Below are 57,671 nucleotides of genomic sequence, written 5' to 3' on the forward strand. Positions count from 1 at the left end.
CGGCAGGAGCGTCGTCCGGACGACGCTCCTGCCGGGAACCGGGGCGGGCTGCTTTGCGGGGATTATTGCCTCGGGCAATTCCGCCGCTATTTGCCTACTTCGCGTCGTACATCCGCTGGTAGTATTCGGTGGCCATGCGGCCCGACTCGAATTCGGGCTCTACGTCGCGCATGGCGGCTTTGCGGATGGCCAGGAACTTGGCAGGTTCGTCGTAGTAGAGTGGGATGATCTGGTTTTCGAGGGCGTCGAGCACGCCGGTGGCTTCGAAATCGTCCTTCACGTGGTCGGCCTCATCGAGGTCGGCCAGGGGCAACAAGAAGCTGTTTTCGCCGTCGCGGGCAAATTCGGGAATCCAGCCGTCGGGGATGCTCAGGCTGATGCTGCCGTTCATGGCGGCCGTCATGCCGCTGGTGCCCGAGGCTTCGCGGGGGAAGCGCGGGGTGTTCAGCCAGAGGTCGGAGCCCTTTTTCATAGCCGCCGACAAAGCCAGCTCGTAGCCCGTGAGCACGGCGCAGGTATTGAAGTTTTTGATTTGTTCGATGAGGCTGTTGAACACCCCGATGGCGCCGTAATCCTTGGGGTAGGGCTTGCCGGCCCAGATAACCTGCAGGGGCCGGCCGGTGTCGGTCACGAGCTGCTGAAACCGCTCGAAGTGGCGCAGAATCAGGTCGGCGCGCTTGTAGCCAGCGAAGCGGCGGGCCCACACCAGCGTCAGGGCGTCGGGGTCGAGCAGGGTGCCGGTCTGGTCGGCCACGATGTCGAAGAGCTGCTTTTTGAGCTCCCGCTTGCGGGCCACCAGGGCCTTATCGTCGTTGGCTTCGAGGGCGTCGTGCAAGGGCTTATCGCGCCAGTAGGTGCCGTTTTGCGAGTTCGTGATGGCGATAATGGGGCTGATGCCCTCGTTGCCGCCCCACATATCGTTGGCCACCTTGCCGTGCACTTTGGATACGCCGTTGCTGATGCGGGCGAAGCGCAGGGCCGTGAGCGTGTAATTGACCCGCTCGTTTTCCACGATGCCCAACCCGCGCACCTGCTCCAGGCTGAGCTGGCCGAAGAACGACATCTTGTAGAGTAAATCCAGCGGGTGCTCCTCGTTGCCGGCCAGCTCGGGCGTGTGGGTGGTAAACACAAGATGCTCGCGTACTTTGTCCTGGTCGCGGCCGAACTTCTCGTAGAGGTAGAACGCCAGCGGCAGGCCGTGCCCTTCGTTGAGGTGGTATACCTCGGTGGTGCGGCCCAGCAGGTCGAGCAGCTTGCCGCCGCCCACGCCCAGCAGAATACTCTGGGCCACGCGGGCGGCCGTATCGGCTTCGTAGAGGTGGTGGGAAATGGTGCGCGAGAGGTAGTCGTTCTCCGGAATATCGGTAGTCAGGAAGAACATGGGGGCCGTCCCGAACGTGTCGGGAGCCAGGTAGAGGGCGCGCACCAGCACCTGGGCGTTGTGGATGGTGATGGGGAAGGTCAGGCCGGTATCCTGCAGGAAGCTATAGTGCTTCTGGCGGAAGTCGGCCCGCATGGTCTGGTCCTCGTTGCGGCCCTGGTCGTAGTAGCCGAAGCTCCACAGGATGCTGATGCCGATGACGTTCTGCTTGAGCTCGTACACGGAGCGCATGTGGGAGCCGGCCAGAAAGCCCAGGCCGCCGGAGTAGGTTTTCAGGGCCTGATCGAGGGCAAACTCCATGGAGAAGTAGGCGGCGGGGGTGGCAAACTCGGGGGCGGGGGTGTACGGGGTGAATTCGAAGGCCATAAGGCAGGGGTAGCAGCGGATGGTAAGGGAAAAGCCGGACGCGGCCCGGCAGTACCGGGGCCGATGGAAACCCAAAAAAAGAACAAAAGAATCGGCCGGCCTTAGTCAGCTTCCCAAAGAGGCCCGAAATGCTAATCAACCACCGATAAAAGGCAAACAAGCATCATTTTTAGAAGGGAGTAGCTTACACGTTCCCACTCAAAGATAAACGACTTCCGAGTTGGCCAACGGCTTCATGCCAGAATTATACACACTTGATTTAGTAACAATTAGGTAATATCGTTGGCCCCCCTAGCCCTGCATTCCCGCGTACTTTTGGGGCCTGGTATAGCATCGTTCTTTTTCTTCCCAACCACACACTTTTCCTCCTATGCGCTACCCCCTGCGCTGGCTCGCGGCTTCGCTGCTGAGCTTCTCCTTTCTGTCCTGCGCCAACCAGGAAAATACCCCGGCCCCAGTGGCAGCCGTTGTTTCCTCGGCCGACGTAACCAGTGCCGGTTTCCCGGAAACCTTCGAAACGGGCAGCAAAGGCTCCTACTCGGTGGGCTCGGTTACGCTGGGCTCGGGTTCCTGGACCTTCAACGACGCCCTACTGGGCAGCACCACCTCCGACCGCAAAACCGGCAGCCAGTCGGCCCGGGTGCGCAACACCGGCTCCCTGAGCACCAACTTCAACCTAACCACCGGCGCGGGCGTTGTAACCGTGCAGCACGCCAAATACGGCACCGATGCCACGTCGCAGTGGGAACTGTGGGCCAGCCAGAACGGCGGCACGTTCGCCAAGAAAGGCGCCACCATCACCACCAGCAGCACCACGCTGAGCACGGCCTCCATCACCGTGAACCTGACCGGCACCGTGCGCCTGCAGATCCGCAAAACCTCGGGTGGCAGCAGCCGCATCAACTTCGATAACGTGACGGTGGAGCAGTACGGCTCCGGCGGCGGCACCACCCCGCCCCCAGCCACGGGCAGCAAGAAATTCCTCTTCGATGCCTCGCACGGCGAGCTGGCCGGCAATGCCGACTGGGTACTGGACGTGGACGCCGGCCTGACGGCCCGCTTCCCCACCCCGGCCGCTTCGGGCATCACGGCCAGCACGCCGGAAACCTACTGGACGGGCGCGGTTTCGGCCTGGGGCGTGTCGCTGGTGAAACTGGGCCACTCGGTGGAGCAGCTGCCAGCCGGCACGGCTATCAGCTACGGCAACGCCGGCAACCCCCAGGACCTGAGCAACTACAGCGTGTTCGTGGTCGATGAGCCTAACATCGTGTTCAGCACGGCCGAGAAAACGGCCATCATGCAGTTTGTGCAGAACGGCGGCGGCCTGTTCATGATTTCGGACCACATCATTTCCGACCGTAACAACGACGGCTGGGACTCGCCCCAGATCTGGAACGACCTGATGAGCAACAACTCGGTGAAAGTGAATCCGTTCGGCTTCAGCATCAACTCCGACAACGTGGTGGAAAACAGCACCAACGCCCTGGTAAGCGCCAGCAACCCCATCATGAACGGTTCGCAGGGCCTGGTGTCGCAGCTGTCCTTCCACAACGGCGCTACCATGACGCTCAACCCCACGGCCAACAGCACGGTGCAGGGCCTGATCTGGCGCTCCACCGCCAGCCAGGGCAACAGCCTAGCCATGGCCGCCAGCAGCACCTTCGGCACGGGCCGGGTGGTTATCGTCGGCGACTCTTCGCCCGCCGACGACGGTACCGGTTCGCCCGGCAACACCGTCTACGATGGCTGGAACGAGAACGTAAGCCACGCCCGCCTGCACCTCAACGCCTCGCTCTGGCTGGCCAAGCTCCAGTAGCGGATTACGTACCCAAGCTTGCATAAACAAGCCCCGTTGCCTGAGTCAGGCGGCGGGGCTTTTTCGTGGGCTGCTGTGGCACGCGCTTTCGTCCGTAGCCCGATTGACAGGCCGTTTGCACGATGGGCTGCGGACGAAAGTCCGTGCCCCATTGGCCGGGTAGCGGGCCGGCCGCGTCTCTGTGGCCGCAAGGCAGCACGCAAAACTCGTCAATACATCATCATTATAAAGGCCTGCGGGAGTAGCGCAAGCGGCCGGATGGGCCGTATCTTGTCCACCCTGTTCATCTTCCCACCTTGCTTTATGCTGACTTTCAGACTCCGGCTGCTGCTGGCCGGTGCGTGCCTGGCCGCTATGCCGGCGGCGGCCCGGCCCGCCGCCCCGACCCCAACTATTACCGCCCCGACCATTACGGCGGTGACCCCTGCGACTAAAACTGCCCCCATTGCCCGCATCGACCCCACGTTTTGGTGGGTGGGCATGAAGAACCCCAAGCTGCAGCTGCTGGTGCACGGCCCCGGCATTGCCACCGCCGTCGCCGAATTGCGCGCCTATGCGGGCGTAACCCTCGACGGGGTACAGAAGCTCGAAAGCCCGAACTACCTGCTGCTCAACCTCACTATCAGCCCCACGGCCAAGCCCGGCAAGCTGCAGCTGGAGTTTAAAGGAGCCAAAAAGTTCAGCTATGCCTATGAGCTGAAGGAGCGCACCACACCCGGCGATAAAAGCAAGGTGCAGGGCCTCAGCCAGCAGGATCTCATCTACTTCCTGATGCCGGACCGCTTTTCGAACGGCGACTCGAAAAACGACTACCTGGCCACTATGCGCGCCCCAAAAGTGGCCCGCGACTCCATGTACAGCCGTCATGGCGGCGACCTGAAAGGCATCGAGAACCACTTCGACTACTTCAAGCAGTTGGGCGTAACGGCCCTCTGGATGACGCCGGTGGTGGAAAACAACATGCCCAAGGCCAGCTACCACGGCTACGCCCTCACCGATTACTACAACACCGACCGCCGCTACGGCACCACCGAGGAGTACAAGCAGTTCGTAGACCACGCCCACCAGAACGGGCTGAAAGTGGTCCACGACGTGGTGCTCAACCACATGGGCTCGGGCAACTACCTGTTCCTCGACCAGCCCGCCGCCGACTGGTTCAACCAGTGGCCCCGCTTCACGCGCAGCAATTACAACGCCTCGGCCCTCAACGACCCCTACGGCTCGGAGCTGGACCGCAAACTGTATAACCAGGGCTGGTTCGATACGACCATGCCCGACGTGAACCAGCGTAACCCGCTGGTGGCTACCTACCTGATCCAGAACTTTTTGTGGTGGGTGGAGTACACCGGCCTCGACGCCTACCGCATCGACACCTACCCCTACTCCGACCCCAACTTCCTGATGCAGTGGGGCCAGGCGCTGAACGACGAATTCCCGAACCTGTTTAAGTTTGGCGAGGCCTGGGTGGGCAGCACGGCCCAGCAGGCGTTCTTCGCCCGCAACATCTTCCAACCCGTCGATGGCTTCAAGTCGAACCTCGAATCGGTGTTCGACTTCCAGTCGACGTTTGCCCTCTATGATGCCCTAAAGGGCGAGCAGCCCAACCTGAATAAGCTCTACGAGGCTGTGCAGGGCGACTGGATGTACGAGGACGCCTCGCGCAACGTCACGTTTCTCGACAACCACGACATGAGCCGGTTCTACTCGGTGATTGGGGAGGACTTCGCCAAGTACAAAATGGGCTTGGCCTGGCTGCTGACCATGCGCGGCATCCCGCAGCTTTATTACGGCACCGAGGTGCTGATGAAGAACTTCTCCAACCCCGACGGCCTGGTGCGCGCCGACTTCCCCGGCGGTTTTTCGGGTGATGCGCTGAACTACTTCAAGGCCCGCCCCGGCCAGCCCGGCGAGGCGTTTGAGTACGTGCGCAAGCTGGCCAACTACCGGAAAGACCACGCCTTTTTGCACAGCGGCAAGCTTATGCAGTTCATCCCGCAGGACAACGTGTACACCTACTTCCGCTACTCGCCGACGGGCACCGTTATGGTGATGCTCAATGGCAACAAAGAGCCGAAAACCGTGGACGGCACCCGGTTTGCCGAGCGCACTGGCGACTTCAGTTCGGGCATGGAAGTAACCACTGGGGCCGCGCTGGCCGATTTGAAGTCCTTCACCATTCCTGGGAAAACAGCCTGGGTGGTGGAATTGCGCTAGATTGGTTGCTGGTTGTTTGCTGAACCCCTATGAAATACCTCTCCCTGGCCGCCCTGCTGGCCCTCACCGGTTGCGCCGCGAACCAGCCCACCGCTACCGCGCCGCCTGCCACCGTGCCGCCCTCCACCGCGCCGCTTACCAAACCCATGACCACCATCGATAACAACACCACCGACGAGCAGCCCCAGGACCACAAGCTGGTGATTTACCAGTTGATGACCCGCCTGTTCGGCAACAAAACCGCCCTGAATAAGCCCTACGGCACCATCCAGGAAAACGGTTCGGGTAAGTTCAACGACATCACCGACCAGGCCCTGCTGGCCATTAAAAAGATGGGCGCGAGCCACGTCTGGTTCACCGGTGTGCTCGAACACGCCACCATGACCGACTACACCAAGTACGGCATGCCCCTCGACGATGCCGACGTGGTGAAGGGGCGCGCCGGCTCGCCCTACGCCATCAAGGATTACTACGACGTGGCCCCCGACCTGGCCGTGGACGTGAAGAACCGCATGCAGGAGTTCGAAGCGTTGGTAAAACGCACTCACGCCCACGACCTCAAGGTCATCATCGACTTCATTCCCAACCACGTGGCCCGCACGTATAAGTCGGATGCGCGGCCGGCGGGCGTGGTAGATCTGGGCGAGCAGGACGATAAAACCCAGGCCTTCAAGCCGTCCAACAACTTCTATTACCTGCCCGGCCAGCGCTTCGTGGTGCCGGCCGACTACAACCCGCTGGGTGCGCTCAAGGGCCCCGGCGAGGACGGCAAGTTCAACGAAAACCCCGCCAAGGCCACCGGCAACGACGTATTTTCGGCCACGCCCAGCGTCAACGACTGGTTTGAAACCATCAAGCTCAACTACGGCGTCGATTACCAGAACGGCCGCCAGTCCCACTTCGAGCCCATCCCGGATACGTGGACCAAAATGCGCGACATCCTCGTGTTCTGGGCCAAAAAGGACGTGGACGGCTTCCGCTGCGACATGGCCGAGATGGTGCCCGTCGAGTTCTGGGCCTGGGTGATTCCGGAGCTCAAGAAGGTGAAGCCCGACCTCGTGTTCATCGGCGAAGCCTACGACGCCAAAACCTACCAGATGTACATCGAGCGGGGCCACTTCGACTACCTCTACGATAAGGTGGGCCTCTACGACGGCCTGCGCCGCCTGATGCGCAACGAGGGCACCACCCAGGACATTACCCGCGTCTGGAGCCAGGAGAGCCGGGGTTTCTCGGGCCACATGCTGCGCTTCCTGGAAAACCACGACGAGCAGCGCATCGCCAGCCCCGACTTTGCCGGCAACGCCCGCGCCGCTATTCCGGCCATGACGGTTTCGGCCACCCTGGGCACCGGCCCGGTCATGCTCTATTTCGGACAGGACGTGGGCGAGCCGGCCCAGGCCTCGGAGGGCTTCTCGGGCGAGGACGGCCGCACTACTATTTTTGACTACTGGGGCGTGCCCCAACACCAGAAATGGATGAACGGCGGCAAGTTCGACGGCGGCCGCCTCAGCCCCGAACAGCGGCAGCTCCACGACTTCTACGCCCGCCTGCTGACCCTCACGAGCCAGCGCGAGGCCATTCGCCGGGGCCGTTTCTACGAGCTCCAAGACACCTACAACCTCGACCCGCAGTACCACCAGGACCGCGTGTACAGCTACCTGCGCTACACCGATACCGAGCGCCTGCTTATCGTAGTCAACTTCAGCCCCGACCAGACCTACCGCCCCAACCTGCAACTCCCTGAAAAGGTGCTGGAGCGCCTCGGCCTGGCCGGCAACCAGCTCTACACCTACACCGAACTGCTCAGCCAGGCACCAGCCACCAGCAACCTCACCGTCACGCTGGCCCCGCAAAGCGCGTACATTTTCGAGATAAAAGCGAAGTAAAATGAGGAAAGAACAGTGTCATGCTGAGCGCAGCGGAGCGAAGTCGAAGCATCTCTACCGCTTCGTTGCAGCCGACAGCGTTACCATTGCGGTAGAGATGCTTCGACTTCGCTCCGCTGCGCTCAGCATGACAGCGTTCTGATTCTTCTGCCGCCTGCTGAAACGCCCTTAAATCAAGCCTTTAACTCCCCCAAATTCCCCCATTATGGCATCCAGTGTAGCGGCCGCTCCCACCGGCACCCGCGAAAAACCCCGTTTGAGTTTCTGGCAGATCTGGAACATGAGCTTCGGCTTTTTGGGCATCCAGTTCGGTTTTGCGTTGCAGAACGCCAACGTGAGCCGCATTTTTGAAACCCTGGGCGGCACCGAAATAGCTCTCTACTGGCTGGCCGCGCCCCTCACGGGCATGCTCGTGCAGCCGATTATCGGCTACATGTCGGACCGCACCTGGAGCCCGAAGTGGGGGCGGCGGCGGCCGTTTTTTCTGGTGGGGGCTATTCTGGCTTCGTTGGCGCTGCTGGTGATGCCCAACGTGACGGCCCTCTGGATGGCGGTGGGCATGCTCTGGATTATGGATTCGAGCATCAACATCAGCATGGAGCCGTTCCGGGCGCTGGTGGGCGACTTGCTGCCCTCGGAGCAGCGCACCACCGGCTTCGCGGCCCAGACGTTCTTTATCGGCGTGGGCGCCGTGGTGGCCTCGTCGCTGCCCTGGATGTTTACCAACTGGTTCGGCATCAGCAATACGGCCCCGGCCGGCCAGATTCCGCTGTCGGTGAAGTATGCCTTCTACATTGGCGGAGCCGTGTTCCTGGCGGCCGTGCTCTGGACGGTGTTCAACACCAAGGAGTACCCGCCCGAAAATCTGGAAGAGTTTGAGGAGGAGAAGCGCCGCACGGCCGGGTTCTGGAACGGTATCCGCGAGTCGTTCAGCGGCATTTTCAACATGCCCAAAACGATGCGGCAGCTGGCCATCGTGCAGTTTTTCAGCTGGTTGGCGCTGTTTTCGATGTGGATTTACACCACGCCCGCCGTCACGAGCCACATTTACCACACCACCGACACCACGTCCAAGCTCTACAACGAGGGCGCCGACTGGGTGGGCATCTGCTTCGCGGTCTACAACGGCGTATCGGCCATTGCGGCGCTGCTTCTGCCCCTTATTGCCCGTCGCACCAGCCGCCGCGTTACGCACCTGCTTTGCCTGGTAGCCGGCGGCCTGGGTTTGATTTCGATCTTCTTCATCCAAGACCCCAATATGCTGCTGCTCTCGATGGTGGGCGTGGGTATTGCCTGGGCGTCCATTCTGAGCGTACCCTACGCCATGCTGGCCGGCGCGCTGCCGGCCAATAAAATGGGCTACTACATGGGCGTATTCAACTTCTTCATCGTTATTCCGCAGGTGGTGGCGGGCCTGATTCTGGGTTTCTTCACTAAAACCGTATTCCACGGCGAAGCGGTGTACACGCTGGCCCTGGGCGGGGTTTCCATGATCATCGCCGGCTTGCTCACGCTGCGCGTCGATGATGCCGACGACATCCGCCTGCCTTCCGATGAGCCCGCCGTCCTGCAAGGCGGTGCTTATGACGCCCCCGTAGAAACTGATCCGCGCCTGTAAGGTCGCGACCTTACAGGTAGCAAAAAGCCGGTTTCCTGCGTGCAGGAAACCGGCTTTTTGCTTGTTAGATTTACTCGTTGAACTATCCTTAAATTCTTCTGGCCGGACAGATAATTTGCCCGGAAGAAGCGTCGTTTTCCACCTATGCGTCGATTCTATATTCTGCTATTCGTTATACTATCCTGGGCGGGCTCAGGGGAGGTTCTCGCCCAAAAAACGCTTTATCTGGATGCTCAGATAGGCGGGCAATATGCTTTCGCCGAAGGGGCACATCTGGGCCTTGGCAAACGCCCCTTCAAAGGGCATGATTTCCTGCTAGATTATTTTGTAGCACCCATGTTGCGCCTGCAATTCAATGAAAGCAACGGAATCTCCTTAGGATATTCGGGTGGTGGGCTAGGCTGGGGCTACAAACTTCAGGTTCCAAAATCGATAAGCCATAGCCCCTACGGAGGTGTTTATGCCGGTAAAGCAGTAAGCGTTTATCTGGATCGGATTCCGGTGTTATTCAATCACACCATCACCCGGTTCGATTTCAAGGAGATTAATACCGATCAGGATTTGTATCTGCTTTCCGTGAAGATTGATATGTTCGCCGGCGGCGGCGTGAATTACGTGCGGGGTTTTTGTGAAACCTGCAACTTGAGTGGTGGTTTTATTTCTCCTCAGGACACCGTTATTTTTCGCCAGCAACCCACTATTGTGCGCCATTGGGGGGGCTACGTTACCGCGGGCGCAATTGCCCGGGTGTACCGCCTGGGCAAGGAGAAATTCAACGTAACGCTGTTTCTCAACCAGGGCCTTACCACCATGATGGAAGTGCCGGTGCAGTACACCTACAACAGCGGACGGGGCTCAATCAAAATGCGCGTTCGAGGATCCGGCGTAGGGCTGTTAGCCGCCGTCCCCATCCGCCTGAAAACGTTTGATAAACCCCTGCCACCGAGTCAATAACTGCGCTCCTTTATTCCCGCTTGTTGGGGTAACTGGGCCGCTATTCGTTAAACCCCTTTAACTGAAACAGGCCCGCTGACTTTGCGCAAAGTCGGCGGGCCTGTTCAAATTAAGAAGAGGGCTACGGTTGAAGCGGGGGCAGCTCAGCTTTGGAGCCACTGGCAGGCGGGGGTTTCCTCCACGAACACCTTTATTTCGGTGCCGTTGTTGCCGGCTTTATCGTATTCGGCCAGCCGGGGCACCAGAATGCCGGCGTGGTAGGGCGTGGTGAAATAGGCAATGCGGCGGGTGCTGTTCGGCACGGCCGCCTGAAACGCGCGCCGGAAGTCCTCCAGAATCCAGACCAGATCGGGGGCGTCGGCCAGGCCCCGGCTGCGCAAATCGATCAGCCAGCAGCCGGCCTGCTGGGGGCGGGCAAGCTCCAGGGCCGCCTGGTAGCCGGCCTGGTGCTCGGCCGAGGTGGCCGGGCGGGTCCAGCGCATGAATAGCACCCGCAGATCGGGGCGGTAGGAGAGGCGAACGTAATCCGAATCGGACATCAACTGGGCAATGTAAAAGCAAGCGTACTACGGCAGAGACTGGGAAAAGACAGGCCACAAAGCCAGAAAAAAGGTGGCCTGAGTCGTCGGTCAGACAACCCAGGCCACCTTTTTGTTTGATTCCGCCGCCGGCCGGCGTTCGGGCCGAAGACACCCCGCCGGCCGGCCACCGTAGCTCAACCGTAACCAGTTCCCTTATTGGCCCGCCTAGCCACGCCGGCTCTGGTCGCGCACAGCCCGGAACTCGGAGCTAGCTTTCCAGTTGGGGAAGGTACTTTCGTTGGCCAGCTTGCGGCCGATTTCGAACAGCAGACGCGCGTCCTGCTCCATGCCGCGCAGGTCCCAGGCGGGGTTGTACTCGTCGGAGGGCTGGTGGTAGTGCTTGGCCTCGAACTCCTCGTGCTGCCGGCTGATGTAGTCCTTGCCCTTGGCCCGACTGTCGGCGGCCCCGCTGGCATAAAGCGAGGGTACGCCCACCTTGGCGAAGCTAAAGTGGTCGGAGCGGTAGTAGTAGCCCTTTTCGGCCTGCTGGTCGGGCAAAATGTAACGGTTCTGCTCCTTAGCGGCGGCGCGGGCGTAGTCGTCGAGGTCCGACTGGCCGTAGCCGACGACGGTGACATCGCGCATGGGCCCGTCGGCCCCGAGGTCGTCCATGTTCAGGTCGGCCACGGTGTTGCGGAGCGGGAATACGGGGTGGGCGGCGTAGTAGGCCGAGCCCAGCAGGCCCTGCTCTTCGCCCGTTACAGCCAGAAACACCACGCTGCGGGCCGGCCGCTGGGGCAGGCGCGTGAAGGCGCGGGCAATGGCCAGCAACCCGGCGCAGCCACTGGCGTTGTCGAGGGCCCCGTTGTAAATCGAGTCGCCGTTCACAACGGGCCCAATGCCCAGGTGGTCCCAGTGGGCCGAATACATGACGTACTCGTTGGCGCGGGCGTCGCCGGGCAGCAGGGCCACCACGTTTTTGGAGGTGCGGCGGCGCAGCGTGTTTTCGATGCGGGTGCTGGCCGTCAGGCCCAGCGGCACGGCCTTGAAGCCGCGCTTGCCGGCGGCGGCGTAGAGCTGGTCGTAGTTCTGGCCGGCGGCCTGGAAGATTTTCTTGGCCGCGTCCAGGGTCAGCCAGCCTTCCACTGCCGCCTTACTGGCGCCCTTATCGGCCGTCTGGGGGCGCAGCTTGGCCCCGGAGTAGCTCGTCTGCACCACCGACCAGGGGTAGGCGGCCGGCTTGGTGTCGTGGATGATGAGCAGGCCGGCCGCGCCCTGGCGGGCCGCTTCCTCGTACTTGTACATCCAGCGGCCGTAGTAGGTCATGGCCCGGCCCTTGAACAGGGTCGAGTCGGAGCTGGCGTAGCCGGGGTCGTTTACCAGCACCACCACCGTTTTACCCTTCACGTCGAGGCCGGCGTAGTCGTTCCACTGGTACTCGGGGGCCACCACGCCGTAGCCGGCAAATACCAGTTCGGAGCTTTTAAGCTCCACCGACGGCACTTCCCGCTCGGTGAAAGCCATGAAATCGGTTTTGAAGTCGAGCTTCAGGTTCAAGCCCTTGCCCGTGATGGTGAGCGGCTGGGTGGGCTGGCCGGTGATTTCGACCAAGGGCACTTCCTGGAAAAAGGAGCCTTTATTGCCCGGTTTTAGGCCCAGCTTGCGAAACTCCTCGGCCAGGTAGGTGGTAGCCTTTTCCTCGCCCACTGTGAACGGCTTGCGGCCCTGAAACTCATCGGAGGACAGCACCTTGATGCGCTGGCCGATATCGGCGGCCGTGATGCCATCGGGCGGCGAGACGATGGCCGTATCGGTGGGCGCGGCGGCGGTTTCGGCGGGCGCGGTGGCAGTGGCTGTTTCGGAGCCGGAGTTGCTCTGGCAGCCGCTGAGCAGCCCGAGCAGCAGCAACGGCGCGGCCAGCAGGGCAGGGGAGGAGAGTAGGCGCATAGATAGGGAGTTGGGTACAGCCCTCAAGGTGCTGATTTTTGGGCAGAATCGGCTCGTTCTGGCATAGCGCCTCACCCCCCGGCCCCCTCTCCGAAAAAGGAGAGGGGGAGCCACGGTGGCTATACCCGCAGGCAAACCGAGCTTTCCAGGTCGTTGAACGCACCCCCTCTCCTTTTTCGGAGAGGGGGCCGGGGGGTGAGGCGCTATGCCAGAACGACTTCACCGATTCCTCCCATGCAGCCCAGCGCTAGCGCATTTGTCCTTCCTTTAGTACCTTCCCACCCCATTCTACTCATTTATCCACCTTCCCCATCCGATGACGCGTAACCACTTGCTGCTGTTGGGCCTTGGCGCCTCCCTGTCGCTCCAGCCGGCCCTGGCCCAGAAAAAAACGATGCCCGCCAAAACGTCCGCCACGATGGTAGGCGGGGCCCGGCTGGTAGAGAAAGTGACCAAGAAGCCCGGCGAGCTGGTTATTCCTTATGAGAAGTACGTGCTGCCCAACGGCCTGACCGTGGTGGTTAGCGAGGACCACTCCGACCCGCTGGTGCACGTCGACGTGACTTACCACGTGGGTTCGGCCCGCGAGCAGATCGGCAAGTCGGGCTTTGCCCACTTCTTCGAGCACATGATGTTCCAGGGCTCCGACAACGTGGGCGACGAGCAGCACTTCAAGCTGGTATCGGCGGCCGGCGGCACGCTCAACGGCTCCACCAACCGCGACCGGACCAACTACTACGAAACCGTACCCAGCAACCAGCTCGAAACCGCGCTCTGGCTCGAAGCCGACCGCATGGGCTTTTTGCTCGATGCTGTAACCCAGAAAAAGTTTGAGGTGCAGCGCTCGACGGTGAAAAACGAGCGGGGCCAGAACTACGACAACCGCCCCTACGGCCTGGCTTCCGAGAATGTCTCGAAGACACTCTACCCTTACGGCCACCCGTATAGCTGGCTCACCATCGGCTACCTCGAAGACTTGGACCGCTCCAACGTTGACGACCTGAAGAACTTCTTCATGCGCTGGTACGGCCCCAACAACGCTACCCTCACCGTGGGCGGCGATGTGAAGGCCCAGGACGTGGTGCGCTTGGCCGAGAAGTACTTCGGCTCGATTCAGAAAGGCCCCGCCGTGCCCGCCCAGAAGCTGCCCGCCCCAGTGCTGACCCAGGACCGCTACGTGAGCTACCAGGACAACGTGCGCTTCCCGATGCTGCAGGTGGTGTTCCCGACCGTGCCCAACGGCCACCCCGACGAGTACGCCCTCGATGCGCTGGCTGAAATAATTGGCCAGGGCAAGAACTCGCTGCTCTATAAGAACCTCATCAAGCCCCAGCAGGCCCTGCAGGCCCAGGCCTACAACTCCACCTCGGAGCTGGCCGGCGAGTTTACGATGGTGGCGCTGCCCTTCCCCGGTAAGGCCCTCGCCGACCTCGAAAAGGAGGTGCGCGCCACGTTGGCCGAGTTCGAAAAAACCGGCGCTACCGCCGAGCAGGTAGCCCGCTTTAAGTCGAGCACCGAGGCCCAGATGGTGAACCGCCTGGCCAGCGTGAGCGGCAAGGTAAGCCAGCTGGCCGCCAACCAAACCTATTTCGGCACCCCCAATCGCCTGCCCCTGGAGTTGAAGGCGCTGCGGGCCGTGACGGTGGCCGACGTGAACCGCGTCTACAACCAGTACCTCAAGGGCAAGCACGCCGTAGTGCTGAGCGTGGTGCCGAAAACCGGGGCCGTCCCGCCCGTGCAGCCCGACAATTTCACGGCTTCCAAGGAGGGCTACAAAGCGCCCAACTACGGCTACGAGGGCCTCACCTACACCAAGGCCACCGACACCTTCGACCGCACCAAACAGCCCAAGTCCGGCACCGCTCCGCTGGTGCAGGTGCCCGAAGTGTGGCAGAGCAAGTTTGATAACGGCCTGCGCGTGATGGGCAACCGCAACGCCGAGATTCCGACCGTAACGGCCCTACTCACCATCCGCGGCGGCCACCGCTTGGAGCAGCTCAACCGCAACCAGGCCGGCATTGCCGCCCTCACGGCCGCGCTCATGAACGAGGGCACCGAGCAGTACACGTCGGAGCAGTTCAGCTCGGAGCTCGACAAGCTCGGCAGCACCATCCGGGTAGGAGCCGGCGACGACAACACGACCGTGTACGTACAGACGCTGACCAAGAACCTGCCCGCCACTATGAAGCTGCTGGAGCAGCGCCTGCTGCACCCGCGCTTCGACCAGGCCGACTTCGACCGCCTCAAAAAGCAGACCCTCGAAGGCATCGCCAACCAGGTAACCCAGCCGGTCGTTATCGCCAACAACACGTTCGATAAGCTGGTGTACAACCCGGCCGACATTATGAGCGTGCCGGCCAACGGCAGCACGGCCACCGTCACGAGCATCACCCTCGACGACGTGAAGAAATTCTACCAGAGCTACTACGCGCCCAACGTGAGCTACCTCGTGGCCACCGGCGACGTGGACCAAGCCACGCTCACCAACCAGCTCGGCTTCCTCAAAGGCTGGCAGCAGAAGCAGATCAGTCTGCCGGCCGGCGAAATGGCCACCCAGCCCGACAAAACGCGCATCTACTTCGTGAACAAGGACGGGGCCGCGCAGTCGGAAATCCGGGTGGGCTACCTCTCGCCCCTCACCTACGATGCCACCGGCGACTACTACCGCGCCTACCTGAGCAACTACCTGCTGGGCGGGGCCTTCAATTCGCGCATCAACCTGAACCTGCGCGAAGACAAGGGTTACACCTACGGGGCGCGCTCGGGCTTCCAGGGCTCCCGCTACGCCGGCCCCTACACGGCCCAGGCCGGCGTGCGGGCCGACGCCACAGCGGCTTCGGTGAAGGAGTTCATGTCGGAAATCACGAACTACCGCAACGGCATCTCCGATGACGAGCTGCAGTTTTTGCAGGCCTCGGTGGGCCAGAGCGACGCGCTCAAGTATGAAACCGGTCAGCAGAAGGCCTTTTTCCTGAGCCGCCTGCTCGAATACGACCTGCCCCTCGACTACGTGAAGCAGCAGAGTGACTTGCTTAAAGCCCTCAAGAAAGAGGACGTGCAGGCCAGCGCCCAGAAGTACCTGCCCGCCGACAAAATGTACATCGTAGTGGTCGGCGACCGGGCCAAGGTGTTCCCCGACATCAACAGCCTGGGTTACGAAGTGGTAGAGCTCGATACCGACGGCAACCGCGTGGCGGCCGCGGCTACATCCATGCCCTCGCCTACCAACGTCATGCCTTCGCCCGACACCGAGAAGGTGAAGGTGGTAACCAAGGACGCCAAAGGCAACAAGGAGAAGCGCAAGTCCAAGCGCGACAAGGACAAGGACTAACCGTTCTTCGCTACTGATTGAAACGGCCCGGTTCGCAAAGTGCGGGTCGGGCCGTTTGATTGTATTTTACCCCGCCCTTTCCGCCCTACCGGCTGCGGCGCTTCGATGGCTGCTTGCGCGGCGACGAGGTGCATCTGGAGCTGAGTAAATTGAGTGAATGAAGTTTTCATGAATATATAGCCAGCCTATTGCTTTCGGTTACGCAACCCGCTAACTTACCGCTACTTAACCCGCCCTCCCTTACTACTCCATACCTAGCTCCTGCTGTTGCCCTGGCCCTTGTTGGCCGGCTGCGGCGTGGGCTTTTTTGTTGCCCTGATTTTTCGTTCACCACTTTCTTCCTTCTCCTATGAAACACGCGACCCTGCTGCTGGCGGCCTTGTTGGGCCTGAGCCAGTGCCGCAAGAAAGACCCTGACCCGCTCAGCCAGCTCCCGCCCGCCACCCAAACCGGGGCCAACACCTTCGGCTGCCTGCTCAATGGGCAGGCCTGGACACCCCAGGGCAATAGTGGTACGTCTAATTACAGCGTAGCCTATTGTTGCACGGCCGATGGAGGAGTGCTGGACATTGCCGTTTACCGTATCAACAGCGCAACGCAAGACTATCAACATATCATATTGTTTTCCAGACAATTAAATAAGACAGGTGCATACAATTTTACTAATACAAACCAAACCAGTGCTAGTATTAATGACAGAAAAAATGGCTGCTATTTAGACAGTCAAGATGTTGGAGTATTTCACAAGGGGCAGTTGGTCATCACTCGTTTTGATTTACAGGCTGGCATCATCGCCGGTACATTTGATTTTGTTCTGGCAAAACCAGGCTGCGATACTGTTAGAGTAACAAAAGGACGCTTCGATAAGAAGCTGTAAGTAATGCCGTTTTTTCTTTCAATCCCAGGCTGCGCACAATAGGCCGGGCCGTTAGCGGTCAACTGCGTTGAAGGAACCACTTCCCCCAGTTCTGTTGTAGCCTTAACACCGCCCGCCGGGCCGAAATTTGTATCTTTCCCAGGCCCGAAACGGGTGGCGAACCTATGGTAGTGGAGCAAGACCCCGCGACGACCCGGGCTTTGGACGATGTGCTGGCCCGCCTCGATGCTTTTAAGCGCAAGTTTTATCTGAGCCTGCTGGTGCGCGGGGCCCTGGTGGCCGGCGGCCTGCTGCTGAGCCTGTTCCTGGTGTTCAACCTGCTCGAATACTTCCTGTATCTGCCCACCTGGGTGCGGGCCGGGTTGCTGTTCGGGTTCGTGGGGGGCATGGTCTACGCCTTCGTGCGCTGGATCTGGCAGCCGCTGGCGGCCCTCACGCATTTGCGCCGGATGCTCAGCGACGAGCAGGCCGCCCGCCGGGTGGGCGAGCTGTTCCCCGACGTGCAGGACAAGCTGCTGAACGCCCTCCAGCTGCGCGGGCAGGCTCAGGAAAACGCCCTGTTGGCCGCCAGCCTGGAGCAACGGGCCGGGCAGCTGCGGGGCGTCGAGTTTTCGCAGGGTATTGATATCCAGCGCCAAACCAAGCCGCTGTGGAAGTATGTGGCCGTGCCCGCCGCCGTGGTGGCCGTGTTGCTGCTGGCTTACCCGGCCTTCTTCGTGCAGGGCACCGGCCGGATTCTCAATTACAACCAAAAGTACAGCCCGCCCGCGCCGTTCCGGTTCGTGGTCGAGAACAAGGACCTCACGGCTTTCAAGGGCGAGGATTTCAGCCTGAACGTGACGGTGGAGGGCGACGTGCTGCCCAACGAAATCAGCATTCAGTACGAGGGCAAGGAGCGCCGCCTGACCCGCGAAACCGGCAACCACTTTCGCTACGACTTCCGCCAGTTGCGCAGCAATGTGGCCTTCCAGCTCGAAGCAGCCGGGTTTTCATCCGCTGAATATGCCCTGAAGGTGAAGCAGCGGCCCAACCTGCGCGACTTTGCCGTGCGGGCCGTGTACCCGGCCTACCTGGGCCGGGCGGCCGAAACCATCCGCAACACCGGCAACCTCACCGTGCCCGAGGGCACGGCCCTCAGCTGGGAGTTCCAGACCGAGGCCACCGACCAACTCCAGCTCCAATTCCGCGACCCCGCCGAAACCGTGGCCGCCACGCCCGACGAGTCCGCCGCCGGCCAGTTCCGGGTGCGCCGCCGCGCCACCCGCTCCCAGAACTACGCGGTGCGCCTGCGCAATGCCGTGAGCCCCAATCGCGACCCGATTGAATATCAGCTGACGGTAATTGCGGATGCCGCGCCCGAAGTAACCCTCGAAAGCTTTCAGGACACTACCGCCCGCCAGTTTCTGGCCCTGGGCGGCAACCTGCGCGACGACTACGGCTTCTCGCGCCTCCAGCTGCACTACCGCGTCCTCAGCAAGGCCCGGCCCAACGCTGCCTACCAGAGCCGGGCGCTGCCCCTGGGTGCGGGCCCCAGCCAGAGCTACGCCTACCAATGGGACGTGCGTAAGCTGAACCTGCTGCCCGGCGACCGACTCGAGTATTTCGTGCAGGTCTGGGACAACGATGGCGTGAATGGGGCCAAGCCGGCCCGCAGCCGCACCGCCGAGTTCCGGCTGCCCTCGCGCACCGAGCAGCGCCAGCAGCTGGCCTCCCAGACCCAGGCCATGCAGAGCCAGATTAGCCAGGCAGCCAAGGAATCGAAGAAGCTGGAGCGCGAGCTGGCCAAGGCCGAAGACAAACTCAAGGTGAAGCGCGACCTCAACTTCCAGGACCGCAAGCAGCTCAAGGACATGCTCGACGAGAAGCAGCAGATGGACCAGGCCCTGGCCGACCTCAAGCGCCAGTTCGAGCAATTGCAGGAGCAGCAGAACCAGCTCGACCCGCAGAAGAACGAGGAGCTGGCCGAGAAGGCCAAGGAGCTGCAAAAGCTGATGGACGACCTGCTCGACCCCGAAACCAAGAAGCTCTACGAGGAGCTGCGCAAGCTGCTGGAGCAGCAGCAGGACCAGACCCAGCCCGAGATGCAGAAGCTGCTGCAACAGCTCGAAAACAAGGAAAACACCTTACAAAAGGAGTTGGAGCGGGCCCTCGAAATGTTCAAGCAGCTCCAGTTCGAGCAGAAGCAGGACCAGGCCCTCGAAAAGCTTCAGGAGCTGGCCCAGGAGCAGCAGAAGCTAGCCGAGCAAACCGAGAAGAACGACAAGCAGAACCCCGATAATAAGCTCAGCAACGACCAGCAGAAGGCTAAAAACGAGGAGCTAAAAAAGCAGCAGGCCGAAGAGCAACAGAAGTTCGAGGAGGTGAAGGAAGACCTCAAGGACTTAAAGGAAATGGACAAGCAGCTTGACGACCAGAACGGGGCCGACGAGATGAAGCAGGACCAGCAGCAGGTTGACGAGCAGCAGCAGGACAGCCAGCAGCAGCTGGGCAAAAACCAGAACAAGAAGGCCAGCCAAAGCCAAAGCCAGGCCGCCCAGAAGATGCAGCAGATGGCCCAGAAGATGCAGCAGCAGATGGAGCAGGAAGAGTCGGACGAGCAGCAGCAGAACATCGACGACCTGCGCGACATCCTCGAAAACCTGCTCAAGCTCAGCTTCGATGAGGAAAACCTGATGCAGCAGTTCCGGCAGGTCGACCAGAGCGACCCGCGCTTCGTGCAGCTCGGCCAGACCCAGCGCAAGCTCAAAGACGACGCCCGGGTGGTGCAGGATTCGTTGTATGCGCTGGCCAACCGCGTGTTCCAAATCAAGAGCTTCGTGACCCGGGAGGTGGGCGAAATGAACGGCCGCATGGACGAGGCCCTGGAACAGATAAAACAGCGCGACGTGAGCCGGGCCACCAGCTCGCAGCAGCAGGCCATGACCAGCATGAACAACCTGGCCCTGATGCTCAACGATGCCCTCCAGCAGATGCAGCAGCAGCAGCGCGAAGGCCAGCAGCAGCAACAAATGCAGGGCGGCGGCAAACCGGGCCGCAAGAAGAAAAAGGGCAGCTCGGCCGGCGAGGGCCAGATGGGCCGCATGCAGCAGCAGCTCAACCAGCAGATTCAGCAGCTCCAGCAGAGCGGCAAAACCGGCCGCGCCTTATCGGAGGAACTGGCCAAGCTGGCCGGCCAGCAGCAGATGCTGCGCCAGGCCATGCAGGAGTTGGAGCGGATGCAGCAAAAAACCGGCAGCGGCAAACCCGGTTCTAACAAGGACGGCCAGGGCCAGGATGGGGCCGGTGGCCTCGGCGACATCAAAAAAATGATGGAACAAACCGAAACCGACCTCGTAAACAAGCGGCTGACGGAGCAGACTGTTATGCGGCAGCGCCAAATCCTTACCCGTTTGCTGGAGGCTGAGAAATCGGCCCGGGAGCGGGACCAGGATGACAAGCGCGAAGCGCAGACGGCCCAGCAGCGTCCGGCGGTTTTTCCACCGGCATTTCAGCAGTACAAACGCCAGCAAAACCGCCAGACGGAGCTACTACGTACGGTACCTCCGGCCCTCACCCCGTACTACCAACGCGAGGTGAGCGAATATTTCCAGAAAATCAAATAGCATTACGCTAATTTTACCCCTCTTACCCGCCGCTCTCTTCTTTTTCCGCCTATATGAAGCAGGTCAAAATACAGATTCCCTCGTTGGTTGAAAATATCCGTGTCGTAGAAAGCTTTATCGACAATTCTAAGGACACCTTTCAAATCGACGATGACATCTACGGTAACATCATGGTGGCCGTCACCGAGGCCGTCAATAATGCCATCCGCCACGGCAATAAATTCAACAAGGACAAAAACGTATTCCTGGGCCTGCTCGTGGAGCCCGACTGGGTGAAGTTTGAAATTGAGGACGAGGGCGCGGGCTTCGACTACGAAAACCTGCTCGACCCGACGGCTCCCGAGAATATCGAGAGCCCCGGCGGCCGCGGCATCTTCCTCATCCGTCACCTCGCCGACGAAGTGGAGTTCAACAAGGACGGTCGCCACGTGCTGCTGACCTTCCTGCTGCCCGCAGCACCGTCTTCCGAGTCGGAGCAGCAAGCGGCCGTCAACGGTGCCGAAACAGCGGTCCGCTAACGACTGCCCGCCGGCTTCGCTTTTTCTTTGGCTGATTTTTGCTGTTGACCTTTGCCTGCTGCCATGAGCGACCTGCCCACCGAGTACGATAACCTGGAAGAGGATGGCCCCGGGGGCGAAAGCCACGGCATCGAGTTTTTGGTAGAAGAAGTGGAGTTCGAGCTCGACGACGCCCGCGACCTGACCTCCTGGATTGAGCGCGTGGCCGAAGTGCACGAGCATGAAATCGTGCAGCTCACCTATATCTTTTGCTCCGACGAGTACCTGCACAAGGTAAACGTGGAGTACCTCGACCACGACACGTACACCGACGTCATTACCTTCGATAACGCCGACGACGCCGACATTCTGGAAGGCGACATTTTCATTTCCGTGGAGCGGGTGCGCGAAAATGCCGCTGTCCACGGAGTCAGCTTCCGCGACGAGTTGCACCGCGTCATGATCCATGGCGTGCTGCATTTGCTCGGCTATGCCGACAAAGACCTGCTCAGCCAGACGGCCATGCGCAAGAAAGAGGACGACTGCCTGTTGCTGCGTACGTTTTAGGCTGCTGCTGCCGCCCATATTCTTAGAAACGCCCGCCGCACCGGCGGGCGTTTTTTCGTTCGGCAGGTCGTTCCTTACCGATTCATTATCATCGTGCTATGTCCGCTACTTCCAAGCCTATGCTCATTATTCCCGGCGAGGCCCTCGATTTTTACCTGAGCCAAGGGTACTACCGGATGCACCAGGACCTGTTCACGTGTCAGTTTTTGCCTATTGAGGATAACCTGTATACGGTGCACTGGCTGCGTTTGGTGCTAGCCGAGGTGGCGCTCGGGCCCACCCAGCGCCGGCTGCTGCGTCTCAACAACGAGCGGTTTGAAGTACACCGGCAACCCTTCCGGCTCACGGCCGAACTGGAGGAGCTTTACGCCCGCTACTACCAAAGCATCAGCTTCGATGCCCCCGAAACCGTGGAGGCGTTCCTGCTGGGCGGCACTACCCACAACGTGTTCCAGACTGAGGTGCTGGAAGTGCGCGACCAGGGCCGGCTGGTGGCGGCCGGCATCTTCGACCCCGGCACCCGCACGTTGGCTGGCATCATGAACTTCTACGACCCCGACTACCACCGCCACAGCCTGGGCAAGTACCTGATGCTGCTGAAAGTGGAGTACGCCCGCCGCCAGGGTTTCACGCACTATTACCCCGGTTACTTGGTGCACAACTATCCCAAATTCGACTACAAGCTGTTCCCATGCCGGGCCGCGACGCAGGTATACGATGCCCTGGCGGGCCAGTGGCAGCCGTTCTCCTGGGATACCGTGCACCGGCAAGCAGCTGATTTGCTGGGTGGTTGGAATGATATGGACTTACCCGAGTAGGAGCTGGCTTAACGTTCGGGCTGCGTATCTTTGGGGCATTTAGGGCGAAGCGCGACTTTGCCCCGGGCCAGGCCGGAACGCTTGGCCATTCCCGACTGTTGCTTCCAGCACCCGTCACCGCTTTTACTTGGCTGGAACGCCGCACGCCTCATAAGGGCGCGGCGCTTCGCCTCCCCTCCGCCATGCAGCAAGAAGATTACGACGTTATTGTAGTAGGCGCGGGCCACGCCGGCTGCGAAGCCGCCGCCGCCGCCGCCAACCTGGGCTCCAAAGTCCTGCTCGTCACGATGAACATGAACACCATCGCCCAGATGTCGTGCAACCCGGCCATGGGCGGCGTGGCCAAGGGCCAGATCGTGCGCGAGGTGGATGCGTTGGGCGGCCAGTCGGGCATCATCACCGACAAAACCATGATCCAGTTCCGGATGCTGAACCGCTCCAAGGGCCCCGCCATGTGGAGCCCGCGGGCGCAATCGGACCGAATGCGCTTCGCCGAGGAGTGGCGCCTGACGCTGGAGCAAACCCCTAATGTTGACTTCTGGCAGGAGGCCGTAACGGGCCTGCTGGTGGAAGACGGCGTGTGCGTGGGCGTGAAAACCCAGCTCGGCATCGCGTTTCGGGGCAAGTCGGTGGTGCTTACCAACGGCACTTTCCTGAACGGGCTCATCCACATCGGCGAAAAGCAATTCGGCGGCGGCCGGGCGGCCGAAAAGGGGAGCACCGGCCTCACCGAGCAGCTCCTGGAACTGGGCTTCGAGGCGGGCCGCATGAAAACCGGCACCCCACCCCGGGTAGATGGCCGCAGCCTCGACTACAGCAAAATGGAAGCCCAGCCCGGCGACGAAGTACCCGGCAAGTTCAGCTACCTCGACACGCCCGAGCTGCCCAAGCAGCGCCCATGCTACATCACCTACACCAACCCCGAGGTCCACGAAATTCTGAAAGAGGGCTTCGAGAAGTCGCCCATGTTCCAGGGCCGCATTAAGGGCCTGGGGCCGCGCTATTGCCCCAGCGTGGAGGACAAAATCAACCGCTTCGCCGACAAGGACCGCCACCAGATTTTTGTGGAGCCCGAGGGCTGGAGCACAGTGGAGGTGTACGTGAACGGCTTTTCGAGCAGCCTGCCCGAAGACGTGCAGTACCGCGCCCTGCGTAAAATTGCCGGCTTCGAGAATGCCAAGATGTTCCGCCCTGGCTACGCCATCGAGTACGACTTCTTTCCGCCCACCCAGCTGCACCTCACGCTGGAAACCAAGCGGGTCGAGAGCCTCTATTTCGCGGGCCAGATCAATGGCACCACCGGCTACGAGGAAGCCGCCTGCCAGGGCCTGATGGCCGGCATCAACGCCCACCGCAAGGTGCACGGCCTGTCCCCGTTCGTGCTTTCGCGCAGCGAGGCCTATATCGGTGTGCTCATTGATGACCTCGTGAACAAGGGCACCGACGAGCCCTACCGCATGTTCACGAGCCGCGCCGAGCACCGCCTGCTCCTGCGCCAGGACAACGCCGACTTACGCCTGACGCCGTTGGGTTACGAACTGGGGCTGGCTTCAGAAGAGCGGATGCAGCGGGTACGCGAGAAGGAGCAGCAGACCCAGGCCGTGGCCAAGCTGCTGAAGAACTTCGGCATCGAACCCGGCGAAATCAACGGATGGCTCACCGAAATCGGCTCGGCTGAAATCAGTGAGAAAACCCGGGCCGTAAACCTGCTGCGCCGTCCTGGCATTGAGCTGCCGGCCCTGGCCCGGGTGCTGCCCGGCCTCACGCTGGCCCTCGCGCCCTACCGCCCCGATGCGCTGGAGCAGGCCGAGATTCTGGTGAAATACGAAGCCTACCTGGAGAAGGAGCACCAGCAGGCGGCCCGCATGCAGGAGCTGGAAAACTTCATCATCCAGGGCCGCCTCGACTACCAGGCCATGCCCGCCCTCTCGCACGAAGCCCGCGAAAAGCTGCTCAAGATCCAGCCCGAAACCTTAGGCCAGGCCAGCCGCATCAGCGGCGTATCGCCGGCCGACGTATCGGTGCTGATGGTGTATTTGGGGCGATAATTTCGCGTGGGCAAAGCTGGAAGAAAGAACGGTCATGCTGCGCCTTCGCGCAGCATGACCGTTCTTTCTTCAGCCGTTCTTAATCAAGTTCCTCAACCGGCCGCCGTTTCTTTCCGATTCGGCGGCCGTTTTGGTTTTGTACCTTCGCCTTACGGCTGGCGGCTGGCTGTTCGAAATAGCCCGGTCGTGGCAATTAGCACAATCAATATAATCAGCGAGAATCTGTGGTTTACGAACGGTTGGACAAGTGCCCGGTGTGCGGCAAAACGGAGTTTCGCAACAAGCTGGTGGTCGAGGATAAGTCGGTGAGCGGGGAGAGTTTCGCCATTCAGCAGTGCGAAGCCTGCACGTTCCAGTTCACCAACCCCCGGCCCGACGCCGCCCACATCGGCCGTTACTACGAGTCGGACGAGTACGTGTCGCACAACAGCGGGGCGGGCGGCATCATCAACCAGGCTTATAAAGTGGCGCGGGTGTTCACCATGCGCCGCAAGGTGGGCCTGTTGAATAAGCTGGCCACCAAGGGCAAATTGTTCGACTATGGCTGCGGGACGGGCCACTTCCTGGCCGCGGCCCAGGCCGATGGTTGGCAGGTAGCCGGCTGGGAGCCCAACGCCCGGGCCCGTGAAGAGGCCAGCCGCCGCGTGGGCCAGCCCATTGGCGTGGCCGGGCTCATCGATTTTCAGGCCGGCTCCTTCGATGCCATTACGCTCTGGCACGTCCTCGAACACGTTCATGAGCTGAACGATACCCTCCAGCAACTCATGCGGCTATTAAAGCCTGGCGGTACGCTCATCATTGCTGTGCCCAACGTGGAAAGCCTCGACGCCCAGCACTATCGCCAGGACTGGGCCGCCTACGATGTGCCCCGCCACCTCTATCATTTCAGCCCCAAAACCATGCGTCAGCTGCTTAAAAAGCACAAAATGCAGGTAACGGAGGTTCTGCCGATGCCCCTGGATGCCTACTACGTGAGCATGCTCAGCGAGAAGCACCGCGCCGAACGGGGCGGCGGAATGCTGACGGTGCTCAAAGCCGGTTACCAATCGAACCAGTACGCCGCCCGCCATGAGGGCCAGTACAGCAGCCTGATTTACGTGGCCCGCCAGCGCTAGCCGGTGGGGTAGGGGAGAGGCTGGCGGGCTTGCCAACAAGCGATTGGGGTTTCGGCCGGCACCGGCAAACCCTCGGCGGACTTGGCCAGGCACGACGAGGGCTATACCAGTTTTGGGGCCGGGCTGCGTTAGGTGGTGTACCTTCGAACTCCGATAAACGCCTCCTCCCAAACGAACTCGCGCGGGTAGGGGGCGGCCCTGAAACCCGTTTCCCCGATGCGCCTAGCTTTTTCTACCCGAGCCCGCTTTCTTGTTCTGCTGACAACCGCTGCCGCCGGCCTGGGTAGCTGCGCGGCCATCAGCTCGCCCGAGGGCGGGGCCCGCGACGTAACGCCGCCCAAGCTCGTGAGCACCACGCCCGCCAACGGCGCCCGCAACGTGAGCGGTCAGAGCATTCGGCTCGAATTTTCGGAGCAGGTGCAGCTCAAGGAGCTGGCCAAAAACCTGATTGTGGCCCCGGTACTTGACCCCGGCAACCCCTATAAAATCCGGGAAGACCGCACCTCCATCACGCTCACCTTCGAGAAACCCTTCCAACCCAACACAACCTACTCGTTCAACTTCGGCGAGGCCATCAGCGACATCACCGAGAGTAATAAAGCCGATAAGGTGACGGTTAGCTTTAGCACCGGGGCCCAACTCGATTCGGGTTCGGTCCGGGGTTCGGTGGTAAGTCTGCTCAGCCAGGAGCCGGCCGAAAACGTGGTGGTGTTGCTATATCCGGCTGCCGATACCTCCGATATCCGGCGGGGCCAGCCCACCTACTTGGCCCGCACCGATAAACAGGGCCAGTTTGCGCTCAACTACCTCAAGGAAGGTCAATACCGGGCCTACGCCCTGGCCGACAAGAACCAGAACAACCGCTATGAGGAGCCCGAAGCAATCGGTTACCGCAGCGGCGGCGAGTTGCTGACGGTGCGCCCCGGCACCGACAGCCTGCGTTTTTTGCTCACGAAGCCCGACAGCCGCCGCCCGCTCATCTCGACCCAAAAAAGCAACCCCACCGACGTGCGGGTGAGCTACAACGAGGGCCTGCTCGCGGCCTCCCTTACGCCGCTGGAGCCGGCCACTGCCCCGGCCACCACCCTCAACGAGTCCGTGCTCCTCACCGAGCGCAACCGTACGGCCGTGCTCTTCCGCAGCCCCGCCCTGGCGGAGGGCCGCTACCTGCTGGCCGCCACTGACAGCGCCGGCAACGTGGGCCGCGATACTATTACCGTGAAGTTTGCCGACCCGCCCAAGGTGGCTCCCAAGCCCTTGCCGGCCTACGCCGTGGAGGGCACCCCCCGGGAAGTGTACCGCCAGGGCCAAGTGAGGTTTGTGTTTACCGAACCCGTCCGCCTCGACCCCAAAAAGCCCGTGGGTACGCTGGCCGAGGACTCGGTGAAGCGCCGCCCACTACGCCTGCCCGCCGACGGTAGCCTGAGTGCCGACCGCACCACCCTGACGCTGAACCTGAACACCAAGGCTCAAAAAACCGTCACGTTCCAACTCGACAGCACCGCCATCCGGGGCGTAAGCGGGCGCAGCCTGGGCCTGCCGCCATTAAAGCTGAAGGTTGTCGACCAGACCACTACCGGCACGCTGAGCGGCCCGGTGAAGACCACCGCCAAGCGCTACTGGGTGCAGCTGCTCGACGATAAGGGTCAGGCGTTACAAACCCTCGATACGCCTCAGGGCAGCTACCGCTTCGACAACCTCGCGCCCGCCACCTACCGCCTGCGCGTGCTTATCGACACCAACCAAGACGGCCGCTGGCAGGGCGGCGACCCCGAGTTGAAGGCCCCGCCCGAGCCGGTTATCCTCTTCCCCAAGCCCATTCAGATCCGCTCCAACTTCGACAACGTGGAGACGCTCAGTTTCTAGCCTCGTCGGCAAGGACACAGCTAGCGCATCATTCAAAAGCCCGAATCCCCGCCCGGATTCGGGCTTTTTTGCGAATTGGTTAATCTAGGTTGTGCAGTAACTGGTAAGGCGTGGAGCTTGGTTGCGCATGGCGTTGCGCTATGCTTGCTTTTCCTGTTCAGGGGAAGGAGCCGCACCCGGCCGGTCGTTCGGCCGCAGACAGCAAAAATCCTATTTGTTGCTATATAGTGCGAAGGCTGAAAAGATATCCACATTCTGAATCGGGCTTTGGGAGCTATCAGCCCCTTTTTAGGGCGGGGGCTGAAGCGTAATCCACATAGTTTTCCACGTCTGTGAAGCCTGAGGGCATAACCTGTGGATAATGGTGGGGAAACCTGGGGATAATGCGTGGAGAACTTGGGCAGAAGTTTTTTTGGTGGTTCACGCCCCACCACACCCCCTTTGTCCACCATCGGCCTTGTGGATAAGGGTGGATAACTATCCCCCGAAAATACCACTATCCACACCGGGGTATGGCTGTGGATTGTGGATATCGGGATAACCCCTGTGGATTGTGAAAAACTATGCTAAAGTATTGATATAAAGCATTTTATTATCCACACACCCTGTTGATGGATGGTGGATAAGTCCATTCTTGTGCACATGTTATCCCGACCGTGGATAACCCCTAATTCTTATCCACTTATCAACACCCCTAACGATGGGGGACAAAAAGAATTTATTAAATAAAAGAATCTTAAAAGTTATTAACCCTGTGGATAAACCAGCCGGGTTTCAAAAAAGTCCGGCTAGGTTGGCCGGTGGTTGGCGGAGCTAGGGCCGGAAGAGCTGGCCCGCGTTTTCGAATTTCCGGGCATAATCGACAGCCCCCGCCGGCCGACCGGCGTATACAGGTGCCCGCCCGCCCTTTTGCCCATTCCGCTGCCCGTATGCCCTTCGACTACGACCTCGACTTTGCCACCGTGGACTTTCGCCGCCACCCTGAGCTGTACCGGGTGGGCAAGGGCGAGCAGGGCGTACTGCTGGTGCAGCCCTATAAAGGCGAGATTCTGCCCCACTGGCGCTTCCGCGACCCCGAAGTGGCCCGGGAGTCGGCCGACGTGATTTACGGCTTGTTCGAGGCCTACCTAAAGGCCCACGACTTTGTGGGGGCCGACATGGCCCGCAAGTTCCTGCAGATGGGCTACACGCGGGCCCGCCGCTACGCCAACCACAGAGGCGGTAAAAAGTACGCGGGGCCCGTGCCGGCCGATAAGAAGGGCCAGAGCGGGGCCCATGGCCGCCCCGAACTCCCCCGCTCGCCCGAAGACCCCGTAAAAGCAGCCGCAGCCGCCATCTTCAAGGCCCAGTGGGATGCGGCCCGGGCCCACCCCGATTACCAGGAACAGCGCGCTGAATTTGAGGCACGCTACGGCAAATGATTTTTTCTGAGCCATTAGCTGGGAGCTTTTAGCTGTTAGCTTTGGCCATTCAAGCAACTTCTGCGTTACTCTTGAACAAACGCTAACAGCTCTCAGCTGTTAGCCAAGAGCTTAAAAATTCACCCTCTTTCCCCGACCCAACTATGCAAACGCCCGCGCAACCCTCCAGCACCGAAGAAAACGAAATCCGCCTCGGCATGGGCATGGGCCCGCTCAAGTTCGGCGCCTCCATGGACGAGGTGCGCGCCCTGATGGGCGAGCCCGAAGAAATCGAGGAATCGGAAGATGACGACGAGTTCGAGCACCAGGCCTGGAACTACCTCGATGAAGGCTACTCGCTTTACTTCGACCGCGAAGACGACTACCGCCTGAGCTGCATCGAAACCGACCACCCTGGTATTCGCCTTTACGGCGAGGCCATCCACGGCCAGAGCCCGACCCAGATTCAGGAGCTGATGAAGCGCCACGGCCACGAGCAGAGTGAAGTGGAGAAAATGGACACCGGGGAGATGCGCATCTCCTACGAAAAGGAAATGATTGACCTCTATTTCGAGGATGAGGAGCTTCAGTTCGTGAACTTCGGCGTCTTTATTGATGAGGATTTAGAAGTGCAATGGCCCGCCTAACCAAGAGTTATCCACAAAACAACCAAATTTTTGTGTTGATAAGTTGATAACTACTTCATAACCCGGGGTTTTCAGTCATTAGCATCCAATTTTGAACCGTGTAGCCTCATTTTGGTACCCGCCTGAAAATCAGCTGTACACTAAAAAAGCCGCCCCGAAGTACGGGGAGGCTTTTTGGCTTATTTCAAGATGGTAGCTAACCAGATTAGCCTGGTAAAATGGCCCTGAACAGAATGAACAGCCCGCCCGAGAGCACCATGGTAACCGGCAGCGTAAGCACCCAGGCCAGGGCGATGCTGCGTACCATCTGGGGGTTCACGTTCTTCACACCCCGGCTGGCCACCATACTTCCCGCGATAGACGAGGTGAGCACGTGGGTAGTAGAAGCGGGCAGACCTAGGGCCGAGCTGATGCCAATCATGGAGGCGGCCACCAATTCCGACGAAGCGCCCTGGGCGTAGCTCAAGTGTTCCTTACCGATCCGCTCCCCGATAGTGGTCACGATGCGCTTCCAGCCCACCATGGTGCCGATGCCCAGCGAGAGCGACACGATAATGAACACCCAGGTAGGGGCGTAATCGGTGAAGCCCTTCATGTTGCCCAGGCCCTTTTCGAGCGTGCCGCGGTCGGCGGTGCTCAAGCTTACCTTGTCGCTCTCCTGAATGATTTTGGCGCGGTTGGAGAGCAGCAGAATGGCTTTGCGAATCCGGAAACGGTCTTGCTGGGGAAGTTGCTCGACCTTGGTTTTGCCGGCGAAAATCTGGTCCAGATTGTTGGTCTGAACTTGGATTTCGGCTACTGTTTTTTTGTCTTCGGCGCTCAGATCGGCCACGTTTACCCGGCTCATTACCTGCTCCACGCGCACGAGCGAGTCGCGCATATCGAGGGGGTTACGGCTCTGGTCGAGGGCAAAGTAGGTGGGCACGATGCCGATAAGGATGAGCATAATCAGGCCTACGCCCTTCTGCCCGTCGTTCGAGCCGTGGAAGTAGCTTACCAGCGTACAGGTAACCACCAGAATCAGCCGGATCCAGAGGGGTGGGGGCTTGCGCTTGTGGGGCTCCTTGAAGATGGCTTTGTTGCTCACCAGCCGGCGCAGCAGGAACATCATCAGAATAGTAAGCGTGAAACCGAAGGCCGGCCCAATGATAAGCGCCAGTCCGGTTTCGCCGGCCTTGCCCCAGTTCACGCCCGCATCGGTCACGCCAGGTAAGAAGCTGTAGGCAATGCCCACGCCCAAAATGGAGCCAATGAGGGCGTGCGACGACGACGACGGCAGCCCGTAGTACCAGGTGCCCACGTTCCAGATGATAGCCCCGATAATAAGGGCGCCCACCATGGCAATACCGTGGTACACGTTCTGGTCGACGAGGCTTTCAACGGGCAGCAGGTACACGATGCCCATGGCCACAGCCACACCACCGGTGAGTACGCCGATGAAGTTCCAGAACGCCGACCAGATAACGGCCACCCAGGGCCGCAGGGCGTTGGTGTAGATAACCGTGGCCACGGCGTTGGCAGTGTCGTGGAAGCCGTTGACGAATTCGAATGCGCAGGCCGCTACCAGGCAGGCAGCCAGTAGCAGCAGCACATGAGGCTCTAAGCCGAACATAAAGGGGGGATTGGTGAGAGTGCAGGTTTCATCATCCCAAAGGTAAACCTACCCTTAGGCGGGGCAAGATTATGAAATTGTTACCGACCAGTTCGGAAAGGCGGCCAGTTGAGGCGCTAAACGTAGGCGGCTGGCAATAGTTGAGGTGGGCCAGTCGAGGGTATTTAGGGCTGGATGGAGCGGTGGAAAAAGCGCCGGTTGCAGATCGAAGCCAGCATCTGGTTCTCCTCCTTTCCAGGGTGAGAAACTGGTTTTACCTGCTTCGCAATTTGCGTTAGCTAACTTTGCGCTTCTATGAGCAACGCCCCCAAACCTGCCGCCGCCGCTACCACCGAGGGTACGCTGGCCAATATCGTGTCGCACGCCAAGGAATACGGTTTCGTGTTCCAGTCGTCGGAAATCTACGACGGCCTGGCCGCCGTGTACGACTACGGCCCCAACGGCGTGGAGCTCAAAAACAACCTCAAGCAGCTCTGGTGGAAGGCCATGACCCAGCTCCACCAGAACGTGGTGGGCCTCGATGCCGCCATTTTCATGCACCCGCTTACCTGGAAAGCCTCCGGTCACGTCGATGGCTTTTCCGACCCCATGATTGACAACCTCGACAGCAAAAAGCGCTACCGCGCCGACGTGCTGCTCGAAGACAAAGCCGCTGAGCACGAGAAGAATGGCGAACTGGCCCGCGCCGAAACCCTGCTGGCCGAAATGGGCCGCCTGCTGACGAGCGAAGATCTGCACGGCGTACGCCAGCTCATCATCGATGAGCAGATTTTGTGTCCCGTAAGCAAAACCGGCAACTGGACCGAGGTGCGCCAGTTCAACCTCATGTTCTCGACCCAGGTGGGTGCGGTGGCCGAAGATTCGAGCCAGATTTACCTGCGCCCCGAAACGGCCCAGGGCATCTTCGTTAATTTCCTGAACGTGCAGAAGTCGGCCCGCCAGAAGGTGCCGTTTGGCATTGCCCAGATTGGTAAGGCCTTCCGCAATGAGATTGTGGCCCGGCAATTCATCTTCCGGATGCGGGAGTTCGAGCAGATGGAGTTGCAATTTTTCGTGCGCCCCGGCACCGAAGGCGAGTGGTACGAGCACTGGAAAACCATGCGCCGCCGCTGGCACGAGGTAATGGGCCTGCCCGCCGAAAAGCTCCGCTTCCACGACCACGAAAAGCTGGCCCATTACGCCAAGGCCGCCGTCGATATCGAGTACGAATTCCCCTTCGGCTTCAAGGAAATTGAGGGCATTCACTCCCGCGGTGACTTCGACCTGACCCAGCACCAGGCGCTCAGCAAGAAGAAGCAGCAGTACTTCGATGCCGACATCGACCCTGAAACCGGCAAAGCCTACGGCAATTACGTGCCCTTCGTGGTCGAAACTTCGGCCGGCGCCGACCGCCTGTTCCTGGCCACGCTCTGCCAGGCTTATCAGGAAGAAACCATTACGGAGGGCGAAGGCGAGCAGCAGCAAACCAAAACCCGCACCCTGCTGCGCCTGCACCCGGCCGTGGCCCCTATCAAGGCCGCTATTTTCCCGCTCGTGAAAAAGGACGGCATGCCCGAAAAGGCCACCGAAATCTTCAACAGCCTGCGCCACGATTTCCGCGTGATTATGGAGGAGCGCGACGCCATCGGCAAGCGCTACACCCGCCAGGACCTCATCGGTACACCCTTCTGCATCGTGGTCGATGGCCAGACGCTGGAAGACGACACCGTAACGGTGCGCCACCGCGACTCGCGCGAGCAGACCCGCATGCCGATTTCGGAGCTGCGCGGGTACATCGGCGAGGCCGTGAGCTTCTCGCGCATATTCGAGCAGTTGTAAGGGGTAGAAAGCAACGAAGCGAACGAGGGACCGATTACTCAGCACATGTGCTGGGTAATCGGTCCCTCGTTCGCTTCGTTGGCCTAGCTGATTGGTGTCCGATGTAGGATGAAGTTTCAGCTTCGCGTTTCAAGCCGTCGGCAACGATACGCGGAGCCTAAGCCGCGATACAACTCAGTTCTCGCTCAGCCAATGGGCGGCGTCGCGGCGGGAGGTGAAGTAGTTGAACTCAACCTGGGCCGGGGGTAGGGTAGTGGAGGCCAGCGAATTACCGATCTGATACTGGTACTGGCCCTCCGACACTACGGCGGCGATGAACAGGGGCTGGTCGGGCTGCTGGGCCACGGCCTGGGCCAGGGGGCGCAGCAACTGCTCCAGGTCGTCGGTGGGCGGGGCGTTGCGCTTGATGTCGAGCAGCAGCTTGCCGATATTCTGGGCCAGCATCTCCTCGAGGGCCCGCTGGTACGCCTGCCCAAAGGAAAGCGAAAGCCGGGTAGCATTGTAGCTCAGATGGAGCGTTTCGGAAATGGGATTGAAGGTCAGGGAAGCCTCCGGCGACTGGTATAAAGTCATGTCAAGGGGGAAATAACAAGCCGCCATAACTAAAATGCAATTTTTAGTTATTACAACGGTTTGAATGAGGCATAGTTACGGAAGTAGGGGCATAAAATGTTACCTATATTAGAAATAAAAAATGTTTCTCCTGGCCTGCCACTACCGTAAAGCGGCTGTCAGTCCGGGAGTTAGTCGCGGGCTTCCACCCGCAACCTGCCCGGGGTTGCGTACCTTTGCTGCATTTTAACGGCCTATGTGGAGAAACCTTGCCCTGTTTGTGATCAAGAATCGTCGGCTGCTGATTGGGCTGCTGGCGGCTATTACCGTGTTCATGGCCTGGGAAGCCCGCAAGGTGGAAATGACCTACGATTTCGCCCAGGTCGTGAGTCCCGACGACCCGGACATGGTATACTTCCAGCAGTTCAAGCGGCAGTTCGGCGAGGACGGCAACGTGCTCGTGCTAGGTATGCAGGACAGCTCGGTCTATGAGTTGGGCAACTTCAATGAACTGCGCCTGCTCACCGACACGCTCAGCGAAGTGGAAGGCGTAAACGGGGTGCTGGGCGTTACGCGCCTGCCGCGACTCGAAAAAGATACTACTGCCCGGTCGTTCCGGGCCGTGCCCATCTTCCGCACGCCGCCCAAGTCGCAGGCCGAACTCGACTCGCTGATGCGGGTAGTGAACGAGCAGGAGTTCTACAAGGGCCAGCTGATTTCGCCCGTTACCGGGGCCACGCTGTTAGCCCTCACCCTCGACCCCAAGTACCTGAATTCGAGCCGGCGCGGGGCCGTGATGGACGAAATTCTGGCCCACGCCCACCGTTTCGAGCGCAAAACCGGCATCCGGCTGCACTACGCCGGCCTGCCCTACGTGCGAGCTACCATGACGACCAAGGTGGCCTCGGAAATGAAGTTTTTCGTGGCCCTGACGCTGGTGATGATGGCCCTGACGCTGCTCATGTTCTTCCGGACCTGGTCGGCGGTCGTGTTTCCACTGCTGATTGTGATGATTGTCGTCACCTGGTGCATCGGGAGTATGGTGCTGCTGGGCTTCAAAATCAACCTGCTTACGGGCCTGATTCCGAGCATCATCATCGTTATCGGCATCCCCAACTGCACCTATTTGCTCAGCCGTTACCACTACGATTACCGCAAATCGGGCAACCAGGTGCTGGCCATGACCCGGGTGGTGCGCAAAATCGGCTTCGTGACCCTGATGAACAACACCACCACGGCCATCGGCTTCGTGGTGTTCTGCTTCACCAACATTGCCATTCTGTTCCAGTTCGGGCTGGTGGCCACCATCAATATCTACGCTGCCTTCCTGGTGTCGTTTATTCTGATGCCCATCATCTTCACCATTCTGCCCCCGCCCACGGCCAAGCAGCTGGAGCACCTGGAGGCCAAGCCGCTCATCAAGCTGCTCGAATTCTTCGATTACCTGGTGCTGGAGCGCCGCCGCACGGTGTACCTCACGGCCCTGGCGCTGGCCGTGCTGGCCGGCGTGGGCGTGAGCAAGGTGAAATCGGTTTCCTACATGGTGGACGATCTGCCCAAGGATTCGACGGTGAATTCCGACCTCAAGTTTTTCGAACAGCACTTCAATGGGGTGATGCCGTTGGAGCTGGTTGTGGATACGGGCAAGGCCAAGGGCCTGCTCAAAATCAAGAACCTGGAGCGCATCGACCGCCTCGAAAAGTACCTGCGCACCCAGCCCGTGCTCACGAGCCCGGTCAGCATCGTTACGTTCCTGAAAGCCTCCACCCAGGCTTTCTACAACGGTAGCCCCGCCTTCTACCGCCTGCCCGACAACTCCGAAAAGAACTACATCTTCAGCTATTTGGCCCGTTCGCAGTCGAAGCAGGGTTCGGAAGGCGCCCTGACCAGCAAGCTCATGCGCTCCTTCACCGACTCCACCATGCGGGAGGCGCGCATCTCACTCAAAATTGCCGATATCGGCTCCCAGAACCTAGACACGCTGCTCAGCAAGCAGATCCGGCCCGAAATCGATAAGATTTTCAAAGGCACGGGCATGAACGTAAAGCTGACCGGCACGACCATCATCTTCACCAAGGGCAACGAGTTCCTGATCGGTACGCTCAAAAGCAGCCTGCTGCATGCGTTTCTGCTGGTGGGGCTGGTGGTGCTGGTGCTGTTCCGCAGCATCCGGACGGTGTTTTTTGCCCTGCTGCCCAACTTCTTCACCCTGCTGCTTACGGGCGGCATTATGGGCTACTTCGGTATCCCGCTCAAGCCCAGCACGGCCCTCATTTTCAGTATTGCGCTGGGCATCGATGGCGACAACTCCATTCACCTGTTGGCCAAGTTCCGGCAGGAAATGGCTAGCAACGGCCGCCGCGTGCGAGCTGCCATCAGCACCACGCTGAGTGAGGCCGGCACCAGCATGATTTACACCAGCATCGTGCTGTTTCTGGGCTTTTCGGTGTTTGCCTTCTCCGAGTTCGGGGGCACCAAGGCCCTGGGTCTGCTCATGTCGGCCAGCCTGCTCATCACCAACTTCTCCAATCTGATTCTGCTGCCCTGCCTGCTCGTCACCTTCGAGCACGGGGCCGACGAAACCACCATCGACCAGTCGGCCATCAAGCACTACGACGACAACTACCACGCCGAGGACGACGATCTGGAACTGAATCTGGCGAGGATGCGGAAGAGTTAGTCGTCCTCCCGTTGCGCCTCACCCCCTAGCCCCCTCTCCGGAAAAGGAGAGGGGAACTAGCCTAAAAAAACTGAATTCGAATCTAAATTCTAGTCCGTTGCATCTAGCTCTAGTCCCCGCTCTCCTTTTTCGGAGAGGGGGCTAGGGGGTGAGGCGACCGTGAGGAGGCTAGAGATACTTAACAACAAAATGTCCTACCCCGAATACAAGCAGCCGCTCAACTACGGCCAGGTTGGCACCGATATCCTGGCCTGGTGGAAGCAGAACAGCATCTTTGAGAAGAGCGTGAGCAGCCGCGAAGGCCAGCCCACGTTCGTGTTTTACGAGGGTCCGCCCTCGGCCAACGGAGCGCCCGGCATCCACCACGTGATGGCGCGCACGGTGAAGGATATTTTCTGCCGCTACCAGACCCTGCTCGGCAAGCAGGTGCCCCGCAAGGGCGGCTGGGATACCCACGGCCTGCCCATCGAGTTGCAGGTGGAAAAGGAGCTGGGCATCACGAAGGAGGACATCGGCAAGAAAATCAGCATCGAGGAGTACAACCAGCGCTGCCGTGAAACCGTCATGCGCTTCAAGGCCCAGTGGGACGACCTGACCGAGAAAATGGGCTACTGGGTGGACCTCGACGACCCCTACATCACCTTCGAGCCCGAATATATCGAGAGCTGCTGGGCGCTGCTCAAGAAGCTCTACGACAAGGGTTTTCTCTACAAAGGCTACACTATCCAGCCCTACTCCCCGGCGGCAGGAACCGGCCTCTCCTCGCACGAGCTCAACCAGCCCGGCACCTACCGCGACGTGATGGACACGACCGTCGTGGCCCAGTTCAAGGTAGTGCGGGATGCGGCTTCGGAGAAGCTGTTCGCGGCTGATGACGCCGCGCCGCTCCACATTCTGGCCTGGACGACGACGCCCTGGACGCTGCCGGCCAACACCGGTCTGGCCGTGGGCAAGAACATCCCCTATGTGCTGGTACGCACGTTCAACCCCTACACCGGCGCGCCTGTTCGGGTGGTGCTGGCAGAGGCGCTGGTGGGCAAATACTTCACCGAGAAGGGAAAAGAGGCATCGTCTGAGGACTTCAAGCCCGGCGACAAGGTGCTGCCCTGGCGCATCGAAAACACCTTCAAAGGCGCTGACCTCGTCGGCATTAAGTACGAGCGTCTCTTCGGCCACGCCACCGGCTTCCCAGTTTTCGAAAACGAGGAAAACGCCTTCCGCGTGATTGTCGGCGACTTCGTGACCACGGAGGACGGCACCGGCATCGTGCACATCTCGCCCACGTTTGGCGCAGATGACTTCCGGGTGGCCCAGCAGAACGGCATTCCAGCGCTGATGGTAGCCGACGATGAGGGCAAGTTGAGCCCCATCGTGGACCGCACCGGCCGCTACGTGGCTCAGATGGGCGAATTCGGCGGCCGCTGGGTGAAGAACTACGACGGCCACGACCAGAGCGGCGCCGACTACAAAACGCTCGACGAAAGCATTGCCATCCGCATGAAAGGCGACGGCACGGCCTTCAAAGTGGAGAAGTACGAGCACACCTACCCGCACTGCTGGCGCACCGACAAGCCCGTGCTTTACTATCCGCTCGATTCCTGGTTTATCAAGACCACGGCGGTGAAAGACCGGCTCATCGAGCTCAACAAAACCATCAACTGGCAGCCCGCCAGCACCGGCACTGGCCGCTTCGGCAACTGGCTCGAAAACCTGGTCGACTGGAACCTGAGCCGCTCGCGCTATTGGGGCACCCCGCTGCCCATCTGGCGCACCCAGGACGGCACCGAGGAAATCTGCATCGGCAGCATCGAGCAAATGAAGCAGGAGATTGACAAGGCCGTAACGGCCGAAATCATGACTCACAACCCTTACGCCAACGGCGAAAAGGTGGACCTGCACCGGCCCTACGTAGACGATATTTTCCTGGTGAGCCCCAGCGGCCAGCCCATGTACCGCGAGCCCGACCTGATTGACGTCTGGTTCGATAGCGGCGCCATGCCCTACGCCCAGTGGCACTATCCGCTCGAAAACAGCGAGAAATTCCATAAGAACTTCCCCGCCGATTTCATTGCCGAAGGCGTGGACCAGACCCGCGGCTGGTTCTTCACCCTGCACGCGCTGGCCGTGATGCTGGAAGACTCGGTGGCCTACAAGAACGTGATGGCCAACGGCCTCGTGCTCGATAAGAACGGCAACAAGATGAGCAAGCGCCTCGGCAATGCCGTCGACCCGTTCGCTACCATCGCCCAATACGGCCCCGACGCCACCCGCTGGTACATGATTGCCAACGCCCAGCCCTGGGACAACCTCAAATTCGACCTCAACGGCATTACGGAGGTGCAGCGCCGCTTCTTCGGCACGCTCTTCAACACCTACTCGTTTTACGCCCTCTACGCCAACCTCGACGGCTTCCAGGCCACCGAAACGGCCCGCGTGCCTCACCACGAGCTAAGCGAGCTGGACCGCTGGATTCTGAGCAAGCTGCAATCCTTGATCAAGGAAGTGCGCGGCCATTACGACGCCTACGACCCCACCAAAGCGGCCCGGGCATCCAGGATTTCGTGACCGATCAGCTCTCCAACTGGCACGTGCGCCTCTCGCGGCGGCGGTTCTGGAAGGGCGACCTGACCCCCGACAAGCGGGCGGCCTACGAAACGCTCCAAGAGTGCCTTACCACCGTGGCCCAGCTCATGGCCCCCATTGCGCCCTTCTTCGCCGAATGGCTCTACCAGAACATGACCGACGGCCTGCGCGCCGCCGGCGTGGCCGAAAACAGCCCCTTTGCTGCCGAATCGGTCCACCTCACGCTGCTTGTGCAGGCTGATGAAACCCGCATCGACCCGGCCCTGGAGGAGCGCATGGACTTGGCCCAGCGAATTTCCTCGCTCACCCACTCGCTCCGCAAGAAGTCGGTGCTGAAGGTGCGCCAGCCGCTCCAGCGCATTCTGGTGCCGGTGTTCAACGACAGCACCCGCGCCCAGGTGGGCAAGGTGGAAGACCTGATTTGTGCCGAGCTGAACATCAAGCACGTGGAGTTCCTCGACGATACCAGCGGTGTGCTCGTGAAGTCGGTGAAGCCCAACTTCAAGCGCCTCGGCCAGCAGTATGGCCCCAAGCTGAAGGTGGTAGGCGCGCGCATCCAGCAGATGAGCGCCGAGGAAATCAGCACCATCGAAAAAACCGGCCAGCTGACCGTGGAAATCGAAGGCGAAACCTACACCCTGGCCCCCGACGACGTGGAAATCCGCACCCAGGACCTGCCCGGCTGGCTCGTGGCCACCGACGGCCCCCTTACCGTGGCCCTCGACGTAACCCTGACCGACGAGCTGCGCCAGGAAGGCGTGGCCCGCGAGTTGGTGAACCGCCTCCAAAACCTGCGCAAAGACAGCGGCCTGGAAGTCCAGGACAAAATCCGCGTGACCCTGGGCCAGCAGCCCGAGCTGGAAGCTGCCGTGCAGTCGTTCGGCGACTACATCCGGGAAGAAGTGCAGGCCCTGAGCCTGGATTTCGCGGCCGAAATCAGCGACGGTACGGTGCTCGAATTCGACGAATACTCGGTGCCCGCCCGCCTGGAAGTGGCAACTGCCTGAGCCTGAGGTGTCAACCGCCGCCCCTGAAACGGCGGTTGGCACACCGGCGCACAAAGCATTTTCCGGCTCCAGAATTCAGCTTAAAAGGGCATAAATCACGCCTCAAACATATACCGGGGACGAAACCAATGGACATTGTCGCCACGCAGCGAAGTCCAAAAATCTTCGTCCCTTTGTGCTACGAGAGGGGAGAGGGCTCAGAGCTGACAGCCTGTCAGCCGCACGCTTCACTTCTCACTTCTAACCGCTCACTTCTTCTAAATGAAGTATTGGAAATATTACCTGGTGGCGCTGCTCGTCATCGTTGTAGATCAGCTTTCTAAGTGGGCTGTACACCGCTACATGCCCATGGGAATGCCCGGCGAAATCCCCGTTTTCGGTGATTGGTTCAAGCTGCATTACATTCTGAACCCCGGCATGGCCTTCGGGGTAGAGCTACCGCCACCCTACGGCAAGGTGCTACTCACCATGTTCCGGCTGGTGGCCGTGACGGGTATCGGGTACTACATCTACCGTCTCTGGAAGCAGAAAGCACCTAACGGCCTGATTATCTGTATTGCTATGATTCAGGGCGGGGCCATCGGTAACCTGATTGACTCCATTTTCTACGGTATTATCTACGATAACGCCCCCTTCGGAGCCCCCACACCTTGGTTCCACGGCCAAGTCATTGATATGCTGTACGCCGACCTTTACGAAGGTATTCTGCCTTCCACCTGGCCACTGGTAGGCGGCTCGCACCTTTCGCTCTGGCCCATTTTCAACATCGCCGACTCCGCCATCTTCGTGGGCGTGGCCCTGATTCTGATTTTCCAGAACCGCTTCTACGGCCACCACTTTGAAGCCGCCGAGGCTCAGGCCGCCGCCGAACGGGCCGCTGCCCAGCGCCTGGCCACCGACGATGCCGCCGCCCAGGCCCCCCACGATACCTCGGAGTTGGCTTAGACGCCTGCTCTTTAAGACCGCAAAACTCCCGCCGGAGTATTCCGGCGGGACGTTGCTGTTTCGGGGTTAGTGCGCCCGGCTTGCCGGCTCGGCAGGCGAAGCGGTACCAGGGCGAAGCAGCCCCGTGCCCTGCTATCTTTACCGATTATGTCCCAGCCCATTCTCTCCGTCCGCGACCTGACCATTGATTTCCACAGCCACCGGGGCAACACCCGGGCCGTGGAGGGCATTTCCTTCGACCTGCACCGGGGCGAAACGCTAGCCATCGTGGGTGAATCGGGCTCGGGTAAGTCGGTGACATCCCTGGCCTTGATGGGCCTGATTCCGATGCCGCCCGGCCGGATTGCCAGCGGTGAGGCCCGGTTCCAGAGCGAAGCGCTGGGAGAAGTGGACCTGCTCACGCTCACCGACGACCAGCTCCAGCAAGTGCGGGGCAACGATATCGGGATGATTTTTCAGGAGCCCATGACCTCCCTGAACCCCGTGTACACCTGCGGCAGCCAGGTAGTGGAGGCCCTGCGCCTGCACACCCGCCTCAGCGAAAAGCAGGCCCAGGCCCGCACCGTGGAGCTATTCACGATGGCCCGCCTGCCCCGGCCCGAGAAAATATTCGCCAGCTACCCCCACGAAATCAGTGGCGGCCAGAAGCAGCGCGTGATGATTGCCATGGCAATGGCCTGCAACCCCGCCCTGCTTATCGCCGACGAACCCACCACGGCCCTCGACGTGACGGTGCAGGCCCAAATGCTGCGCCTCATCGACGAGCTGCGCCGAGAGCACAACACGGCCGTGATCTTCATCACCCACGATCTGGGTGTGGTGGCCGAAATAGCCGACCGCATCCTCGTTATGTACCGCGGCCACGTGGTGGAGCAGGGACCGGTGCTCGATATTTTTACCAACCCCCAGCACCCCTACACGAAGGGCTTGCTGGCCTGCCGCCCAAAACTTTCGGTGGGCCGCAAAAAACTTCCCGTAGTGGCCGATTTCATGCGTGAAACAGCCGATGGGGGCTTTATCACCACTGAAACTGTCGCGGGTCAAGTGCCTGATGGTGAAAGCGGTGATGACGTCATTGCGACCTCTCACAGTGAGCGTGAAACCACCAAAACGTTCCCCGTGGAACATGGTGTTTCACGCTCCGTGGAACCGAAATTTGGCCTTGAATTGGCTCCCAGCGCAGAATCCGGCGTGGAACTTCCGCTCGCGCAGATGCCTCCCATGGGTCCGGCGACTCCGGGCTTTGATGCGGGGCTGGTCAGTGAAAATGGGGTGGGAGCAGCTGCGGATGAAACTTTGGGAGCTGGTGCGGCTCCCGAAGTTTCATCCGCAGCCCAGGGTTTTAACCCTGGAACGCCGGCCGACCCCAAGCACGAAACCCAAGCCCCCTTATTACAGGTACAGGACCTGAACGTGTATTTCCCGGTCCGCAAGGGGTTTTTTAACCGGAAGCCGGAGTTTGTGCGGGCCGTGGATGGGGTGAGCTTCGAGATTTACCCCGGCGAAACGGTGGGCCTGGTAGGGGAATCGGGCTGCGGCAAAACGACGCTGGGCCGGGCGCTGCTACGGCTGGTGGAACCAACTTCAGGCCGCATTCTGTTTGAGGGCGACGATCTGGCGAAGCTGCCGGCCGAAGCGTTGCGCCGTCGCCGCCGCGATTTTCAGATGGTGTTCCAGGACCCCTACGCCGCCCTCAACCCCATGATGACCGTGGGAGAGGCCATTCTGGAGCCCATGCGGGTGCACGGTGTGGGTGGTACCAAGCAGCAGCAGAAAGACAAAGTGCTGGAGCTGCTGCGCACGGTGGGCTTGCGCGAGGAGCACTTCATGCGCTACCCCCACGAGTTCAGCGGCGGCCAGCGCCAGCGCATCTGCATTGCCCGCGCCCTGGCCCTGCAACCCAAGTGCATCATCTGCGACGAGTCGGTGTCAGCCCTCGATGTGTCGGTGCAGGCGCAGGTGCTTAACCTGCTCAACGACCTCAAGCGCGAGTTCGGCATCACCTATCTGTTCATCACCCACGACCTGTCGGTGGCCCGGTTTATGAGCGACCGGCTACTGGTCATGCGCCAGGGCCAGATCGTGGAAAGCGGTTCTGCGGCTGATATTTATGCAAATCCCCAGCATCCGTACACGCAGCAACTGCTGGCCGCCATTCCCAAAGACACCCCGGCCGACATCCGGGCCGCCGTGGCCAGCCGGGCGTAGTAGAAGGAACGTCCACTTCGCGTACCGTTGCTGGCTTTCGAACAATGCTGTGCTGCAACACTGTTATAGGATGCGCGCAGCAGAAGCTGGATGCTACGCTTCTTAACCCAACCATAACCCCGCTATCGAAGTAGGATATAGTTATTAGCCGTTATATTCCGTAGTATCTTACCAAGCCGGTTCGCCGGCCCCTTTTTTCATTTCCCGAAAGACCCGGACAGTTTCCGGCTTTCCTCTCATTCAACCTCTGCCGCCTGAGAACAGACCATTGCCGGCGGCCCGACTACATGAAACAACCCTCTTCCAAAGCCCCCCGCGCCCCTCGCGCGAAGGCCCAGCCTACCGAATCTACCCCGGCCCCGGCCGTTGCGGCCGCCATCAGCCAGGACCAGATCATGCGGATTTTCCGCGATAACCCGGGCAAAGTCCTGACCTACCGGCAGCTCTCGCGCCGCTTGGGCGTGACCACCAAAGACCAACGCGAAGTGGTGTTTGCCCACCTGCGCGAACTGCGCCAGAACGACCAGCTGCTGCTGATTCAGAACGACGAGTACCGCCTCACCGATGAGGCGGCCGCCGCCTTCGAAGCCGCCCCGAAAGGCCGCATCAAGGGCACCCGAAAAGCTAAGAACGACGGTGCCGAGCCGGAAGCCCCTGAGGCCCCGGTGGAGCCCGGCGAGCTGCCGCCCGGCAAGAAGCTGCCCCGGGGTGGCCGGGTAGCCGAGAGTGAGTTCGGCCAGAACCCAGTGGTGCACCGCCGCCGCGAAGCCGGTTTCGATTTTGCCGATGCCGACGACCCGCAGGCACCCCGCCGCCGCCGCGAAAGCGGGGGCGATACTATTGTGGGCACCGTGGCCCTGGCCACCGACAAGTATGCCTTCGTGATTAGCGAGGAGACGGAGAAGGACGTGCGCGTGTTCACCGACCGTCTCAAGTTTGCCATGCAGGGCGACACCGTGCGGCTGCGGCTGCGCAGCTCCCGCGACGGCCGCCCGGTGGGCGACGTGGTGGAAGTGCTCGACCGCAAGCGCCCCGAAGTAGTGGGCCGCCTCCAGATTCGCGACAACGTGGCCTTCGTGAAGCCCGACAACCGCAAAATGTATTTCGATGTGTACGTGAGCCAGGACGACCTCAACGGCGCCCAGCACGGCGAGAAAGTACTCGTCCATGTCACCGAGTTTCCGGAGGAAGGCTCCGACCGTTCGCCCGCTGGCGTAATTGAGCGCAGCTTTGGGCAGGCCGGCGGCAACGAGGCCGAAATCAACGCCATCATGGCCGAGTTCGGCTTGCCGTTTGAATTCCCGGCCGAGGTAGAGGCTGAGTCGGAGGAGATGAGCACCGAGATTGAGGCCGCCGAAATCGAGCGCCGCCGCGACTTCCGGGGTATCACGACCTTCACCATCGACCCGGCCGACGCCAAGGACTTCGACGATGCACTCTCGATTCAGCAGCTCGAAAACGGGCATTGGGAAATCGGCGTCCATATTGCCGACGTAACCCACTTCGTGCGCCTCGACACCGCTCTGGAAAGCGAAGCCCGTCAGCGGGCCACCTCGGTGTACCTCGTGGATCGGGTGATTCCGATGCTACCCGAGCGCCTTAGTAACGGCCTCTGTTCGCTGCGTCCCAACGAGGACAAGCTGACCTTCTCGGCCGTGTTCGAACTCGATGAGAACGGCAAGCTTTACAGCACCTGGCTGGGCAAAACCATCATTCACTCCGACCGCCGCTTCGCCTACGAAGACGCCCAGGAGCGCATTGAGGGCTTGGATTCCGACTACACCCAGGAAGTGCAGCTCATGAACCGCATCGCCAAAAAGCTCTGCGCCGCCCGCTTCAAGCAGGGAGCCATCAGCTTCGAAACCCAGGAAGTGAAGTTCCGCCTCGATGAGGATGGTACGCCGCTGGGCGTGTACGTGAAGGAGCGCAAGGATGCCCACAAGATGATTGAGGAGTTCATGCTGCTGGCTAACCGCAAGGTGGCCGAGTTCGTGTTCAAGCTCAAAAAGACCAAGCCGCGCTTCACGATGGTCTACCGGGTCCATGACTCGCCCGACCCCGAGCGCCTCCAGAACTTCGCCCTGTTCGCCAAGAAATTTGGCTACCAGCTCGACCTCAACAACCCCCAGAAGCTGAGCACTGAGCTCAACGACCTGAGCACCGAAGTGGTGGGCCGCCCCGAGCAGAACGTGCTCCAGACCCTGGCCATCCGCACGATGGCCAAGGCCACCTACACCACCGACCCGCGGGGGCACTTCGGTCTGGCCTTCGAGCACTACTCGCACTTTACCTCGCCCATCCGCCGCTACCCCGACATGATGGCCCACCGCCTGCTCGAGCACTACCTCGAAGGCGGCAAGAACGTGGAAGTGGAGCCTATTGAGGAGGAGTGCAAGCACTCGTCGGAGCGCGAGAAACTGGCCGCCAGTGCCGAGCGGGCCAGCATCAAGTTCAAGCAGGTCGAGTTCCTGCAAGACCACATCGGCGAGCAGTACACCGGTGTCGTGTCGGGTCTCACCGAGTGGGGCATGTACGTGGAAATTGCCGAGAACAAGTGCGAGGGAATGATCCGCGTGAGCGACATTCCCGGCGACTTCTTCGAGCTCGACAAAGACAACTACCGCCTCGTGGGCCAGCGCAACAAGCGCATCATTCAGTTCGGCGACGAACTGCAGGTGGAGGTGAAAGCTGTGAACCTGCTCGACCGTACCATCGACTTTGCCCTCGTGGATGACCGCCCCGACGACGTAAAGCAGCGCGAGCATCAGGAGCGCCGCGACAGCAGCAGCAGCCCCCGTGGCTACCGCCCCGAGCGCAGTGGCGGCAAGTCGGGCGGTGGCAGCAGCAAGGGCGGCCGCAGCGACGGTAAAAACAGCAGCAACAGCGCCGGCGGCCGCTCCGACGGTAAGAGCAGCAGCAAAGGCGGCGGTGGCAAGCGCCGCCGATAACGCCCTAAGCGGCAAAACCCGATGCCTGCATGAAACGAGAAGCCCCTGTTACCGGCAACGGTAGAAGGGGCTTTTTGCTGCCAGGGCCGGGGATGTCTACTTAAAATCCACTGGTACTGTCACCCTCATATCGCCGGGCTGACCGCCGCGCTTGCCCGGGGCGAAGGTATTCAATCTGCCTACCGCCGCTACTGCTGCGGCATCGTAGGCCGGGGTCAGGCCCCGGCCCGGCACTACGGCGATTCCGGATAAGGCTCCTGACGCCAGCACTGTAAACTGCACCATCACCGACCCGCGCTGCCGTGGGCCACCGGGCCGTTTTAGGTTCTTGCTGATGAGTGTGTACATGGCCTGCGCCCCACCCGGAAAAGTGGGTACTGTTTCCACCTGCATGTATCTGCCCGTGGTAAGCGCCACCGAATCGAGGGCGGTGGGAGCTGGCGGGCTCGGCTTCGGGGCTATAGGCTGTTGGTTCGTTTTAGGGGGCAGTGGCACGATGGGGTCGGGCGGGCGGGCATCCCAGCGGTTGTAGGAGTTCTGGACTAGGGCCATAGCCGGCAGCAGCAGCGAAACCAACAGTAGCAGCAGCGAAGGGTTAACTCTCATGGCAGGGAAGATACGAAGTTGGTCGGAGCAGCGCTTCCCGCAACCCGCCGTACCTTTCCCTGCTCAACCTGATTTCCCACATGGACCTCTCTTTCGTTACCGATAAACTCAATGCTGGCCTGGCCGGCCTGGCCTACGGCGACCAGCCAACGAGCCTCTACGAGCCCATCCGCTACATCATGAGCCTCGGCGGCAAGCGCATCCGGCCCGTGCTCACGCTGCTCGGTGCCCACCTGTTTACCGACGAGCTTGATGCCATCGTGAAGCCCGCCCTGGCCACCGAAGTCTTCCACAACTTCACCCTGCTCCACGACGACCTGATGGACCAGGCCCCCCTGCGCCGGGGCCAGGCCACGGTGCACGAAAAGTGGAATCCCAACGTAGCCATATTGAGCGGCGACGTGATGCTGGTGCGGGCCTACGAGCTGCTCTTCGATGTGCCTGGGCCCCTGCTGGCGCCCCTGCTGCGCCGGTTCTCGCAAACGGCCGCCGAGGTCTGCGAGGGCCAGCAGTGGGATATGCACTTCGAAACCCAGTCCGACGTCAGCATTGCCCAATACCTCGATATGATCCGGCTGAAAACGGCCGTGCTGCTGGGCTTCGCACTGGAGCTGGGCGCCCGGCTTGGCGGGTCTTCGGAGGAAGATGCCGACCACCTGCGCCAGTTTGGGGTGGATATCGGCCTGGCTTTCCAGCTCCGCGACGACCTGCTCGACGTATACGGCGACGCCGCTACCTTCGGCAAGCGCGTGGGTGGCGATATTCTGGCCGACAAAAAGACCTACCTGCTGCTCACGGCCCAGGCCCAGGCCAGCTCCGCCCAGCGGGCCGTGCTGGCCCGCCACATCGGCCAGCCGGTGCCCGATGAGGACGCCAAGATCGAGGCCGTGCGGGCCATCTACGACGAGCTCGAAATCCGCCCCCAGACCGAAGCGCTTATCAACGACTACTTCCTCGATGCCTTACAGCATCTGGAGCGCGTAGCGGCCCCCGAAACGCGCAAAAAGCCCCTGCATCAACTGGCCCTCCAACTCCTGGAGCGCGAGCAGTAGCCGGCAGCCCTGGATGTTTGGCAAATGAACAGTGTCATGCTGCGCTCCGCTTAGCATGACACTGTTCATTTGCCCGAATCTTCATCTGATACCCCGTATCAACTTCCCCCTCCCCAACCTCTACGAATGGAATTATCCGCCACCCTCGTGCTGGCCGTGCTTACGGTCGGCATCTCACTTTACGCCTGGTCGAATCCCGAATTTCTCGACAGCTGGATTCTGGAGCCCTACCGCATCCGGCGCCAGGGCGGCGAGTGGTACCGCTTCATTACCTCTGGCTTTCTGCACGCCGATTTCACCCACCTGCTCTTCAACATGATTGCCTTCTACTCCTTCAGCCGGGTAGTAGAAAACATCTTCGCTTACGCCTTCGGGCCCACCGCCGGGTTGCTCTGGTTCCTGCTGCTCTACCTGGGCGGCATCGTCGTGTCCGATATCCCCACTTACCTACGCCACCGCGACGACCCCGGCTACCGTTCCCTCGGCGCCTCGGGCGGGGTGTCGGCGGTCATCTTCGCAGCCATCCTGTTCAACCCGGCCGCAGGCCTCTACATCTTCCCGTTGCCCTTCGAAATCCCGGGCTTCCTCTTCGGCCTCCTCTACCTGGCCTACTCCTACTACATGAGCCAACGCCGGGCGGGCGGCGACAACATCAACCACGATGCCCACTTTTACGGGGCGTTGTACGGTATTGTGCTCACCCTCATCCTTATTCCACGGGCAGCCACCATCTTCTGGACACAATTGCAGAATTATGTTGGTAATCATCTGTAAATCAGTTATTTAAGTATAAAAACGGCAATTTAGTAATATCTATTTCGGCGCTGATGCGTAAAGGGGCCATCATCTCTCCAAAATTCATCTTCCCTGCCATGAACACGCTTACCACCTTCACCAAACGTTTGCCTGGCTTCGGCCTGATGCTTTCCCTGTTCACCGTTTCGTTGCTCAGCTCGTGTAGCCGTTTCAACACCGACGGTAGCTTGGCCACCTGGGGCTACATTATTCTGGCTCTCGACGTATTCGCCCTCTTCGACATTTTCCGTCAGAACTGGGGTATCGGCAAGAAGATCCTCTGGGCCGCCATCGTGTTCCTGTTTCCCCTCGGTGGTCTGATCATCTACTTCCTCTTCGCTGGCCGCGGTAAATCGAGCACCTAATAGGGTTTGCTGTAACCGATAAAGAAAGAAGCCCCGCTGTACGTTAGTACGGCGGGGCTTCTTGTTATGCGGAACCACAGAGGGGAGTTATTTACTTGCCACCCACCAGCCGGCGCTTTTCCATGCGGGCCACGTGCTGCAAAATGGCGCCGGTATTCGTGATTTGGGTGGCTTGCCAATGGTCGCCGCGGTTAAGCATCTTCACTTCCAGCACCAGCGTGGTATCGTAGCGGGGTTGGGTGAACTCCAGGCCAATCAGGGCCTGCTCGCCCTCTTCGCGGGTGTAGGCAATACCCTTGAAGCGGCTGCCTTCGCCTACTACTTTGCCGGCCAGCCCCAGCATCGATACGTTTACCAGGCGCTTGGGCGCGGCGACCGTGGCGGCTTCTACCGAGCCGGTTTCTACGTAGCGTTGCACCTCCTTGCGAGCCGCCTGCACCAGCTGGGGCTTCAACAGGCTCAGGGCTCCCGTCATGGCCAGGCCCCCGGGGTTGAGCACGCCCAGGGCCGAGCTTTGCTTCGTGACGTCGTTCACGAGGTTGCTCGTCACGCTGTTCACGTCTACGTACTGCTCGAAGGCGGCTGGATCGTGGTCGTCGAGGGCTTTGTAGGCCTGCATAAGCGAGTACTTGGGTGCGTTGCGCACCTTGTAAAAGTAGAGGTAGCCTCCAACGCCAACCGCGACGAGAACAATGAGGATGAGGAGTTTTTTCATGGGGCGTAAAGCCAGGGGAGTGATAAGTGGGAAGGGGAGGTGATGCCCCCGTAAAATTAGCTCGATTTCCCCACGCGGACAGCGTGACTTGCGTAAGCAGAGCTGCCAGGGCACCGTTGCCCCGGCTGTTTCCTGCAAGCCATGTTTCTGCCAACTATCCAGCCGTTTCCTGAGGTCCACGGCCACCGGGGTTGCCGGGGTCTGCGCCCCGAGAATACGCTGCCCGCTTTCCGCGAAGCGCTCCGCCTGGGTGTTGATGCGGTGGAGCTGGACGTAGTAATATCGGCCGACCGGCAGGTGGTGGTATCGCACGAGCCCTGGATGTCGGCCGCCATTTGCCGGCTGCCCGATGGCGCACCTATCGCTCCCGCCGAGGCCCCCCAGCACAACCTCTACCAACTCCCCTACGCCCGTATCCGGGAGTACGACTGCGGCCGCACGCGCCACCCCAGCTTCCCGCAGCAGCAGCCCACGCCCGCCGTGAAGCCTTTGCTCCGGGAGGTGGTAGCAGACCTCGAAAACCTGACCCGCCAGCTGGGCCGGCCGCCGGTTAAATACAGCGTCGAAATTAAGAGCGAGCCGGCCCACGACTACCTCTTCCAGCCCCCGCCCGCCGAGCTGTTGGCTCTGGTGCTGGCCGAACTCCGGGCCCTTCAGATCATGGACCGCACCACGCTGCTTTGCTTCGATAAGCGCGTGCTGCAACTGGCCCACCAAACGGCGCCCGACCTCCCGTTGTGCCTACTCATTGAAGACGAGATTCCGTTGGCTCAGCACTTGGCAGCGCTAGGGTTCCGGCCTGCTGTTGTCGGCCCCGACTTCCGGTTGCTCACTCCCGCCTGGGCTGCGGAACTACGGGCGCAGGCTATTCGGCTGGTGCCTTGGACCGTGAATGAGCCCGCCGATTTACGGGCCGTGCTGGCCATGCATCCCTGGGGGATTACTACCGATTACCCCGACCGGCTGCTGGCTTTGCGGTCAGCGTTTTTGTGCTAAGCCGGAGTGCAACGTTACAAAGGGCTGCCGTTACACAAAAGGAGTTACACAGTGAATAATGTTACGTTGTAACGATTGCAATACAATGTAATAATGTTTTACGTTTTACAAATTATCTTGTGTTACACGTCTATTACGTAACATCTTTACTGTAAGTGTTGGTTACATAACTTGTATTGATGATATTTACATCTCTATCATCTGTTACAGCCGTTACGTATGTCACATCAGGGCGAAATACTGCAGGAAACCATTAAAAGCAGCGGAATCTCGATTACGCGGATAGTGGACGAACTGGGTATTACACGCCCAACCATGTATCGTAAGTTCAAGGACAAGGAGCTTGATTACAATTTTGTAAAGAGAATCGGTGAAATCATCGGACACGATTTTTCGCAAGATTTTACACATGCGCAACAAGCTGATTTATCGTTTAATGTTACATCTGTATCAAAAAGTGTAAACAACGTGTCCGAACAACCCGTTGTATCGCGAACGGCTGTTACTGTATCGTCGGATCCCGATAGTCTAAAACAACTGATGGTGCTCCAGCAGAAGTATATTGCTCTGCTAGAAGACTACAACGAACTCCTGCTGAAGGTGTACGGACCCAAGTAGAACAGAAGTGTTCCACGTGAAACATATTTGTTTCGGCCCTCAAACTACTCCCTGATACAGCAGCCCCAAGGAAGTCTCAGGCCACTATTACACAGTCATTGATGTCCGCCCAGAATCACCCGATAAGCTGGGCCTGTATAGTATCTGTAACTGCTGGCTGAACGGGTACGCTGGTTGGTTGATAGGCCTCCGAACGAGGTAGGGGAGGGGGAGGCGGTCGTTTCGTTTGGCCCAACTGAGATGGGTGCTTGGCGACGGATATCTTTGCTTTCATCTTCCGACTAACCGCCCGTTCATGCCTCCCTTCGTGCTCCCCGATTACCGCCCAGTGTCTTACTCCCGCGTCACGCTCACCGAGCTGATGATTCCGGCTTACGCCAATTTTGGTGGTAAAATCCACGGTGGCATTTTGCTCTCCCTCATGGACAAGGTGGCCTACGCGGCAGCCTCTAAACATGCCGGTAATTACTGCGTGACCGTTAACGTAGATGGGGTCAATTTCCTGCAACCCGTCGAGGTCGGTGAGTTGGTTTCCTTGCAGGCTTCGGTGAACTACGTAGGCCGCACTTCCCTGCTTGTTGGCATCCGTGTAACGGCCGAAGACGTGCGTAGCGGAACCATCAAGCATACCAACACCAGCTACTTCACCATGGTGGCCAAAGACGAGGCGAACAAGCCCACGCAGGTGCCCGGCTTGCTATTGGAAACCCGCGATGAAACCCGCCGCTTTCAGGAGGCCATCAAGCGGCGGCAGCTCCAGGATGAGTACCGCGAACAGTTTGATAATGCCCGGACTATCCTAGCCGTTGAAGACCAGATGAACCTGCTCGAAGACGAGCGGTGCCGCATCGTGTACTAGTTAACCCAAGCTGTGGCGTGGGGTGTTGCGCTAGGTGTAGGGCGCGGTGCTTGACCCGCCCGCCACGGGAACTAACTAGTCAGCGCCAAGAAGGTCTGTTAAACCTCTCCTTTCTAATGGCGGCCAAGGACAAGCCCTCCACCCTAACCCGACGCTCTAACTTAGGTTAACTAACAGCAGATTGTTGTTCCCAGTGTTGAAGATCAGGGTTGCTAGTTGCGCAATGGGTGTGCAGGGGTACGCAGCGGCTTTATGCGTATCCTGCCGGTTTGAATAGTCCGAGATGTATGGTGAGCCTTGGGGGGGCTGGTATGCGAAACTCAGGATGCTGGCGCTTTGGTCTGAGTGCCATCAACCCTGAATATGCGTTGGGCTTCAACCTAGGCAGGAGTACTTGATTCGCAGCAAAGCAGGAGGGGGAAGCCTACAGGAATACGACTTCCTTAATTACATCTTCGCCCACCTCGGCGTTGATATTGGCTAGCACTTTAGTCTTAGCCATAACCAGCTCGTGTTTCAGCGGGGCCGAGGAAAGGCGCACGAAGAGCTTGTTGTTGCTCACGTAAATCTGCTGCGTCTTTAAGGCGACGGCCTTGCCCATGATCTTCTCCCAACTCGCCACGACCGTCACTTCGTTTAGCTTTCCTTGTAAGCGGTAGGCACGCAGCAATGCCGTGATGCCGTCCTTGAGTGGGACGATATCCGACTTGCGGGAATTTTCGGGGGAATACGGTTTTTTGTAGGCCATCTGAGTAAGTTAACGCGCGAGCAACCAGCCCTGACGGCCAACTCCCCAAAGATACCTCGCCCATGGGCTAAAGCCGTGTTACGGTTCCCGATTCGACCCGGAATCGGCGGATGTCTTCCGAAAGGGAAGCCAGCACCCGGTCGGTCCGTTCGAGGTGGGTGTCGGTCAGGAAAATCTGGCCGAAAGAGTGGTTAGCTACCAGTTGCATCAGTCGGGTGATGCGCTTCTCATCGAGGCGGTCGAAGATGTCATCGAGCAACAGCAGGGGCTTTTGGCGCTGGCGCTCGGCCAGCAGCTCGAACTGCGCCAGCTTGAGCGCAATGACGAATGACTTCTGCTGGCCCTGGGAGCCATAACTCTTCACTGGCTTGTCATCCATCAGGAAGGTGAAGTCGTCGCGGTGGGGGCCGGTGGTGGTGCGCTGTAATGTGAGGTCGCGGCGCTCCTGCAGGCGCAATAGCTTCCCGAAGTCGGCGCCGGGCAACTCGCTCTTATACGTAAGTGTCACCTGCTCCTGGCCATCGGCTAGTTGGGCGTAGTGGCGCTGGAACAGCGGCTCGAACTCCAGCAGAAAATCCTGGCGGCGCTGCACCAGCTGTTCGCCCAGCGGGACCAGCTGCTCATCAATAGTCAATAGGTAGTCGCGGTCGTAACCGGCCTGGCGGTCGGTGGCCAGCTTGAGCAGGGCGTTGCGCTGCTTAAGGAGCTGGGTGTAGCGAATAAGTAACTCCAGGTACTCGTGGTCGAGCTGCGACATAAGGCTGTCGAAGTGCTTGCGCCGCTCCTCGCTGCCCTGCCGGATCAGGTCAGTATCGTAGGGCGAGATGAGCACCACCGGGTAGCGGCCGATGTGGTCGGATACCCGCTCATAGGGTTGCTTGTCGTGAGTCACACTTTTCTTCTGCCCCAGGCGCAGGCTGCACTGAATGGTTTCGGCGGGCGCATCATCGGGTCGGCCCCCAAACCGGCCCCGGGTCACGAAGAACTCCGCTCCTTGCTTGATGCTCTGGGCATCGGTGGGGGTGAAGGCACTCTTGGTCAGGGAGAGGTAATGAATGGCGTCGAGCAGGTTGGTCTTGCCGCTGCCGTTGTCGCCGATAAAGCAGTTGATATGGGCCGAAAAGGATAACTGGGCTTCTTCGTAATTCTTGAAGAAAAGGAGGTGGAGGCTCTCGAGGTTCATGCTGGGGGTGCGGACATTGCAATCCTTTTACGTACTTTCGCCTCCCAAACGCGAACAATCGAAACTAAGATGGCGGATACGAAAGTACAGGCTACTTCCAAGGCTTCCAACCCGGCCAAGAAAGCGTCGGCAACGAAAGGCAAAGCAGCCGTTGAGACGGCCAAGCAACCCCAGAACGTGAAGCCGGCAGCCAACAAAGCCGCGAAGGCCGCAACCGACGCGCCCAAGGCTACCTCGCCCGCTAAGGCGGAGTACTCCAAGGAAACCTACCTGACCTGGTATGAGCAGATGATGCTCATGCGCAAGTTTGAGGAGAAGGCCGGGCAGCTCTACGGGCAGCAGAAGATCAAAGGTTTCTGCCACCTCTACATCGGGCAGGAAGCCTGCGTAGCCGGTGCCGTGTCGGCCCTGACCAAGGACGATAAGTGGATTACCGCCTACCGCGACCATGCCCACCCGCTGGCTTTGGGTACCTCGCCCAATGCCATCATGGCCGAGCTGTTTGCCAAAGCCACCGGTTGCTCGAAAGGCAAGGGGGGCTCAATGCACATGTTCGATAAGGAAGTGAACTTCATCGGTGGCCACGGCATCGTGGGGGCGCAGGTGCCTATGGGTGCCGGCATTGCCTTCGCCGAGAAGTACAACAAGACCGGTAACCTCTGCATCGCCTACATGGGCGACGGGGCCGTGCGCCAGGGCGCCCTGCACGAAGCCTTCAACATGGCCATGCTCTGGAAGCTGCCCGTCATCTTCGTAGTCGAGAACAACGGTTATGCGATGGGTACGTCGGTGCAGCGCAGCTCCAATGTCACGGAGCTCTACACCATTGGCGAGAGCTACGACATGCCGTCGGAGCCGGTTAATGCCATGAACGTGGAAGACGTGCACGAGGCCGTAGCCCGCGCCGCCGAGCGTGCCCGCGCCGGCGAAGGCCCCACGTTCCTGGAGTTCAAAACCTACCGCTACAAGGGCCACTCGATGAGCGACCCCGCCAAGTACCGCACCAAGGACGAGTTGGAAGACTACCGCTCCCGCGATACCATTGAGGCCGTGCGCCACACCATTCTGACCCACAACCTGGCGACCGAAGAAGACTTGGCTGCCATCGACGAGAAGATCAAAGGGCAGGTGCAGGAGTCGGTGGAGTTTGCCGAAAAGTCGGACTACCCGACCGCCGACGAGCTTTACCACGACGTGTACGTGCAGCAGGACTACCCTTACATCCGCGACTAGATTTCTTGAGCGGTTGGCTATTAGCTGCTAGCCCTTGGCTCCGTTCTGGAGTGAATGGTTTAAAAGTGAGGAGCCTTGGTAGAGGAGTCTATAAAAGGGCGAACGTAACGGAAGGCACTCAGGTAAGCGTCGATTAATCAGAACAGAGCTAACAGCCAACAGCTGATAGCTAACAGCTAAATTTCAATGTCTAAGATTCCTTACACGGGAAAAAGCCAGCAGGCTCGCCAGCCGCAGACCGTTTCCACCGACCCGCTCCAGCCTGCCGAAGCCTACAACCCCGAGCACCCGCTCATGGAGGACCCCGATGCGCTGGCCATGCGGCTGGTGGAGTCGGAGGATTTTGTGCGTCGGAACAAGAACGTACTGCTTGGGCTGTTGGCTGTAGTAGTGCTGGCCGTAGCCGGTGGCTTCGGCTACTACATGTGGCGCAACTCCCAGGACGAGAAAGGACAGGTAGCCCTATTCCAGGCCGTCGATTATTGGGAGGCTGACTCGTTGCAGAAGGCCCTGAAGGGCGACGGCCGCAACTTGGGTCTGGAGCGTGTGGCTTCGGAGTACAGTGGCACCGATGCTGGCAACCTGGCCAACTTCTACGCCGGCGTAGCCGCCCTCAAGGATGGCAAATACAAAGCCGCCATCGACTACCTCGAAGATTTCAGCGCCGACGACTACCTTGTGCAGGCCCGCGCCTACTCGCTCATCGGTGATGCTCACCTGGAACTCAACCAGCCCAAGGAAGCTGCTGACTTCTACAACAAGGCCGCCAACTACAACGCCAACGAGTACTTCTCGCCCACCTACCTGCTCAAGGAAGGTACGGCCCGCGAAGTAGCCCAGGACTACGCCGGTGCCCTGACGGCATACGACAAAATCCTGACCGACTACCCTGCCGCTGCCGAAGCCACCGAAGCCAAGCAGTACAAGGCCCGGGCCGAAGGACTGATGCGCAAGTAAGCCGTCTTTGAGATGCCTAGTTCCGTTGTACTTGAAAGATGGAATTTAGCATAAAAAATTGATTTTCAGTTGTTTAAAATTGAAAAGGCGGCTTTCGAGCTGCCTTTTCAATTTAGATAGACACCCAGTTAGTAAGCCTATCTTTGCCGTGAAGCAGTTCCCCTGCCTTCGATAAAGCACACAAGGAACACCAAAAGCCCAAAGTGCTTTCGGTAAATAATTGTCTCACAGAACATAAGCTAACAGCCAGCAGCTGATAGCTACCAGCTCATCCAAATGGCTACTTCCCTTAAAAACCTGAGCGACTACACCTCCGACCACTTCATCGACATCTCCGAAAAGCGGTTTGGGCTGGTAGTGGCGGAATGGAACCGCGAAATCACTGATACGCTGGCCCAGGGGGCCTACGATACGCTGCTCAAGCACGGAGCCAAGCCCGAGCACATCTTCCGCAACACCGTACCCGGCAGCTTCGAGCTGACGCTGGGGGCACAACTGCTGGCCCAGCACGACGAAATTGACGCCGTTATCTGTTTGGGCGTTGTTATTCAGGGCGAAACCAAGCACGACGACTACATCTGCCACGCCGTGGCCAGCGGTATCACCAACGTGGGCCTGAAGTTCAACAAGCCGGTCATCTTTGGCCTCGTGACCACCAACACCCTAGAGCAGGCCTGGGACCGGGCCGGCGGCAAGCACGGCAACAAAGGTGTGGAAGGCGCGGTAGCCGCCATCCATATGCTGGGCTTCTGATTGGCTGAACGGAAGTAGCGACTAGCAAGCTAACCGCAACCAGCACTGAGTGCTGGAGGAAAGAACCGTAACAAATACGGTATCGTGCTGATTAGCGGACAAAACCGTAGCTTTGCGGCCGAATACTGCCGGCCCGATGCCAAGCGGAATTACCGTCGCAGATTCCCGATTGCCGGCCAACAGAACGAGATAAACTTATTCGTTTAGGCCGATGTTGGGACTGCTTAACGGTGAACCTTTGCGCCGTTTTCCGTCAAAACCTGCCAATTACCACCTCCCACCATTATCTTCCGGTACCGACATGAGTGAAGCACCACTACGCTATTCCAGGGAAGAGCTGGCCGAGTTTGAGCAAATCATTCAGGATAAGCTCACGGCTGCCCGCAAGGAAGTCTCTTTCATTAAGGAAACCCTGAGCCGCAAAAACGACACCGGTACCGATAACACGGCCTCGTCGTCGAAAGTACTGGAAGACGGAGCCGACACGGCCGAGAAGGAAAGCATGAACCAGCTGGCTTCGCGCCAGATGAAGTTTATCCAGCAGCTCGAAAATGCCTTGGTCCGCATCAAGAACGGCACCTACGGCGTGTGCATTGGCACCGGCAAGCTCATCCAGAAGGAGCGCCTGCGGGCCGTCCCCCACACCCAGCACTCCATCGAAGCCAAAATGGCCCGCCGCGACTAGTGAGTTGCCGATGCCCAGTTGCCAGTTGATAGGTTATACTGACAACTGCCAACTCAATACCCAGCCCGGACCAGCTGCCTGGGTTCCGCCGATTGGTGGGGCCGGGCGGCTGGTCCGGGCACTGTTTTCGGCAATGCTTCGTTGGAAGAATTGCCTCTTTTGATTTGAATACTTCACCTGTACCGTAGCGATACGGCACGCATGCTTCTACCACCATGGGTAAGAAACACCACTCTTCCGACGACGCGCCCAAGGGCCGCGGCCGCTCTTCTAAATCCG

The 57,671-nt window shown here is 60.0% G+C and carries 41 protein-coding genes and 1 pseudogene (1 of these 42 running past the window's edge); 33 read left to right on the top strand and 9 right to left on the bottom strand.

Translation table 11 applies throughout. The features are described 5' to 3' along the window. Nucleotides 1-94: 94 nt before the first annotated feature. The gene (gene glgP, locus CDA63_RS08605) at nucleotides 95-1,747 is read right to left on the bottom strand and encodes an alpha-glucan family phosphorylase (RefSeq protein ID WP_088464047.1); all 1,653 of its coding nucleotides are present in this window, start codon (nucleotides 1,745-1,747) and stop codon (nucleotides 95-97) included. Between the two features lie 370 nt (nucleotides 1,748-2,117). Here glgP and CDA63_RS08610 point away from each other — a divergent pair, with 370 nt between their 5' ends. From CDA63_RS08610 to CDA63_RS20390, 5 genes are all read left to right on the top strand, one after another. Further along, on the top strand, nucleotides 2,118-3,563 hold the full coding sequence (locus CDA63_RS08610; RefSeq protein ID WP_088464048.1) for a hydrolase: 1,446 nt from the start codon (nucleotides 2,118-2,120) through the stop codon (nucleotides 3,561-3,563). Between the two features lie 303 nt (nucleotides 3,564-3,866). Then, a complete protein-coding gene (locus CDA63_RS08615; protein WP_088464049.1) occupies nucleotides 3,867-5,777 on the top strand; it encodes an alpha-amylase family glycosyl hydrolase in 1,911 nt (636 codons plus the stop codon). A 29-nt stretch (nucleotides 5,778-5,806) separates the two neighbouring features. Then, on the top strand, nucleotides 5,807-7,666 hold the full coding sequence (locus CDA63_RS08620) for an alpha-amylase family glycosyl hydrolase (RefSeq protein ID WP_088464050.1): 1,860 nt from the start codon (nucleotides 5,807-5,809) through the stop codon (nucleotides 7,664-7,666). Between the two features lie 205 nt (nucleotides 7,667-7,871). Beyond that, complete coding sequence (locus tag CDA63_RS08625; RefSeq protein WP_199797515.1) at nucleotides 7,872-9,284, top strand: MFS transporter; 1,413 nt, start codon at nucleotides 7,872-7,874, stop codon at nucleotides 9,282-9,284. A 144-nt stretch (nucleotides 9,285-9,428) separates the two neighbouring features. Then, entirely contained in the window at nucleotides 9,429-10,238 is an 810-nt protein-coding gene (locus tag CDA63_RS20390; RefSeq protein WP_126546787.1) for a hypothetical protein, read from the top strand. Between the two features lie 143 nt (nucleotides 10,239-10,381). Here CDA63_RS20390 and CDA63_RS08635 read toward each other — a convergent pair whose 3' ends face one another. Both CDA63_RS08635 and CDA63_RS08640 read right to left on the bottom strand, forming a co-directional pair. Continuing rightward, entirely contained in the window at nucleotides 10,382-10,777 is a 396-nt protein-coding gene (locus tag CDA63_RS08635; protein WP_088464052.1) for a hypothetical protein, read from the bottom strand. A gap of 207 nt (nucleotides 10,778-10,984) precedes the next feature. Continuing rightward, nucleotides 10,985-12,706 (bottom strand): M28 family metallopeptidase, encoded by a 1,722-nt coding sequence (locus tag CDA63_RS08640; protein WP_088464053.1) that lies wholly within the window; start codon nucleotides 12,704-12,706, stop codon nucleotides 10,985-10,987. 316 nt (nucleotides 12,707-13,022) lie between these two features. Here CDA63_RS08640 and CDA63_RS08645 point away from each other — a divergent pair, with 316 nt between their 5' ends. From CDA63_RS08645 to CDA63_RS08695, 11 genes are all read left to right on the top strand, one after another. Then, nucleotides 13,023-16,037, top strand: a complete 3,015-nt coding sequence (locus CDA63_RS08645) for a M16 family metallopeptidase (RefSeq protein WP_088464054.1) — start codon at nucleotides 13,023-13,025, stop codon at nucleotides 16,035-16,037. A 349-nt stretch (nucleotides 16,038-16,386) separates the two neighbouring features. Next, nucleotides 16,387-16,914: a DUF6252 family protein gene (locus CDA63_RS08650; protein WP_088464055.1), complete on the top strand. Its 528-nt coding sequence runs from the start codon at nucleotides 16,387-16,389 to the stop codon at nucleotides 16,912-16,914. Nucleotides 16,915-17,078: 164 nt separating this feature from the next. After that, nucleotides 17,079-20,516: a DUF4175 family protein gene (locus CDA63_RS08655; RefSeq protein WP_088464056.1), complete on the top strand. Its 3,438-nt coding sequence runs from the start codon at nucleotides 17,079-17,081 to the stop codon at nucleotides 20,514-20,516. A gap of 53 nt (nucleotides 20,517-20,569) precedes the next feature. After that, complete coding sequence (locus tag CDA63_RS08660; protein ID WP_088464057.1) at nucleotides 20,570-21,034, top strand: ATP-binding protein; 465 nt, start codon at nucleotides 20,570-20,572, stop codon at nucleotides 21,032-21,034. 63 nt (nucleotides 21,035-21,097) lie between these two features. Further along, complete coding sequence (gene ybeY, locus CDA63_RS08665; RefSeq protein ID WP_088464058.1) at nucleotides 21,098-21,580, top strand: rRNA maturation RNase YbeY; 483 nt, start codon at nucleotides 21,098-21,100, stop codon at nucleotides 21,578-21,580. A gap of 98 nt (nucleotides 21,581-21,678) precedes the next feature. Beyond that, nucleotides 21,679-22,398 carry a GNAT family N-acetyltransferase gene (locus tag CDA63_RS08670; RefSeq protein ID WP_242434612.1) on the top strand — a complete coding sequence of 240 codons (720 nt, stop codon included), beginning with the start codon at nucleotides 21,679-21,681 and terminating at the stop codon, nucleotides 22,396-22,398. Nucleotides 22,399-22,580: 182 nt separating this feature from the next. Then, nucleotides 22,581-24,446: a tRNA uridine-5-carboxymethylaminomethyl(34) synthesis enzyme MnmG gene (gene mnmG, locus CDA63_RS08675; protein WP_088464059.1), complete on the top strand. Its 1,866-nt coding sequence runs from the start codon at nucleotides 22,581-22,583 to the stop codon at nucleotides 24,444-24,446. A gap of 224 nt (nucleotides 24,447-24,670) precedes the next feature. After that, on the top strand, nucleotides 24,671-25,561 hold the full coding sequence (locus CDA63_RS08680) for a class I SAM-dependent methyltransferase (protein ID WP_088464060.1): 891 nt from the start codon (nucleotides 24,671-24,673) through the stop codon (nucleotides 25,559-25,561). Between the two features lie 216 nt (nucleotides 25,562-25,777). After that, the gene (locus tag CDA63_RS08685; RefSeq protein WP_088464061.1) at nucleotides 25,778-27,427 is read left to right on the top strand and encodes an Ig-like domain-containing protein; all 1,650 of its coding nucleotides are present in this window, start codon (nucleotides 25,778-25,780) and stop codon (nucleotides 27,425-27,427) included. 929 nt (nucleotides 27,428-28,356) lie between these two features. After that, on the top strand, nucleotides 28,357-28,848 hold the full coding sequence (locus tag CDA63_RS08690; RefSeq protein WP_088464062.1) for a DUF4385 domain-containing protein: 492 nt from the start codon (nucleotides 28,357-28,359) through the stop codon (nucleotides 28,846-28,848). 143 nt (nucleotides 28,849-28,991) lie between these two features. Next, nucleotides 28,992-29,474 carry a hypothetical protein gene (locus tag CDA63_RS08695; RefSeq protein ID WP_088464063.1) on the top strand — a complete coding sequence of 161 codons (483 nt, stop codon included), beginning with the start codon at nucleotides 28,992-28,994 and terminating at the stop codon, nucleotides 29,472-29,474. 205 nt (nucleotides 29,475-29,679) lie between these two features. On the opposite strand, the gene CDA63_RS08700 is transcribed toward CDA63_RS08695, so the two are convergent. Then, on the bottom strand, nucleotides 29,680-31,086 hold the full coding sequence (locus CDA63_RS08700) for an inorganic phosphate transporter (protein ID WP_088464064.1): 1,407 nt from the start codon (nucleotides 31,084-31,086) through the stop codon (nucleotides 29,680-29,682). A 294-nt stretch (nucleotides 31,087-31,380) separates the two neighbouring features. Here CDA63_RS08700 and CDA63_RS08705 point away from each other — a divergent pair, with 294 nt between their 5' ends. Beyond that, nucleotides 31,381-32,904, top strand: coding sequence for a glycine--tRNA ligase (locus tag CDA63_RS08705; RefSeq protein WP_088464065.1), 1,524 nt, complete (start codon nucleotides 31,381-31,383; stop codon nucleotides 32,902-32,904). Between the two features lie 174 nt (nucleotides 32,905-33,078). On the opposite strand, the gene CDA63_RS08710 is transcribed toward CDA63_RS08705, so the two are convergent. Continuing rightward, nucleotides 33,079-33,477, bottom strand: coding sequence for a hypothetical protein (locus CDA63_RS08710; RefSeq protein WP_088464066.1), 399 nt, complete (start codon nucleotides 33,475-33,477; stop codon nucleotides 33,079-33,081). Between the two features lie 235 nt (nucleotides 33,478-33,712). Here CDA63_RS08710 and CDA63_RS08715 point away from each other — a divergent pair, with 235 nt between their 5' ends. The 5 genes and pseudogenes from CDA63_RS08715 (at nucleotide 33,713) to rnr (ending at nucleotide 45,827) form a co-directional block, all read left to right on the top strand. Further along, on the top strand, nucleotides 33,713-36,136 hold the full coding sequence (locus CDA63_RS08715; RefSeq protein ID WP_088464067.1) for an efflux RND transporter permease subunit: 2,424 nt from the start codon (nucleotides 33,713-33,715) through the stop codon (nucleotides 36,134-36,136). Nucleotides 36,137-36,325: 189 nt separating this feature from the next. Further along, nucleotides 36,326-39,726, top strand: a pseudogene (ileS, locus tag CDA63_RS08720) (isoleucine--tRNA ligase). 261 nt (nucleotides 39,727-39,987) lie between these two features. Continuing rightward, a complete protein-coding gene (locus CDA63_RS08725; protein ID WP_088464068.1) occupies nucleotides 39,988-40,671 on the top strand; it encodes a lipoprotein signal peptidase in 684 nt (227 codons plus the stop codon). 147 nt (nucleotides 40,672-40,818) lie between these two features. Continuing rightward, complete coding sequence (locus CDA63_RS08730; protein ID WP_088464069.1) at nucleotides 40,819-42,879, top strand: ABC transporter ATP-binding protein; 2,061 nt, start codon at nucleotides 40,819-40,821, stop codon at nucleotides 42,877-42,879. Between the two features lie 287 nt (nucleotides 42,880-43,166). After that, on the top strand, nucleotides 43,167-45,827 hold the full coding sequence (gene rnr, locus CDA63_RS08735) for a ribonuclease R (protein WP_088464070.1): 2,661 nt from the start codon (nucleotides 43,167-43,169) through the stop codon (nucleotides 45,825-45,827). Between the two features lie 96 nt (nucleotides 45,828-45,923). Here rnr and CDA63_RS08740 read toward each other — a convergent pair whose 3' ends face one another. Beyond that, a complete protein-coding gene (locus tag CDA63_RS08740; RefSeq protein ID WP_088464071.1) occupies nucleotides 45,924-46,433 on the bottom strand; it encodes an energy transducer TonB family protein in 510 nt (169 codons plus the stop codon). Between the two features lie 80 nt (nucleotides 46,434-46,513). Between CDA63_RS08740 and CDA63_RS08745 the strand changes: the two genes are divergently transcribed. From CDA63_RS08745 to CDA63_RS08755, 3 genes are all read left to right on the top strand, one after another. Beyond that, the gene (locus CDA63_RS08745; protein WP_088464072.1) at nucleotides 46,514-47,485 is read left to right on the top strand and encodes a polyprenyl synthetase family protein; all 972 of its coding nucleotides are present in this window, start codon (nucleotides 46,514-46,516) and stop codon (nucleotides 47,483-47,485) included. A 126-nt stretch (nucleotides 47,486-47,611) separates the two neighbouring features. Beyond that, nucleotides 47,612-48,259: a rhomboid family intramembrane serine protease gene (locus CDA63_RS08750; RefSeq protein ID WP_088464073.1), complete on the top strand. Its 648-nt coding sequence runs from the start codon at nucleotides 47,612-47,614 to the stop codon at nucleotides 48,257-48,259. 98 nt (nucleotides 48,260-48,357) lie between these two features. Next, entirely contained in the window at nucleotides 48,358-48,645 is a 288-nt protein-coding gene (locus tag CDA63_RS08755) for a PLD nuclease N-terminal domain-containing protein (protein WP_199797516.1), read from the top strand. Between the two features lie 91 nt (nucleotides 48,646-48,736). Here CDA63_RS08755 and CDA63_RS08760 read toward each other — a convergent pair whose 3' ends face one another. Continuing rightward, complete coding sequence (locus CDA63_RS08760; RefSeq protein ID WP_088464074.1) at nucleotides 48,737-49,360, bottom strand: hypothetical protein; 624 nt, start codon at nucleotides 49,358-49,360, stop codon at nucleotides 48,737-48,739. 141 nt (nucleotides 49,361-49,501) lie between these two features. Between CDA63_RS08760 and CDA63_RS08765 the strand changes: the two genes are divergently transcribed. From CDA63_RS08765 to CDA63_RS08775, 3 genes are all read left to right on the top strand, one after another. Continuing rightward, nucleotides 49,502-50,356 carry a glycerophosphodiester phosphodiesterase family protein gene (locus CDA63_RS08765; RefSeq protein WP_088464075.1) on the top strand — a complete coding sequence of 285 codons (855 nt, stop codon included), beginning with the start codon at nucleotides 49,502-49,504 and terminating at the stop codon, nucleotides 50,354-50,356. 219 nt (nucleotides 50,357-50,575) lie between these two features. Then, nucleotides 50,576-50,974, top strand: coding sequence for a TetR/AcrR family transcriptional regulator (locus tag CDA63_RS08770; protein ID WP_088464076.1), 399 nt, complete (start codon nucleotides 50,576-50,578; stop codon nucleotides 50,972-50,974). Nucleotides 50,975-51,269: 295 nt separating this feature from the next. After that, the gene (locus CDA63_RS08775; protein WP_242434613.1) at nucleotides 51,270-51,833 is read left to right on the top strand and encodes an acyl-CoA thioesterase; all 564 of its coding nucleotides are present in this window, start codon (nucleotides 51,270-51,272) and stop codon (nucleotides 51,831-51,833) included. 424 nt (nucleotides 51,834-52,257) lie between these two features. Here the strand turns inward: CDA63_RS08775 and CDA63_RS08780 are convergent, their stop codons facing one another. Continuing rightward, on the bottom strand, nucleotides 52,258-52,581 hold the full coding sequence (locus CDA63_RS08780; protein WP_088464077.1) for a DUF721 domain-containing protein: 324 nt from the start codon (nucleotides 52,579-52,581) through the stop codon (nucleotides 52,258-52,260). Nucleotides 52,582-52,648: 67 nt separating this feature from the next. After that, nucleotides 52,649-53,764: a DNA replication/repair protein RecF gene (gene recF, locus CDA63_RS08785; protein ID WP_088464078.1), complete on the bottom strand. Its 1,116-nt coding sequence runs from the start codon at nucleotides 53,762-53,764 to the stop codon at nucleotides 52,649-52,651. Between the two features lie 69 nt (nucleotides 53,765-53,833). Here recF and pdhA point away from each other — a divergent pair, with 69 nt between their 5' ends. The 5 genes from pdhA to CDA63_RS08810 all read left to right on the top strand — a co-directional run. After that, nucleotides 53,834-54,997 carry a pyruvate dehydrogenase (acetyl-transferring) E1 component subunit alpha gene (gene pdhA / locus CDA63_RS08790; protein ID WP_242434614.1) on the top strand — a complete coding sequence of 388 codons (1,164 nt, stop codon included), beginning with the start codon at nucleotides 53,834-53,836 and terminating at the stop codon, nucleotides 54,995-54,997. A gap of 186 nt (nucleotides 54,998-55,183) precedes the next feature. Continuing rightward, nucleotides 55,184-55,954, top strand: a complete 771-nt coding sequence (locus CDA63_RS08795) for a tetratricopeptide repeat protein (protein ID WP_088464079.1) — start codon at nucleotides 55,184-55,186, stop codon at nucleotides 55,952-55,954. A 276-nt stretch (nucleotides 55,955-56,230) separates the two neighbouring features. Further along, complete coding sequence (gene ribH / locus CDA63_RS08800; RefSeq protein WP_088464080.1) at nucleotides 56,231-56,707, top strand: 6,7-dimethyl-8-ribityllumazine synthase; 477 nt, start codon at nucleotides 56,231-56,233, stop codon at nucleotides 56,705-56,707. A 301-nt stretch (nucleotides 56,708-57,008) separates the two neighbouring features. Beyond that, the gene (locus CDA63_RS08805) at nucleotides 57,009-57,392 is read left to right on the top strand and encodes a TraR/DksA family transcriptional regulator (protein WP_088464081.1); all 384 of its coding nucleotides are present in this window, start codon (nucleotides 57,009-57,011) and stop codon (nucleotides 57,390-57,392) included. Nucleotides 57,393-57,607: 215 nt separating this feature from the next. Continuing rightward, nucleotides 57,608-57,671, top strand: the 5' end (the start) of a protein-coding gene (locus tag CDA63_RS08810; protein WP_088464082.1) for a pseudouridine synthase. Its footprint extends 1,835 nt past the window's final position; the window shows 64 of its 1,899 coding nt (coding positions 1-64); its start codon is at nucleotides 57,608-57,610; its stop codon lies beyond the right edge, outside the window.

Origin of the sequence: Hymenobacter amundsenii, from assembly GCF_002204745.1 — a bacterium.
GTDB classification, from domain to species: domain Bacteria; phylum Bacteroidota; class Bacteroidia; order Cytophagales; family Hymenobacteraceae; genus Hymenobacter; species Hymenobacter amundsenii.

Excerpts from the sequence above, each read along its gene's own strand:
- CDA63_RS08670 (WP_242434612.1), top strand. The coding sequence starts at position 21,679 with ATGTCCGCTACTTCCAAGCCTATGCTCATTATTCCCGGCGAGGCCCTC.
- CDA63_RS08700 (WP_088464064.1), bottom strand. The coding sequence starts at position 31,086 with ATGTTCGGCTTAGAGCCTCATGTGCTGCTGCTACTGGCTGCCTGCCTG.
- CDA63_RS08715 (WP_088464067.1), top strand. The coding sequence starts at position 33,713 with ATGTGGAGAAACCTTGCCCTGTTTGTGATCAAGAATCGTCGGCTGCTG.
- mnmG (WP_088464059.1), top strand. The coding sequence starts at position 22,581 with ATGCAGCAAGAAGATTACGACGTTATTGTAGTAGGCGCGGGCCACGCC.
- CDA63_RS08655 (WP_088464056.1), top strand. The coding sequence starts at position 17,079 with ATGGTAGTGGAGCAAGACCCCGCGACGACCCGGGCTTTGGACGATGTG.
- CDA63_RS08765 (WP_088464075.1), top strand. The coding sequence starts at position 49,502 with ATGTTTCTGCCAACTATCCAGCCGTTTCCTGAGGTCCACGGCCACCGG.
- CDA63_RS08620 (WP_088464050.1), top strand. The coding sequence starts at position 5,807 with ATGAAATACCTCTCCCTGGCCGCCCTGCTGGCCCTCACCGGTTGCGCC.
- CDA63_RS08770 (WP_088464076.1), top strand. The coding sequence starts at position 50,576 with ATGTCACATCAGGGCGAAATACTGCAGGAAACCATTAAAAGCAGCGGA.
- CDA63_RS08635 (WP_088464052.1), bottom strand. The coding sequence starts at position 10,777 with ATGTCCGATTCGGATTACGTTCGCCTCTCCTACCGCCCCGATCTGCGG.
- CDA63_RS08625 (WP_199797515.1), top strand. The coding sequence starts at position 7,872 with ATGGCATCCAGTGTAGCGGCCGCTCCCACCGGCACCCGCGAAAAACCC.
- CDA63_RS08610 (WP_088464048.1), top strand. The coding sequence starts at position 2,118 with ATGCGCTACCCCCTGCGCTGGCTCGCGGCTTCGCTGCTGAGCTTCTCC.
- CDA63_RS08730 (WP_088464069.1), top strand. The coding sequence starts at position 40,819 with ATGTCCCAGCCCATTCTCTCCGTCCGCGACCTGACCATTGATTTCCAC.
- CDA63_RS08660 (WP_088464057.1), top strand. The coding sequence starts at position 20,570 with ATGAAGCAGGTCAAAATACAGATTCCCTCGTTGGTTGAAAATATCCGT.
- CDA63_RS08795 (WP_088464079.1), top strand. The coding sequence starts at position 55,184 with ATGTCTAAGATTCCTTACACGGGAAAAAGCCAGCAGGCTCGCCAGCCG.
- pdhA (WP_242434614.1), top strand. The coding sequence starts at position 53,834 with ATGGCGGATACGAAAGTACAGGCTACTTCCAAGGCTTCCAACCCGGCC.
- CDA63_RS08760 (WP_088464074.1), bottom strand. The coding sequence starts at position 49,360 with ATGAAAAAACTCCTCATCCTCATTGTTCTCGTCGCGGTTGGCGTTGGA.
- CDA63_RS20390 (WP_126546787.1), top strand. The coding sequence starts at position 9,429 with ATGCGTCGATTCTATATTCTGCTATTCGTTATACTATCCTGGGCGGGC.
- CDA63_RS08725 (WP_088464068.1), top strand. The coding sequence starts at position 39,988 with ATGAAGTATTGGAAATATTACCTGGTGGCGCTGCTCGTCATCGTTGTA.
- CDA63_RS08705 (WP_088464065.1), top strand. The coding sequence starts at position 31,381 with ATGAGCAACGCCCCCAAACCTGCCGCCGCCGCTACCACCGAGGGTACG.
- CDA63_RS08685 (WP_088464061.1), top strand. The coding sequence starts at position 25,778 with ATGCGCCTAGCTTTTTCTACCCGAGCCCGCTTTCTTGTTCTGCTGACA.
- ybeY (WP_088464058.1), top strand. The coding sequence starts at position 21,098 with ATGAGCGACCTGCCCACCGAGTACGATAACCTGGAAGAGGATGGCCCC.
- CDA63_RS08775 (WP_242434613.1), top strand. The coding sequence starts at position 51,270 with ATGCCTCCCTTCGTGCTCCCCGATTACCGCCCAGTGTCTTACTCCCGC.
- CDA63_RS08780 (WP_088464077.1), bottom strand. The coding sequence starts at position 52,581 with ATGGCCTACAAAAAACCGTATTCCCCCGAAAATTCCCGCAAGTCGGAT.
- CDA63_RS08695 (WP_088464063.1), top strand. The coding sequence starts at position 28,992 with ATGCAAACGCCCGCGCAACCCTCCAGCACCGAAGAAAACGAAATCCGC.
- recF (WP_088464078.1), bottom strand. The coding sequence starts at position 53,764 with ATGAACCTCGAGAGCCTCCACCTCCTTTTCTTCAAGAATTACGAAGAA.
- CDA63_RS08755 (WP_199797516.1), top strand. The coding sequence starts at position 48,358 with ATGAACACGCTTACCACCTTCACCAAACGTTTGCCTGGCTTCGGCCTG.
- CDA63_RS08745 (WP_088464072.1), top strand. The coding sequence starts at position 46,514 with ATGGACCTCTCTTTCGTTACCGATAAACTCAATGCTGGCCTGGCCGGC.
- CDA63_RS08710 (WP_088464066.1), bottom strand. The coding sequence starts at position 33,477 with ATGACTTTATACCAGTCGCCGGAGGCTTCCCTGACCTTCAATCCCATT.
- glgP (WP_088464047.1), bottom strand. The coding sequence starts at position 1,747 with ATGGCCTTCGAATTCACCCCGTACACCCCCGCCCCCGAGTTTGCCACC.
- ribH (WP_088464080.1), top strand. The coding sequence starts at position 56,231 with ATGGCTACTTCCCTTAAAAACCTGAGCGACTACACCTCCGACCACTTC.
- CDA63_RS08750 (WP_088464073.1), top strand. The coding sequence starts at position 47,612 with ATGGAATTATCCGCCACCCTCGTGCTGGCCGTGCTTACGGTCGGCATC.
- CDA63_RS08615 (WP_088464049.1), top strand. The coding sequence starts at position 3,867 with ATGCTGACTTTCAGACTCCGGCTGCTGCTGGCCGGTGCGTGCCTGGCC.
- CDA63_RS08690 (WP_088464062.1), top strand. The coding sequence starts at position 28,357 with ATGCCCTTCGACTACGACCTCGACTTTGCCACCGTGGACTTTCGCCGC.
- CDA63_RS08640 (WP_088464053.1), bottom strand. The coding sequence starts at position 12,706 with ATGCGCCTACTCTCCTCCCCTGCCCTGCTGGCCGCGCCGTTGCTGCTG.
- CDA63_RS08650 (WP_088464055.1), top strand. The coding sequence starts at position 16,387 with ATGAAACACGCGACCCTGCTGCTGGCGGCCTTGTTGGGCCTGAGCCAG.
- CDA63_RS08805 (WP_088464081.1), top strand. The coding sequence starts at position 57,009 with ATGAGTGAAGCACCACTACGCTATTCCAGGGAAGAGCTGGCCGAGTTT.
- CDA63_RS08645 (WP_088464054.1), top strand. The coding sequence starts at position 13,023 with ATGACGCGTAACCACTTGCTGCTGTTGGGCCTTGGCGCCTCCCTGTCG.
- rnr (WP_088464070.1), top strand. The coding sequence starts at position 43,167 with ATGAAACAACCCTCTTCCAAAGCCCCCCGCGCCCCTCGCGCGAAGGCC.
- CDA63_RS08740 (WP_088464071.1), bottom strand. The coding sequence starts at position 46,433 with ATGAGAGTTAACCCTTCGCTGCTGCTACTGTTGGTTTCGCTGCTGCTG.